Source organism: Clostridium sp. LY3-2 (assembly GCF_024705715.1).
Lineage (GTDB): Bacteria > Bacillota > Clostridia > Clostridiales > Clostridiaceae > Clostridium.
This window is the reverse complement of sequence record NZ_JAMDLQ010000034.1, coordinates 1-57,671: the sequence shown is the minus strand read 5'-3', so window position 1 is coordinate 57,671 and position 57,671 is coordinate 1. Positions and strand designations below refer to the sequence as shown.

Below are 57,671 nucleotides of genomic sequence, written 5' to 3'. Positions count from 1 at the left end.
TAATAGAAAATGATAATAAAACTTTAGATAATAAAGATGAAAAATTTGTAAAAATTGATGGGAAAGATGTCTTAATTGAAGAAGCAGGGTTTAAAATAATAAGTGAACTCCAAAAAATAGTAGATACTTTATTTCATGGTGATGAGGAATATAAAAAGGTTTTAGATATAGCAAAGATAAGATTTTTAAAACCAGAGACTACAATTTCAAGTAGAATTATAAAGGATATAAGAGAAAGTAAGTACTCAGATTACTTTATAGACCTTTCTAAAAAATATTTAGAAGAAAGCAAAAAAGAAGCATTTAAATTAATCGGTTATGAAGATTTTGAACTATCAACTCAAATTTTAATTATTGATGCTTTAAAAAATGGAATCAAATTTGATATTTTAGATAGAGATGAAAATTTTATATCTCTAAACTATAAAGGACATACTGAGTATGTAAAACAAGCAACTAAAACTTCTAAAGATAGCTATATTACGGCATTAATTATGGAAAATAAACTTGTGACTAAAAAAGTTTTAGAAAAGAATAATATAAGAGTGCCTAAGGGTGGATATTATGAAAAAATAGATGATGCTTTAGAAGATTTTTATAAATATGAAAATAAGGCTTTAGTTGTAAAACCTAAAACAACTAATTTTGGAATAGGAATTAGTATATTTAAAGCTTCACCTTCTTTTAAAGATTATAAAAGAGCAGTTGAAATTGCATTTTCAGAGGATAGGTCTATTTTAATTGAAGAATTTATAGAAGGTAAAGAATATAGATTTTTAGTTATAGAAGATGAAGTTGTAGGAATACTTCATAGAGTTCCTGCAAACGTAACAGGAGACGGAGAAAAGACTATAAAAGAACTTGTAGAAATTAAAAATATGGACCCATTAAGAGGAAAGGGTTATAAAACTCCTTTAGAAAAGATAAGTCTTACAGAGATAGAAGAAACATTTTTAAAAGAATCTAATAAAGATTTTAATTATATTCCTAAAAGTGGAGAAGTAGTTTATTTAAGAGAAAACTCAAATATTAGTACTGGTGGGGATAGTATTGATTTTACTGATGATATAGATGAAAGTTATAAAAAGATTGCAATAGAGTGTGCTAAAACTGTAGATGCTAAAATTACTGGTGTAGATGTAATGATTAAAAATATTAAAGAAAAAGCAAATATAAATAATTACGGAATAATAGAAATTAACTTTAATCCAGCTATCCATATTCATTGTTTCCCTTATAAAGGAATAAATAGAAAGGTTTCTGAAAAGGTATTAAAGTTATTATTTAAGGAGATTAATTTTAATGAAAGATACGGCATGTGAATTTTTTAAAGCATTAGGTCATCCACTTAGAATTCAGATAGTAAAGGAATTATATGATGGACCTACTTGTGTATGTCATATAAACGATAATATAGAATCTTCTCAAGCAAACATTTCAAAACATCTTAGGATTTTAAAAAACGGAAATGTTTTATCTTGCAAAAAGGTTGGAATGTATACTTACTATAGTCTAACTGATGAAAAAATTAAAGATGTTGTAAAGATTGTTGAAGAAATGATGAAATAAAATGTGAGGTGCTTTAATGAAAATTATAAATAACTACAGATATAGTGGAGATTTCTTTAAGGGGAATCTTCACACACATACAAAAGAAAGTCCTTGTGGACATTATGATTTAGAAACAATAATAAATATGTATACTAGCTACAAAATGGAATATGATTTTTTAGCTATAACTGACCATTATAGAATTACTGATTTAAGTAAATATAAAAACAGAGACGATATTCTTTTAATAAATGGAGTAGAATTTAAAAAATCTAATCATCAAACTTTAGGTATAAATGTTAAAGAATATTTTGATGATGAATTAAATGATTCAAACCATAATGAACTATTTAAAAAAGTAAATGATTTTGGAGGAATAAATATAATTTGTCATCCTCATATGGGAAAAGAAGATTATTGGACATTTGAAAGATTAAATGAGCTTTATGGATATGTTGGTATAGAAATATTTAATAATAACGTTAGAATGGATTGTAAGGGAAGAGCTACTGCTACTGATTTATGGGATGAACTATTATCAAGTGGTAAAAAAGTATTTGGTTTTGCAAATGATGATATGCATATTTTTTCAAGAGCAGGTGGGGCTTATAACTATGTTTTAGCAGAAGAAAAAAGCATAGAATCTATTTTAAATGCAATTAAAAGAGGAAGTTTTTATGCGTCTTTTGGAGTTAAGGTTAAAAATATTAAAGTAGAAGATAATATAATATCTTTAGAAAAAGGCGATGAGAGAGTTCCTTATGTATTTTTTAAATTTATTTCGAAAAATGGTGAGGTTTTAAAAGAAGAAAAGGGAGTGAAGGCTTCTTACAAAGTTAAAGGAAATGAAGGCTATGTAAGAGTAGAAGTTTATAGGGAAGATGGAGCGCGTGCTTGGCTACAACCTTTCTTCATTGAAAACTAAAAGGAGAATTGTTTTGGATAATAAATATGTATATTTAAATCATTTAAATGTTGCTAGAACCTTTATTGAAGAAGGAAATAAGCTAAAGGGGCTTAAATTTTATAAAAAAGCATATAGTTTTGATTTTGGTAAAAATGATATAGAACTACTTTTAGATATGGCACTTATCTACCACGAATTTAAACAATATAATCTTGCAAAAGAAAAGTATGAGGAAGTTTTAAAATTAGACCCTCTTGAAGAGAGAGCCTTTTACGGTCTTGGAACTTTATATGATGATAATAGAAAATATAATGCTGCAAAAGTTTATTATAAGAAGGCTATAGAATTAAATGAAAATTATGATAAGGCATATTTCTTTTTAGCTAATATCTACGATGAAGAAGGAGATAAAGAAGAGGCAATAAGACTTTATAAAAAGACTTTAGAAATAAATGAAAATGATCTTTGGGCAAATGCTAACCTTTCTTGTATTTATGAAGAAAAACAGGATTATAAAAATGCAAAAATGTATATAGATAATGCACTTAAAATAGATAAAAATAATTTTAGGATTTTATTTAATGCAGGTGTGGTTTATAAAAATTTGGGATATGAAAAAGAAGCTATGGAGTTTTACAGAAAATCAATTTTAAAAAATCAAGAATTCCCATTTAGTTATTTAAATTTAGGCGTTATCTATAGAGAAAGAGAAGATTATAAAACTGCTATAAAAATAATTACAGAAGGAATAAAAAACAACAAAGAAACGGCTTTTCTTTATTATAATAGAGGATGCTTTTATTCTATTATAAAAGAAAAAGAAAATGCTTTTAAAGATATATTAAAAAGTATAGAATTAGATGATTTCTTTATTGAATATATGAAAAAAGATAAAGAACTTGATTCTATAAGAGATTTAAAAGAATATAAACTTTTATTCTTTTAAAATTATAAAGTAGGTGATTTCTTGTCAAACATAAAAAGAATATTTTATATTATAATGGCGATAATTTCATTATTTATTGGAATAATAGGCATAATACTACCAGTTATCCCAGCTTATATATTTTTTGGAATAACAGTATTTTGTTTGATGAGAGTATCAAAGAGGTTTTCAGCTTGGGTAAAAAGTACAAAAATCTATAATGAACATATTAAAAAGTACGTAGATAAATTTATTAATTGGAAAAATAAGAAAAAAGGCGGTCTAAAATAGACTGGCTTTTTTTATTGGTTTAATATTGTGATATAATACTAATTAAAGTTACTTAAAGAAAGAGGAATAATATGAAATCATTAGTTTTAGCAGAAAAACCTTCTGTAGGAAGAGATATAGCAAAAGTTTTAAAATGTAATAAAAATAAAGGTAGTTTTATAGAAGGTGATAAATATATAGTTACTTGGGCCCTTGGACATTTAGTAGGGCTTCAAGACCCAGAAAGATATTCAGATAAATATAAAAAATGGAGTATGGAAACTCTACCTATGCTTCCAAAGCATATGAAAATTGAAGTTTTAAGAAAAACATCAAAACAATATAACGAAGTTAAAAAGCTTTTATTTAGAGAAGATGTAAAAGATATTATAATAGCGACTGATGCCGGTCGTGAAGGGGAATTAGTTGCAAGATGGATCTTAGAAAAAGCACATTCTAATAAGCCTATTAAGAGACTTTGGATTTCATCTCAAACTAATAAAGCGATATTAGATGGATTTAATAATTTAAAAGATGGAAGACTTTATGATAATTTATTTAAAGCTGCAGTATGCAGAGCAGAGGCTGATTGGTTAGTTGGATTAAATGTAACTAGAGGATTAACTTGTAAATACAACGCTCAGCTTTCAGCTGGTAGAGTTCAATCTCCGACTCTAAGCCTTATAGTAAATAGAGAAGATGAAATTAAAAACTTTAAACCAAAAGAGTATCATACTATAAATGTAAAAGCTGATAAATGTAATTTTACTTGGGTAAATAAAGATAATAACGGAAGAATATTTGATTTAGATTTTAGTAAAAGATTAGAAAATAAATTAAAAGGTTCAAATCTTAAAATAGTAAACGTAAATAGCAAGGATAAAAAGGCTTATCCTAAAGCTTTATATGATTTAACTGAACTTCAAAGAGATTGTAATAGAATGTATGGATTTTCAGCAAAACAAACACTTAATGTTATGCAAAGGCTATATGAAAATTATAAGGTTTTAACTTATCCTAGAACTGATTCAAGATTTGTAACTACAGATGTTGTAGGAACTTTAAAAGATAGAGTTAAAGCTGTAGCTATAGGTGAATATAGAGGGATTTGTGAAAATATATTAAAAAAAGATATCAAAGGAAACAAAAGCTTTGTAGATAACTCAAAGGTTTCTGACCACCACGCTATTATTCCAACAGAAGAAAGAGGGAATTTAGCTCTTTTAAGTTTAGATGAAAGAAGAGTATATGATTTAGTAGTTAAAAGATTTTTAAGCCACCTTATGAGTGCATACACTTATGTTGAAACTACTTTAGAAGGTGAAATCAATGGTGAAAGATTAATTGCTAAAGGAAGAGTTGAAAAAGATAAAGGATTTAAAAAGCTTTATGATAAGTCAGAAGAAGAGGATTCTTTAGAAGATATAAAAAATCAGACTTTACCTGTTATAAATAAAGGTGATGAAATAAACGTTAAAGAGATAGAAGTTAAAAAGAATCATACAACTCCACCTTCAAGATTTAACGAAGCTACACTTTTATCAGCTATGGAAAACCCACAAAAATATATAACTGTAGATAAAGAATCAGCAAAAACTCTAAATCAAACTGGAGGGCTTGGAACCGTTGCTACAAGAGCTGATATTATAGAAAAATTATTTAATTCTTTTGTAATTGAAAAAAAGGGTAAAGATATATATCCAACTTCAAAAGGGAAGCAACTTATAGATTTAGTACCAGAAGATTTAAAATCACCACTTCTTACAGCGGAATGGGAAAGAAGACTTGAAGCTATAAGTAAGGGAAAAGAAGATTCAAATATGTTTTTAAAAGAAATAAGAAACTATACAGTTGCTTTAGTTCAAAACATAAAACTTGATGAAAATAAGTTTAAGCATGATAATTTAACAGGTAAAAAATGCCCTGAGTGCGGTAAATACATGCTTGAAGTTAAAGGAAAACAAGGTAAAATGTATGTTTGCCAAGATAGAGAGTGCGGACATAGAGAAAATATTTCAAGAATTACAAATGCAAGATGCCCAGAATGTAAGAAAAAATTAGAACTTAGGGGTTCAGGAGAAGGTAAAATATACGTTTGTCCTGGGGATAACTGTAATTTTAGAGAAAAAGAATCTGTATTTAAAAAGAGATTTGAAAAAAATAGTAAGGTAAACAAAAGAGAAACTAATAAAATAATGCAAAAAATGAAAAAAGAAGCGGAAGCTGATATTAACAATCCGTTTGCTGCTCTTTTAAAAGATTTTAAATAAAATTTTAGACACCAATATAAAATATTGGTGTCTATTTTTACTTTCTTTTATTATTGTTATATAATTTAACTATTTCAAACCAAGATGTTGAAATAAATCCTATAAGCGCGGCTATTAAAAATGAGTTTAAACTTAAATAGGTAGTTTTAAATATTTGGTGAAAGTAAGGTATATATATTATTGACAATAAAATCAATAAAGCGATGCTGTTTATATAAAACCTTGCTTTGTTTTGTTTTTCTTTAAAAATACTAAAGATATATTTAGTATTTGACCTATTAACTAAAACTAAAAATATATTAGCAATTATTAAAACAACTAATGAAAATGTTCTAGAATAGTCTTCACTAGCACCAGAATTTATTAAATAGTAAAAAGGTAAAAATGATGCTAGAAACATAACTGTTCCTTGAATTATAACTTTTATAGCTAAGGGTTTAGTTAATAGTGGTTCATCTTTAGGGCGAGGTGGTTTTTCCATAATATATTCCTCTTTAGGCTCACCTTCAAAAACTATAGAACAAGTAGGGTCTAGGATTAATTCTAAAATAACTATATGAACTGGAAGAAGTATTTGTGGAATATTAAAAATTGGTGCAAACAAAGCTAGCGCCATTATAGGGATGTGGATTACCATAATATAGACCATAGCTTTTCTTATATTATCATAAACTCGTCTTCCATCTTCTATAGAATTTACTATTGTAGTAAAATTATCATCCATTAAAATCATATGAGAAGCTTCTTTTGCAGCCTCTGTTCCTCTTTTTCCCATAGATATACCAATATCAGCATTTTTAAGAGCGGGGGCATCATTAATTCCGTCACCTGTCATAGCGACTACTTCACCATTTTTCTTAAGAGCATTTACAATTCTCATTTTGTGACTTGGAATTACTCTTGAAAATATATTATAATTTTTTACAGCTTCTTCAAGTTCAGAATCACTCATTTTATCTATAATATCGCCGTTTAATGTTTTAGAATTTGAAGAAAGACCAATTTGAGTTCCTATAGAAATTGCGGTTTTTGAATAATCGCCAGTTATCATTATCACTCTAACTGAAGCTTTCTTGCATATTTTTATTGCATCAGTTACAAAAGGCTTTGGAGGATCTTGAAGTCCTATAAGTCCTTTAAATTCTAAATTGTACTCTGAGATATCTTCATTAACTTTCTTTGAATATCCATCGCAAAAGGCTAAAACACGTAATCCTTTCTTTGCCATAGAATCAACATCTTCTAAAATTTTTAATTTTTCTTTTTTATCTAAGTTAGAAATATCTAGCATCTTTTCAGGGGAACCCTTAGATGCTATATAATATCCGCCATCTACTATATACGCATTTGCCATTTTTTTAGTTTTAGAATCAAAAGGATAACTTTTAGTTAGTTTTAAAGAATAAAAATCATCTAAATCAGTAATTTCTTTTGAAAAGTTAATTATTGCTTTTTCCATTGGGTCATAAGGATTTCTTTCAGAGGATAAGACTAATAATTTTATAAAATCTAAATCATTAACAGTATTTAAAGGAATGTTATTAAAATTTTGATAAACTGAAGTTACACTCATTTTATTTTGAGTTATAGTCCCTGTTTTATCAACGCAAAGAACTGTAGTAGAACCTAATGTTTCAACTGCTGGAATTTTTCTAATTAAGGTATTTTTTTTAGCTAGCCTGAAAGCTCCAAGTGAAAGGAATACAGTTAAAACTACAGGGAATTCTTCGGGTATTATAGCCATTGCAAGGGTAATGCCAGATAATATGCTTTTTATAATGTTATTAGTGTAAAGAAATGAAAATATAATAACAGAAATACATAAAATAAGACCTAAGATTGCAAGGTTTTTAACAAGTTTTGATACCTTGTTTTGTAGGGGAGTTTTTGATTCTTTAGTCATACTTATAGCTAGTCCTATTTTTCCATACTCAGTATCTTGTCCAATTTTTTCTACCTTAGCTATAGAACTTCCGAAAGTAGCTAAGGTACCTGCATAAAGTAAGTATTTTTTAAAGTGATTATTATCTTTTATTGATTTAGATTTTGGTGTTTTAAATACAGGTATGCTTTCTCCAGTTAATGATGATTCATCTACAGAAAAGTTTGAAGCTTCTAAAACAGAACAATCAGCTGGAATTCTATCACCCTCAGTTAAATAGATAATATCACCTGGTAATAGCTCTGTACTATTTATTTTAAATTTTTTACTATTTCTAATTACAGTTACTTTAGGTGATGTTAAATCTTTTAAAGCCTCCATAGTTTTTTCAGTTTTCCATTCTTGAACAAAAGTTATAGTAGCTATAAAAGAAATAAATATAAACATAATTAAAGCTTCTCTAGGCTCGCCTAAAATAAGATAAATAAGGGAAGTGAAAACTAAAAGTAAAAACATAGGCTCCTTAAAAACACTTAAAAACTTTTTAAAAGGGTTTATCTTAGTGGTTTTAATAAGTTCATTATATCCATATTTTCTTCTTAATTTAGATATTTCTTCATCATTTAATCCGGTATAGTTAATCATAAAAAGTTCCTCCTATTCTCAATTAATAATTTTATAATAATTATAATATGCTTATAATCCAATAATGTCAACAAAAATTCATTAGAACATATTATCAATTGATAATAAAATCTAACTATATTTAAAACTTTACAATTTGTTTAAATAGGTTAATTGTAAATATGTTAACAGAAAGGTATAATTTGTATGTATAAAAGAAAAAGGGGAGTTAATGATGAAATTACAAAAAGATTTACCAACTATTTTTAACGAGTTTGGAGAGGTAAGAAGAAATGGTTTTATAAAAGCTAAAGAGCTTAAAGATCAAGGAGTTCCGCTTATTGGAGTTTTTTGTACTTATTTTCCACAAGAATTAGCCTTAGCTTTTGGCGCACAAACGGTATCGCTTTGTGCAAGTTCTGATGAAACTATAAGTGATGCAGAAAAGGATTTACCAAGAAATTTATGTCCATTAATTAAGTCAAGTTATGGATTTGGTAAAACTGACAAATGTCCATATTTTTATTTTTCAGATTTAGTTGTAGGAGAAACAACTTGTGATGGAAAGAAAAAAATGTATGAGTATATGAAAGAATTTAAACCTGTTTCTATTATGGAACTTCCAAACAGCCAAAGCGAAGAAGGATTAAAACTTTGGAAAAATGAAATCGTTAAGATGAAAGAAACTTTAGAAGGAATGTTTAATGTTAAAATATCAGATGATGATATTAAAAGAGCAATAAAAATTAAAAATAATGAAAGAAGAGCAGTAAAGAAATTTTACGAACTTGGAAAAAAGGATCCTGTAGTTTTAAAGGGTGAAGATATTTTTAAAGTTTTAAATGGGACTACATTTAGCTTTGATAGAGAAAGTATTCCAAAACAAATGGAAGAATTAATTGAAAAGATAGAAAAAGAGAGTATAAAAAATAAATATCCTAAAAAACCAAGAATATTAATAACAGGATGCCCTTTAGGAACTGCTACAGAAAAAGTTATTAAAGCTATTGAAGACAATGGTGCATATGTAGTTGCTTTTGAAAATTGTAGTGGTGCAAAAGCTGTAGAGGATTTAGTATCAGAAGAAAATCCAGATGTTTTTGAAGCTTTAGCTGAAAAATATTTAAAAATTGGATGTTCTTGTATGACACCAAACCCAAACAGAATAAAATTATTAGATAAAATGATAGATGAATATAAAGTAGATGCAGTTATAGATGTTATATTAACAGCATGCCATACTTATAACGTTGAGACACTTTCTATTAAGAGATTTGTAAATGATAAGAAAGAAAAGCCATATATGAGTATTGAAACTGATTTTTCTACGTCAGATATAGGTCAACTTAATACAAGGATGGCAGCTTTTATTGAAATGCTTTAGGAGAAAAATTAATGTATACTATAGGAATTGATTCAGGGTCTACAACAACAAAAGGAGTACTTTTTGATGGAGAAAAGATTATAAAAAAAGTAATCATAAAAACTAACGCAAAGCCAAAGGAAAGTTTAAATAAAGTTTACGACATGCTCTATAGAGAAGGTGTAAAATACACTGTAACAACTGGTTATGGAAGAAACCTTCTTGAAAGATCGGATAAGTCAGTTACAGAAATAACTTGTCACGCAAGAGGTGCAAACTTTCTAAATCCAAATATAAGAACAGTAATAGATATAGGTGGACAAGACTCAAAAGCAATACTACTTGATAGAGATAAAAATGTAGTAGATTTTCTTATGAATGATAAATGCGCAGCTGGAACCGGAAGGTTTATAGAAGTTATGATGAGAATTTTAGAAGAAGATATAGAAAATCTAGATGTTTTTACTTTAAATAAAAAACCTGTAAATATAACAAGTATGTGTACTGTCTTTGCTGAAAGTGAAATAATAAGTTTGCTTTCAGAAGATAAAGAAAGAGGGGATATAGCCCTTGGGGTTATTAATTCTATCTCTAAAAGAACGGCTAATTTTGTAAGTAGATTAAATATAGAAGGCGATGTATTCTTTAGTGGAGGTCTATCAAAATACGAAATATTTAGAAAAACATTAGAAGAAAACTTAAAAATGAATGTTGTAACAGATGATGCGGCTCAATTTGCTGGTGCTATCGGCGCAGCTGTCATAGGATATAGAAAGATAAAAAATGCTTAGGAAAGTTCCTAAGCATTTTTTAAAAATAAATTATTTATTTTTTCTAAGTTTTTTAAACAAGCATTATAACCATCAGTATAAGCTTTTTCTAATTTAGTTATATCTTTTTCAAAACTTTCAATAGCTTCTTCTTCTTGAGGTCTTATAATAATAGCCTTCCCTAAACTTTCAAGTTCTTCGCAGAATTTAACTGTATCGTTATACATTTTATGTCTATTTAAAAATGAATCTTTAAGTTTTGGATATTTTCTTCCAACTATTTTAGACGCTAAAACATTACTTTTGCCTAAAGTTTTTCTATAACTTTTAGGTCTTGTTAAGATAATTAGGTGTTTGTCATTTCCGTCTTCTATAGCTTTCTTTATTGGGATTGGATCTAAAAGTCCACCGTCGTAATAATCATTACCATTTATTTTAATTGCAGGGAAAAATAAAGGGATTGCGCAAGTAGCTCTTAAAGCCATATTTTTATCATCTCTTATTTTACCGTCTAAATATTCAGTTTTTCCAGTTTTTGCATTAGTAACACCAACTAAAACTCTTCCCTTATAATTTTCTAGAGCGTCAAAATCATAAGGGGAAAGTTTGTTTGGTAATTCATCAAATACAAAATCTAAACCAAATATACTTTTGCATTTTAAAAAATTTCTAAATCCTAAATATCTTTTATCATTCCTATATTTTTTTAGTATTTCTAGATTTCTACCTTTTTGATTAGAAAAATAAGAAAACCCATTTGTAATACCTGCAGAAACTCCAATACAATAAGGAAAAGTTATATTATTATCAATTAAGGCGTCCATAACTCCAGCGCTAAATATAGGTCTAAGAGTTCCGCCTTCTAAAACTAAGCTAACCATACTACCTCCAAAAAATTTATTATAAAATAAAGTATAGACATATTTATTTAAAAATACAATTAATTTATTATTAACTATCTAAAAATGATGCTATAATAAAATATATTAATTAATAGAGAATATTGGAGGAATTATGTTAGTAATATTATCACCTGCAAAGAAGATGGAATTAAAAAGTATAGATAAAAATATAGAATCAAGTTATCCTTTGTTTATAAAAGAAGCAAAGAAATTAAATGATGAACTTAAAAAGCTAAATCCTGATGAATTGGCTAAATATATGAAAATTTCTGATAGCATAGTAAATGAAGTATTTAAACATATTCATAATTTTGATGGGGATGAAAATACTTTCAGCGCAGCATTTGGTTATAATGGGGAGGCTTTTAGAGGTCTTAATATAGAATCTTATAATAAAGAAGATTTAGAATATGCAAATAGTCATTTAAGGATATTATCAGGACTTTATGGAGTTTTAAGACCTTTAGATAAAATTAAAGAATATAGATTAGAAATGGGACTTAAGTATAATTTTCTAGAAGATGAAAGTTTATATAAATACTGGGGCGATAAAATAAATAAATGCTTACTTTTTGATATTAAAAAAACTGAAAGTGATATTTTAGTTAATTTAGCTTCTAAAGAATATTCTAAAAGTGCTAAATTAGGTAATTTAAAAAATATAAAGGTTGTAGAACCTGTATTTAAGGAATTTAAAAATGGAAAATATAAAGTAGTCACAGTCCATGCAAAAAGAGCTAGAGGGCTTATGACTACTTATATTATTAAAAATAGAATAAAAGATATTGAATCTTTAAAAAAATTCGATTTAGAAGGTTATGTATACAGGGAAGATTTAAGTTCTTCTAAAGAACTAGTCTTTACTTTAAATTAGTTTTTTTACTATTATCTCTACCTTTTTTTAATTTCTTATAATTATTAAACATCATAAGAACTACTATTAATAAAGGAATTGCGATAACTAAATATAATAAAAATTTCATTAATTCTCACTCTTTTCTAATAAAGTTTATATACTAAATTGTACATTAATATTATAATATATAGAGTATACTATAATAAAGGATTTTAAAGGAGATACTTATGGAGATAATTATTATATTAAATATAATTATAATTATAGCTATGCTTATATTATTTTTTAAAGCTATGAATATATTTAAAAAAGCAGTAGAAGAAACAGACGAAGAAAAGGTAGAAGTTTTACATAAAAGTGCAAAAAAATATATGAAAATTTCAATATGTCTTGCACCTTTAAGTTTTATAATAACTTCATTTTTACTATTTGGTAGATAGAAAAATTACTTTATTAGCTACATAAAGCTAATAAAGTAATTTTTTTTATTATAAATAGGGCAAAATGGTGTTAAAATAATATTAATAGAATAAATATTATTAAAGGTATAAATAAGGGGTGAGGATATGAAAAAAGTATTGGTGTTTGGTGGGACAAGATTCTTTGGTAAGGAGTTAGTTAAAGACTTATTACTTATAGGTGATGACGTTACAATATTTACAAGAGGTAATGTGTATGATGAGTTTAATGATAGTGTAAAAAGGCTAAAGGGTGATAAAAATTCTATTGATGATTTAAAAAATGCCTTAGAAGGTAAAGAATATGATGTTGTCTATGACACTATTTCATATAGTCCAAGCGACGCTAAAAGAGTTATAGAAGTTTTAAAAGGAAAAACGAAAAAGTATATAGTAATATCTTCTGCTGCCGTTTATGATAAAGGTGAAAATCTAAATGAAAGAGACTTTAATCCTCTTAAGTACGATATAAAACTAGGAGAAAGAGAAGAGTTTTCTTACAAAGAAGGGAAAAGGCTAATGGAATCTTATCTTTTTAAAAATGCACCTTTTAAAGTAATGGCTGTTAGATTTCCAGTTGTAATTGGAAAAGATGATTACACAAATAGGCTTAAAACATATGTTGAAAATGTATGTGATGGAGTAGAAATTGGAACTACTAATATAAAACAAAAAATGAATATAATAAGTCAAGGAGAAGCTGGGGTATTTTTAACTTGGCTTAGAGATTTAGATATTACAGGACCTATAAATGCAACTTGTACTGGAGATGTTTCCCTTGAAGAAATATTAGATATAATTTATGACGAGACATCAAAAGATTATAAGATATCAAAAGAAGAAAATAATAAAACTTCGCCGTATAATGATTATTTAGGTTTAACTATTAGTAATTTAAATATTAAAGAACTCGGTGGATATTTCTTTAAAAATGCAAAAGGTGAATTAGTAGAAAATATTAAAAGATATGCAAAGGAGAAAAAATAAAATGAAAGATACATTTACATTTAATTTAGAAGAGAGTATGGATAACCTTTATAAAGGAGGAGCATTTCTAACGGCGTCAAAAGATGGAAAAGTTAATACTATGACGATTTCTTGGGGTAGTGTTGGATATATGTTTAGAAAACCTGTATTTATGGCTTTAGTTAGGGATTCAAGATATACTAACGAATTTTTAAAAGATGGAGAAGAATTTACAATAAGTATTCCAAAGGAAGATGATAACTTAAAAAAAGCACTTAGTATTTGTGGAACTATTTCAGGAAGAGATAAAGATAAAGAAATCGAAGCGAATATTAAATTCAAAAAATCTAAAAAAATAAATGCTCCGGTAGTAGAAGGATGTTTTAAATATTACGAGTGCAAGATAATATTTAAATCAGTTGTAGATTTAGAAAGTTTAGATAAGGAAATAAAAGAAGCTATATATAAAGGAGAAACTAAAGGACATAACCTATACTTTGGTGAAATAATAGAAACTTATTAAAACGTGCATTTAGCACGTTTTTTTTTATAAAGTGAAAGCATTAGTAACTTATGTGTAAATGTTATCATATAATAAACTAAAAAAACAAAGAGGAGATTACTATGGGATATATAGGATTATTAGTAGTAGGTTTGGTTTTAATTTTAGTATCACTATTTGTATTTTTTAGTAGATTAAACTTTTATAAAAATGGAAAAAGGATAGTTGGAGAAATAATCGATATAAAAGAATATGATGAACCTATAGTAGATAAATATCACGATGTAACTTTTGTTAAAATATATAAGCCTGTAATTAAATTTATATCAGAGGAAGAGGAAATAACATTTATTTCAGATGATGAATTTGGAAATGATGAAATAAAATTAGGAGATAAAATTACTGTAGTTTACGATAAAGGAAGAAGAAAAGGTATATTTTTAGATAGAAAAATAGACTTTTTAAAATTCCCTTTATATATTTTCTTAATAGCTATACTTTTTCTAAGTTTTTCGTTAACATTATACCTTTTATAGCTAAATACCACTTAATACCATACACAATTTAAAAACAATATAGTATAATAATTTAAAAAAGAACAAGCCCATATATATCTGATAATACGGTTCAGATGTTTCTACGAAAAAACCTTAAATTTTTTAACTATGGGTAAATCAAAGTCTTATTTATTATTAAAGCTAGAGTTGATTTACCTATAAATCGGCTAGTTTTTTTATATAACTTTTTAGGAGGACTTTGATGAAAAACAAACTAGAGAAATTTTTCAAATTAAAAGAAAATAAAACTGACGTAAAGACAGAAGTTATAGGTGGTTTAACAACATTTGTAACTTTTGCTTATGCACTTCTTGTTATTCCAAACATCTTAAAGATGGGTGGTATGAATGCACAAGGGTTAAAAGGGGATGCAGCTTTAAATTTATCTATGTCAACTGATCCTATAATAGCTTCGGCTTTTGCATCAGTTTGTATTGCAGCGGCTGTTGGAACTCTTATTATGGCTTTAAGAGCTAATTTACCCTTTGTATTAGCACCAGGCCTTGGACTTGTTTCATTCTTTTCTTATAATATTTGTTTAAAACTTAATTTTACATGGCAAGAAGGTCTTGCAGCTGTATTTATTTCAGGAATTTTATTTATAATAATAACTTTAACATCTATTAGAGAAAAGATAGTTTCAGCTATTCCACAAAACTTAAAGTATGCAATAACAGCTGGAATTGGATTATTTATATCATTAATAGGACTTAAAAGTGGTGGGTTAGTAGTTGCAAGCCCAGGAACTCTTGTAGCTTTTGGAGATTTTAAAGATAAGGCAGTAATTTTAACAATAATCGGACTTGTTATTGGAATTGTATTAATGGCAAGAAAAGTAACAGGTGCTATGTTAATTAGTATAATAATAACTACTTTAATAGGAATTCCTATGGGAGTTACTAATCTTCAAGGTATGCATATATTTTCAATGCCAACTATAGGAGATACTTTTTTTGCAATGGATATAAAAGGTTTATTAACTAGTAATGGTGATGGAGTTTTAGGTGCATTATTAACGGTATTTATGGTTGTAATAACTTTAAGCTTAGTAGATTTATTTGATACGATAGGAACTTTACTTGGAACTGCGCAAAGTTCTGGTATGCTTACAGAAGATGGTGATGTAAAAAATTTAAGAAAAGCACTTGAATCTGATGCAGTTGGTACAACTTGCGGTGCAGTTCTTGGAACTACAACCTTAGCAACTGTTGTTGAATCAGCAGCTGGAATATCAGCTGGTGCAAGAACAGGATTATCAAACATAGTTGTTTCGATAATGCTTGTATTATCATTATTCTTTAGTGGAGTTGTTGGAATAGTTCCACAAAGTGCTACTGCTCCAGCTTTAGTTATCGTTGGAATTTTAATGATGGGAGCTGTTTCAGAAATAGATTTTAGTGATTTTACAGAAGCGGTACCTGCATTTTTCACAATAGCTATGATGCCATTTACTTATTCAATTGCAAATGGTATTGCAGTTGGTATGATATTTTATCCTATAGTTAAAATAGCAACTGGTAAAGGTAAAGAGGTACATAAAATACTTTATGTATTCGCATTATTATTTATTTTAAGATTTATTTTAATGCCAGATTAATTTAAGATATAAAAAAAGAGAAGGGAGACCTTCTCTTTTTTATATCTTAAAATTTATTTAATTAGCATATTTTGAATTTTAGCTTTTAGAAAAATAACTAAAGAGAGGATAAAAAATAAAAGTTAATGAAAAATATTAAGTAAATAGAAAGTAGAAAATGAAAAAAATATTCCATTGAAATGTGTAAACAAGCAACTTTAGGGAAGATATTAAATTATTAAGAAAAAATAAATAAGTTTGAATATCAAAATATTTTATTGACAAAACACTTTGAATACATTATAGTTTGATTATCAAAAGATTTGATTTATAAAATATTTGACATGGATTGAATTATCAGGTGAAAGGAATTATTATTATAATTAGCTTATTAAATGAACAAAATGGAGGACTTATTTAAAATGGAAAAGAAGAAACAGATATTAAATGAATTATTAGTGCAAATATTTAACGATATACTTCAAATCGAAGAGCAAGCATTAAAGCAAGGGGTTTTAAACGATTTGTCAGTTACTGAGATTCACACTTTAGATGCAATTGGTATGTATTCTGAAAAAACTATGTCAGAAGTTGCTCAAACTTTAAAAATAACAGTAGGAACACTTACAACTGCAATAAACAAACTTATTAAAAAAGGTTATGTTGAAAGAAAGAGAATTGAGGAAGATAGAAGAGTCGTGTTAATAAAACTTACTAAAAGAGGCAAGCTTGCTTATAGATTGCATGAAAAGTTTCATAACGATATGATCAATGCAACTATAGAAGGATTATCACCTGAGGAAGAAAAAGTCCTAATATCATCACTTGAAAGATTAAATGAATTCTTTAAAGTCGAGTATAATTTAAAAGATTAAGGAGAAAAAATATGAAAGAAGTAAAGATAAGTAGCATAGGCGCATATTTACCTCCCAAAATCGTAACAAATAACGATTTGAGTGAACTTGTAGAAACTAACGATCAATGGATAGTTGAAAGAACTGGAATTAGTGAAAGAAGAGTTTCAACTGGTGAAAATACTTCAAACATTGCACTTGAAGCTTCTAAGATAGCTTTAGAAAGAGCAAATGTTAAAGGAGAAGATATTGATTTAATTATAGTAGCTACAATCACTCCTGACTCATTTACACCTTCTGTTGCGTGTATGGTCCAAAAAGAAATAGGAGCAAAAAAAGCAACTGCTTTTGATATAAATGCTGCTTGTACTGGATTTATTTATGCATTAGAAGTATGTATGGGTTTACTAAAGAGTGGAAAGTATAATAAAGCATTAGTAGTTGGTGCAGAAACTCTTTCTAAAATAGTAGACTGGACTGATAGAAGAACTTGTATTTTATTTGGAGACGGTGGAGGAGCTTGCGTAGTAGAAGCAATAGCTAGTGATGAAAAAGGTATAATAAATACATTTACTATATCAGATGGCGAAAAGGGTGATGCTTTAGTATCAAAGGCTATTGATGTAATAAATCCATTTGTTAAAGATAAAGAAATAAAAAATAAATATATACAAATGAATGGGCAAGAGGTATTTAAATTTGCAACTCGCGCTATGGTAGATTCTATAATTAACGTCCTTAAAGATACTGGAGTAGACATTTCTGATATAAAATATGTTATTCCACATCAAGCAAACGTTAGAATTATTGAATATGCAGCTAAGAAACTTAATTTAGATAAAGAAAAGTTTTATATAAATTTAGAAAAAGTAGGTAATACATCATCAGCATCAGTGCCAATTGCACTAAATGACTGTTTTGAAAAAGGATTACTAAAAAAAGGTGACAAAATCATATTAGTTGGTTTTGGTGGAGGATTAACTTGTGGTTCAATCCTAGTAGAATGGTAAAAAAGCTAAGAAGGCTTTAAACATAAAAAAAAATTTAAATTTTTTGGAGGTAACAAAAATGATATTTGAAGAAATAAGAGACGTAGTATGTGAGCAATTAGGAGTAGAGGAAAGTGAAGTAACTCTTGAAACAACATTTGAAGACTTAGGAGCAGATTCATTAGATTTATTCCAAGTTGTTATAGAAATAGAAGAAAAATACGGAATACAATTAGAAAATGCTGAAAATATTAAGAGTGTAAAAGATGCTGTAGATTACGTTAAAGCACAAAAAGGCGAGTAATTATAGATCTTTTAAAATATTTAAAAATCGGGCTCTTAAAGAACCCGATTTTAATTATATTTTTAAGTAATTTTAGGAGGAACTTTTATGAAAAATAGAGTTTGTGAAATGTTAAATATAGAACATCCAGTGCTGCAAGGGGGGATGGCATGGATTGCAGATGCATCACTTGCAGCAGGAGTAAGCGAAGCTGGAGGGCTAGGACTAATAACAGGTACAGCTCCAATTGAATGGATAAGAGATGAGATAAGAAAAGCAAAAAAATTAACTAATAAACCTTTTGGAGTGAACATAATGCTTATGTCACCTCATGTTGACGAAGTAGCAAAATTAGTTTGTGATGAAAAAGTTCCTGTAGTAACAACTGGAGCTGGAAGCCCAGGAAAGTATATGGAGATGTGGAAATCACACGGAATAAAAGTAATACCGGTTGTTGCATCAGTGGCACTAGCTAAAAGGATGGAAAAGTCTGGTGCAGACGCAATAATAGCAGAAGGAACTGAATCAGGTGGGCACGTTGGACAGTTAACAACTATGTCTTTAATCCCTCAAGTTGTAGATTCTGTAGATATACCAGTTATAGCAGCTGGCGGAATAGCAGATGGAAGAGGCGTTGCTGCATCTTTTATGCTAGGCGCAGAAGGGGTTCAACTTGGAACTAGATTTTTAGTTGCAAAAGAATGTACTGTTCATCAAAACTACAAAGATAAGGTTTTAAAAGCGAAGGATATAGATACTGATGTTACTGGTAGAGCAACTGGTCATCCGGTAAGAGTATTAAAAAATAAATTATCAAGAGAATTCCAAAAACGTGAAAAAAGTGGTGCTTCAGTTGATGAACTTGAAGAACTTGGAAAAGGAACTTTGCCACTTGCAGCAGTAACTGGAGATATTGTAAATGGGTCTGTTATGGCAGGGCAAATAGCAGGACTTGTAACTAAAGAAGAATCTTGCAAAGAAATAATAGAAGATTTAATAAATGGAGCTAAAAAGGTTATAGATAATTTTGGAGGGTTAGATGATTAAAGATAATGTAGCATTTTTATTTGTAGGTCAAGGAAGTCAAGAAATAGGAATGGGAAAAGATTTTTATGAAAGCATTCCAAGATGTAAAGAAATATTTTTAAAGTCTAGTGAAATATTAAATATGGATATGGAATCCTTAATGTTTAACGGGACAGATGAAGAACTTAAAAAAACTGAAAATGCACAGCCAGCAATTCTTTTAGCATCACTCCTTGCTTTAGAAGGATTAAAAGAAGCTGGGATTTATGGAAAGTATACAGCGGGGCTAAGCCTTGGTGAATATGGTGCTTTAATTTATGGTGGCGCGATTTCTTTTGAAGATGGTTTAAAACTTGTAAAAGAAAGAGGAAAAATTATGGGAAGTTCTCTTCCTAAAGGCCTTGGAAAAATGGCAGCTATCCTTAAATTAAATGAAGAGAAAACAAAGGAATTATTAAATAGATGTAGTGAATTTGGAATTATTCAAGGGGCAAATTATAATTGCCCAGGCCAAGTTGTGGTATCAGGTGAAAATAAACCTGTAGAAGAAAGTATTAAGATAGCTAAAGAACTTGGAGGTATGGGAATATTACTTAACGTAAGTGGACCTTTTCATAGCACACTTTTAGAAGATGCTAGTTTTGATTTTATGAAAGAATTAGAAAAAGTAGATTTTAAAGATGAAGATAAAGTTATTTATTCAAACGTTAAAGGGTTACCATATGAAAAAGGTGACGATAAAAGAGAATTATTAAAAAATCATATAAAAAGTGCTGTCTTATTTGAAAAAACTATTAAAGATATGCTAGATAAAGGTGTCGATACGTTTATAGAAATCGGACCTGGAAAAACTTTAAAAGGTTTTGTAAAAAAAATCGATAGAAAAGCAAAAGTATTTAATGTTTATGATGTAGATTCTTTAAATGAATGTATAAATGCATTTAAAGAATAATAATAGGAGGGTTATATGTTAAAAGATAAATGTTCTGTAGTTACAGGAGCTTCAAGAGGTATTGGAAGGGCTATAGCTAAAAGATTAGCAAAGGCAGGTTCAAATATTGTTTTAAATTATAGAAGTAGTGAAAAAGAAGCTTCAGAATTAAAAAGTGAATTAGAAGATATGAACGTAGAAGTTCTTGTATATAAATGTGATATTCAAAATATAAATGAAGTATCAGAAATGCTTAAAGCAGCAAAAGAAAAGTTTGGAAAAATTGATATTATGGTAAATAATGCTGGAATAACAAAAGATACTTTACTTTTAAGAATGAAACAAGAAGATTTTGATAGTGTTATAGATGTAAATTTAAAGGGAGTATTTAATTGTTTAAAAGAAATTACTCCAATAATGGTTAGACAAAAGGGTGGAAAGATTATAAATCTTTCATCTGTAATTGGACTAATTGGAAATGCAGGTCAAGTAAATTATGCGGCATCAAAAGCTGGTGTAATTGGAATGACAAAGTCATTAGCAAAGGAAGTTGGAAGTAGAGGGATTACTGTAAATGCAGTAGCACCTGGATTTATTCAAACAGATATGACTAATGATTTAAATGATAAATATAAAGATGAAATTAAGAAAAATATACCACTTAGAAGATTAGGAGAAGCGGAAGATGTTGCAAACTTAGTAGCATTTTTAGCTTCAGAAGAGTCATCATATATAACAGGTCAAGTTATAAATGTAGATGGCGGAATGGTAATGTAGAGGTGAAATGATGAATAGAAGAGTTGTAGTTACAGGAATGGGAGCATTAACTCCTATAGGAAATAATGTAAGTGATTTTTGGAATAATGCAAAAGCTGGTAAGTTAGGAATAGATTACGTTACCTTAGTAGACAAAGACGAAGTTTCAGTTAAAATAGCTGGAGAAGTTAAAGATTTTGATCCAACAGAATATTTAGATAGAAAAGAAAGTAAAAGATTAGATAGATTTTGTCAATTTGCTTTAGTTTCAGCTAAGGAAGCTATAAAATCAGCTAATTTAGATTTAGATAATATGGATAAAGAAAGAATAGGGGTTATTGTAGGGTCTGGTATTGGTGGATTTCAAACTATAGAAACAGAAATATCTAAAATGGCAAGCGGAAGCTCAAGAAGAGTTTCACCATTTTTTATTCCTATGGCAATAATAAATATGGCAGCTGGAAATATCTCTATTAAATATGGGTTAAAAGGACCTTCAACATCAGTAGTTACAGCTTGTGCTACAGGTACAAACTCAATAGGTGAGGCCTTTAGACAAATTAAGCATGGTTATGCAGATGTCATGTTAGCTGGAGGAGTTGAAGCTCCAATAACTAAAATAGGTATAGAAGGTTTTGCAAGCTTAAAAGCATTAAATTCTTCAAACGATCCTAAGAGAGCATCTATTCCTTTTGATAAAGAAAGAAGTGGATTTGTTATGGGAGAAGGTGCTGGAATTCTTGTTTTAGAATCTTTAGAATCTGCTAAAAAAAGAGGAGCTAAAATTTTAGCTGAGGTTGTTGGATATGGAAGTACTTGTGATGCATACCATATAACTTCACCAGACCCAGATGGAGAAGGTGCAGCAAGGGCTATGCTTGAAGCTATAAACGAAGCAAATATAGAAAAAGAAGAAGTTTCTTATATTAATGCACACGGAACATCAACTCCATTAAACGATAAATTTGAAACGGCTGCAATTAAAAAAGCATTTGGTGAATATGCTTTTAAAATTCCTGTTTCATCAACAAAATCGATGACAGGACATTTACTTGGGGCAGCAGGTGCTATTGAAGCGATAATTTGCGTAGAATCACTTTTAGAGAACTTTGTTCCACCTACTATTGGTTTAGAAAAAAAAGATGAAGACTGCGATTTAGATTATGTAAGCACAGGCGGAAGAGATGAAGAAGTTAATTATGCTTTAACAAACTCATTAGGTTTTGGTGGACACAATGCTACTTTACTATTTAAAAAGTGGAGCGAAAACTAGGAGGATTTAAAAATGAATATAAATGAAGTAAAAGAATTAATTAATCTTATAAATGATTCAGATTTAGCATATTTTGAATTAAACAATTCAGAAATATCATTAAAAATGGATAAATCAATGGATAGAAGTGAAAGTTTTAAAGAAGTTAAAAATTTAGATCTTCCTTTAGTTAAAACAAAGGATAAAGTTTTAAATGAAGTAAAGGAAGTTAAAGCAAATGATAGCACTCCTAAAGAAGAAAAAGGCGGAAAAATAATAACTTCACCTATGGTTGGAACTTTTTATGCAAAAGCATCTCCAGACTCTGATCCATTTGTAACTTTAGGGGCTAACGTAAATAAAGGTGATGTTATCTGTATTATTGAAGCTATGAAACTTATGAATGAAATAGAAAGTGAAAGTAATGGAAAGATTACTGAAGTTTTAATTAAAGATGGTGACATGGTTGAGTTTGGAACTCCACTTTTTAGAATCGAGGAGGTTTAGAAAATGTTAAATATTAAAGAGATTAAAGAAATATTACCACATAGATATCCATTTCTTTTAGTAGATAGAATAACTGAACTTACTAAAGAAAAAGTTGTAGGTTATAAGAATGTAACAATAAATGATAATTTTTTTCAAGGACATTTTCCAGAAGAACCTGTAATGCCTGGAGTTTTAATTCTTGAAGCTATAGCACAAGTAGGTGCAGTTGCGATTCTTAGCAAGGAAGAATTTAAAGGAAAAATACCTTTCTTTGCTGGAGCAGATAAGGTTAAATTTAGAAAACCTGTAGTTCCAGGAGATAAATTAGAACTTAGCTGTGAAATAGTTAAACTAAGAGGAAAAATAGGCATAGGAAATGGTGTAGCAACTGTAGATGGTAAAAAAGTTTGCGAAGCTCAAATTATGTTTGCAATAGGATAGGTGAAAATTATGTTTAAAAAGGTACTAATAGCAAATAGAGGTGAAATAGCAGTTAGAATAATAAGAGCTTGTAGAGAACTTGGAATTCAAACTGTAGCTGTTTATTCTGATATAGACAAAGAAGCACTTCATACACAAATAGCTGATGAGGCTGTATGTATAGGAGGAGCTCTTGCAAAAGATAGTTATTTAAATATAACTAATATACTTAGCGCATGTGTTCTTACAGGTGCCGATGCAATTCATCCTGGATTTGGCTTTCTATCTGAAAATGCTAAATTTTCTAAGATGTGCAAGGAATGTAATATTAAATTTATAGGACCAGATTTTCAGTCAATTGAACTTATGGGTAATAAAGCACATGCTAGAGAAGTAATGAAGAAAGCAGATGTACCAGTAGTACCAGGGTTTGAAGGGACTATTGAAAGTGAAGAACATGCTCTAGATATAGCAAAGGAAATCGGATATCCAGTTATGATAAAGGCAGCAGCAGGTGGAGGCGGTAAAGGAATCAGAATCGCTAAAGATGATGCAGAATTTTTAAAGGGATATAAAACTGCAAAAGCAGAATCAAGTGCATGTTTTGGGGATGACACTTTATATATTGAGAAGTTCGTAGAAGAACCAAGACATATAGAATTTCAAATATTAGCAGATGAATATGGGAATGTAATACATTTAGGGGAGAGAGAATGTTCTCTTCAAAGAAAAAACCAAAAAGTTTTAGAAGAAGCACCATCTTCAGTTTTAAACGAAAAAACTAGAGAAGAGATGGGCGAGATTGCAAAGAGAGCAGCAAAAGCTGTTAATTATAAAAATGCAGGAACAATAGAGTTTTTATTTGATAAAAACAACAACTACTACTTCATGGAAATGAATACTAGAATTCAAGTTGAACATCCTATAACAGAGATGATAACAGGTGTAGATATTGTTAAAGAGCAAATAAAAATTTCAAGTGGAGAAAAATTAAAGCTAACTCAAGATGACATTAAAATAACTGGTCATGCAATTGAGTGTAGAATTAATGCAGAAGACCCGTTTAATGATTTTAGACCTTGTCCTGGTGTAATAGATGAACTTTATTTACCAGGAGGGCTTGGAATTAGATTAGATTCAGCTGTTTATTGTGGATATAAAATTCCTCACTGTTATGATTCTATGATAGCAAAACTTATAGCCTACGGAGAAAATAGAGAAGAAGCTATAATTAAAATGAAGAGAGCCCTTAGTGAATTTGGTGTAGGCGGAGTTAAAACTAATATAGAGTTTCAATACTGGATTTTAGAACTAGAAGAATTCTTAAGAGGAGATTACGATACCTCTTTTTTAGGAAAGAAGTTGGTGACTAGAAATGCTTAAAGATTTGTTTTCAAAAAAGAAAAAATATGCAACCATAAAAGGTAATAGTGAATCTTTAGAAAATAAACCAAATATTCCGTCTGGTATGTGGACTAAGTGTGAAGATTGCCATTCTATTATTTATCATGAGGATTTAGTAAGTAATAATTATGTTTGCAAAAAATGCAATTATCACTTTAAACTTAGAGCAAAAGAAAGAATAAATTTATTTTTTGATAAGGATAAATTCACAGAATATGATAGATATTTAAGAACTAAAAATCCTTTAGAATTTGAAGGATACGAAGAAAAGATAACTAAGGCTTTAAAAAGCACAGATAGCCTAGAAGGTGTTATAACAGGAGTTTCTTTTATAAATGGAATAAAGGTATGTACTGCTGTTATGGATAGTTATTTTATGATGGGAAGTATGGGAACTGTTGTAGGAGAAAAGATAACTAGGATAGTAGAACTTGCAACTAAAGAAGAACTTCCTTTAATCATATTTACAACATCAGGAGGTGCTAGAATGCAAGAGGGAATACTTTCTCTTATGCAAATGGCAAAAGTTAGTGCTGCACTAGCAAGGCATAGTGACAAAGGTTTATTAAATATAACTATTCTAACTCATCCTACAACAGGAGGAGTAACGGCATCTTTTGCTATGGAAGGTGATATTATTTTAAGTGAACCTAGAGCTTTAGTTGGGTTTGCAGGAAGAAGAGTTATAGAAAACACAATAAAAGAGACTCTTCCAGATGACTTTCAAACTGCGGAGTTCTTACTTCAAAAAGGATTTGTAGATAAAATAGTAGATAGAAATAATTTAAGAACTTATGTATATAAAATATTAAAAATACATGGGGGATGCGGATATGAATAGAGCAAGAATTAAAACAATTTCTTCATTTGAAAAAGTTAATGTTGCAAGACATAAAGATAGACCAACTGGAAAATTCTATATAGATAATATAATAGAAGATTTTATAGAGTTTCATGGCGATAGGAATTTTGGTGACGATAAGGCTATTGTAGGTGGAATTGGAATGTTTAATAAAATTCCAGTTACTGTTATTGCAATAACCAAAGGATCAAACACTAAAGAAAATATAGAACGTAATTTTGGAATGCCAAGACCAGAAGGTTATAGAAAAGCTTTAAGGCTTATGAAGCAAGCAGAAAAATTCAAAAGACCTGTTATATGTTTTATTGATACTCCAGGTGCTTTTTGCGGAGTAGATGCTGAAGAAAGAGGTCAAGGTGCGGCTATTGCAACTAACCTTTTTGAAATGAGTAAGTTAAAAACTCAAATAATATCAGTTATAACAGGAGAAGGTGGAAGTGGAGGAGCTTTAGCATTAGCAGTAGGTGATTCTATTGGAATGCTTGAACACTCAGTATACTCAATTTTATCGCCTGAAGGATTTGCATCTATCTTATGGAAAGATGGAACAAGAGTAAAAGAAGCTAGTGAAGTTATGAAAATAACAGCTCAAGACTTGATCAATTTTAAAGTTATAGATTTTATAGTAAAAGAGCCAAATGGAGGAGCGCATAAAAATCCTTTAAAAATGGTAACAGCTTTAAAAAAATCATTATCTTTAGAATTAGAAAAATTAAAAAATAAACCATTAGATGATTTATTAGAAGAAAGATATAAAAAGTATAGAAATTACGGAAGTGATTTTTAAAGAGTGAGGTATCCCCTCACTCTTTTTATATAAATTAATAAAGTGTAAATATGTTTATGTTTAACATAGAATAAATATTAGAAATATTATATAATAAAAAGAAACTATTTATTATTGAGGATGATTAATTAAATGGATATTGAGCTGAAAGAGAAAGTAAAAGTATATATTGAGTTTTTATATGAATTTAAAAAGAACATGAGATGTGATAAAAAAGAAATAGCATCACTTGGTGCATTAATTTCATCAGAAACTAATGAGTCTTTAGATTTTAAAAAGGTAAAAGAAATTAGAAAATATATCAAAGGAAAGACTAAATTTAATTCTCCATTTAGAGGGGAATTTTCTAAAGTATTTTCTACTATAATGAATGATAGAGAAGATTACAAAGAAGTTTTTAATAATACTAGATATATTTATGATATGTTACTTCTTGAAGGAATAACACCTTGTCAAAAACTAATTTATGCTTCATTTTTATTATCAAAGCGTGTTAAAGAAGATGAATTAAAAGACTCTTTAGAAAGGTTTAAAAAGATATTATCTAAAGTGTCAGAAATAGATAATTTAAATGACTTTAAAAAAGATTACCTATTAATTTCGTATCTTTCTTTAATGCAAGATTCTTTTATAGATATTTATGAAAACGTGAAATTAATAGATAAATGTTTTGATTTAGCAAACATCAAAGATGTCAGTGATTCAGAATTATTTTATTATACTTTACTTATCTCAGAAGAGGACCCTTCAAAATTAGAAGGGGAGTTATTAGAAAGTAAAATAGAAAAAGCATTAAGAATTAAGTGTTTACTTATGAGAGACGATGTTTCCTTTGATAATTATATATACGCCTTAATAGGTCTTGCATCTAACTTTATAAAAGATGAGGATGTTTTCGTAAAAGGAGTTAACAGTATATATAATACGCTCTCGGAAAGTAAAAGGTATAGAAAATTTAAAGTTAATGAAACGCAAACTTTTAAAACTGCTTTAAATATAGTTTTAGAAAGATATGTTGAGTATATTAAAGGTGACATAATAGATATAGAATTTAACAGTGAAAGTTATATTAGGATAATTGAAGAATATGTAATGCTATCTATTGGCATTAAGTAATTGGAGTGAGGTATGAAAAATACCAGTACAGAAGTTGCAAAGATTGCAACAAGAATGGCTATTTCAACAAGAGAAGAAGAAGAGTATTTAAAAAAGAAATATAAGGAAAATAATATTTTAGTTACAGCTGTAAATATTGGTGGAAATATAAATGATTCTATAAGCAAGATACTAGAAAGAGCCTTAGTAGCATCTAAAAGAAACGGCCTTATAAGAGAAGAACATTTGCATGAAGGTGCTATAATTGGAGCTACAAGAGATGCTCTTATGGACGTTCAAAAAAGAGCAAGTGGACAAAATGTTGGTGGAAAAATTGGAATAGCAAGAGAAGGCGAACATATTTCAGTTTGTATCTTTTTAAGTATAGGGCTTTTACACTTAGATGAAGTTGTAATTGGAATAGGACATAGAGCGATATCGCTTTAAAAGGAGATTTTTATCTCCTTTTTTTATTTTTACATAAAATATTTAACTAAAAAGAATATATAAATTTTTTGTTTTATAAATATATATAATAAAAAATAATTTGGAGGTTAAGTATTATGGTAGGTAAAAAAATTATAGGAGCCTTAGGTGTAGCTATTTTAATTTGTTTAGTAGGATGCAGTAGTAAAGAGGAAGAAAAAAATGAAAAGATAAAAATAGGAGTATGTCAACTTATACAGCATGATGCGCTAGATAAAGCTTATGAAGGGTTTAAAGATAGACTTTTAGAGAAAGGATATGAAAATTCGAAAAATATTGATATTGATTATAAAAATGCTCAAGGAGATTTTCAAACAGCCCAAACTATAAATAAACAATTTTCAGATAGTAAAAAGGATTTAATATTTGCAATAGCAACGCCAGCTGCACAGGCAGCATATAATTGCACTAAGGAAATTCCGATAGTATTTACAGCAGTTACAGACCCAGTAAGTGCAAAAATTGCAAGTAGCTTTAAATCATCAGGGAATAACGTAACTGGAGTATCAGATATGGTGCCTATAGATAAGCAATTGGATTTATTAAAATCTTTAGTAAAGGATGTTAAAAGTATAGGTTTTATATATAATACATCAGAAGCAAATAGTGTAGTGCAATTAAATAATTTTAAAAATGCAGCAAGTAAAAATAATATTAATGTAGTTGAAATAGGAATAACTAATGTAAATGAAATAGATCAAAATTTAAAAAGTGCAATAAATAAAATAGATGCACTATATACGCCAACAGACAACACAGTTGCTTCATCCTATTCTTTAGTAGGTAAAATATGTAGAGATAAAAAGATTCCAGTTTTAGGGGCTGAAGAAGCGATGATAAATGCTGGAGGATTAGTTACACTTGGTATTGATTATTATGAACTTGGAAAGGAAGCTGCAAATAAAGCTATTAGAATAATTGAAGGTGAGAAGCCTAGCGAAATAGAAATAACAACATTAGAAAATCTAAAAATTAAGATAAATGAAGATGTAGCTAAAGAACTTAATATAGAAGTGCCAAAAGAAATAAGAGAAAAGGCTGATTTTATAAGTGGAGGAGATAAATAGTGGAACTTATTGTAAGCATACTAGAGCAAGCATTTTTATTTTCTCTAGTTTCTATAGGGGTATATATAACTTATAAGATATTAGATTTTCCAGACCTTTCAGTTGATGGAACCTTTCCTTTAGGTGCAGCAGTTGCAAGTGCATTAATAGTAAGTGGGGTTAATCATTTAGTTAGTACTTTTATAGCTATGGCTATAGGGGGAATAGCTGGCGGAATAACAGCTATATTGCATGTTAAATTAAAAATAACAAATTTAATGTCTGGTATTTTAGTTATGATTGGATTATATTCTGTAAATTTATTTATTATGGGTAAATCAAACTTGCCGTTATTTAGTGATAATAATATCTTTAATAATAATATAAAAAGTATTTTTATAATTTCAATAATTTTAATAATAGTAAAATTGATATTTGATTATTTTATGAAGACTCAGATTGGATTTTTACTAATAGGGGTAGGAGACAACGAACAAGTTGTTACATCTTTAGGAGTAAGTAAAAATAAAATAAAGTTTTTAGGGTTAGTTATAAGTAATGCATTGGTTGCACTATCTGGTGCATTAAGTGCGCAATATAATGGATTTTCAGATGTTAATATGGGAAGTGGGATTGTTGTTAAAGGTCTTGCATGTGTAATTATAGGTGTATCTTTATTTAAAAAGTTATCTTTTATTAATTTAAGTACTCTTGCGATACTTGGTACTGTTATATATTATGGCGCTATACAATTCTCTTTAGAACTTGGGTTAAATCCAAATAATTTAAAATTATTAACAGCTTTACTTATAGTCTTTGCACTTAGCTTAAACAATTTTAAAATAAAATCGCTATTTGGAGGTAAAAGTAATGCTTAGGATAAATAAAGTAAATAAAATATTTAACAAAGATACAATAAATGAAAATAATTTATTTAAAGACTTTTCTTTAGATGTAAAAAGTGGAGAATTTATATCAATTATCGGTTCTAATGGGGCAGGGAAATCTAGTTTGTTAAATTTGATTTCAGGAACTATAAGGGCAGATTGTGGAGAAATATATATTGAAGATAAAGAAGTATCAAAATTAAAAGAATATAAAATTGCAAAAGACATAGGAAGAGTTTATCAAAACCCATCCTTTGGAGTTGCTTCAAATATGACTATACTTCAGAATTTAGCACTTGGAGATAATAAGGGAAAGAGATTTGGGCTAGGTTTAGGAATAAAAAAAAGTAGAATAAATTATTACAAAGAATTATTAAATCACTTAGGTTTAGGGATGGAAGATAAAATTCATAAAAAGGTAAGTGCGTTGTCTGGAGGTCAAAGGCAAGCTTTAACTCTTTTACTATCAGTTATGTCAAATCCTAAAATTCTATTATTAGATGAGCATACAGCAGCGCTAGACCCTAAAACTTCAAAAAAGATAATGGAAATAACAGATTTGATTGTAAAAGAAAAAAATATAACAACAATTATGGTGACTCATAACTTAAAATATGCTTTAAGTTATGGGAATAGATTAATAATGATGCATCAGGGGGAAATAGTCTTAGACGTATCTAAAGAAGAAAAGGAGAATTTAACTAAGAATGAATTATTAAATTTATTTGATAAAGTAAAACTTACAGATGAACTTAGTGATAGAAGTTTATTTGTATAGTTGATATTATTAAAAATATATTATATAATAATTATTATTAAATAATATATGAGGTGATAATATGGAATTAAAAGTTGGTATGATAGCACCAGAATTTAAACTTATGGGATCAGATAACAAAGAACATAGCTTAAAAGATTATAAAGGAAAGAGAGTAATACTATATTTTTACCCTAAAGATAATACACCTGGATGTTCTTTAGAAGCGCAAGATTTTAAAAATCATTATGAAAGTTTTATAGATAACAATACAGTTGTTTTAGGAGTAAGCCGCGATAATTTAAAATCTCATGAAAAATTTATAAATAAATATGATTTACCATTTGTTCTTTTATCTGATGAAGATGAGGTAGTATGTAGACTTTATGATGTACTTAAAGAGAAAAATATGTTTGGCAAAAAGGTATTTGGAATTGAAAGAAGTACATTTGTAGTTGATGAAGAAGGTAAAATAATAGATATATACAGAAAAGTTAAAGTTAAAGGACATGTTGAAAGTTTGCTTTAATTTAAATATTAGCTAAAGGGTATTTGCCTTTAGCTTTTTATTTTTGTATACTTAGCCTATAATGCAAATAAAAAGGAGAATGTTTATGTACATAGTTTTTGGAAATGAGATAATGGATACTAAAGATATAAAAAAAACAATAGAAGATAATACTGAATTTAAAGTATTAAAAGATATGAGCAAAGGAACTAAAAGAGAAGATTTAGCAGCTTATAATCTTTCAATTTCTATAGATGCTTTAAATGAAGAATTAGAGGGGATTGAAATAGATTCTCTTACAGAAGATGAATTATTTGAAGAATATTTAGCAACAGCTGAAGAGGCTTCTATGGAAATAGAAGAGTTTTTACCAGAAGACAGTAAAATGAGATTTCTTCCTTATAGTTGGGACAGATCATTTGAAGAAGTAAGAGGTATAATTTTAATAGGTTCTTTAGAAATTAAAGACGTTAAAATGATGGATATTTTAAAGAGATTACTTACTCAAGCAGAGTAATTATTTACTGGGAAATATTGGAAGAATAATCTTATAATTATTTAATATAATACTAAAGAAAGCAATTTTTTTAGTGTTTATATGATTATTACAGCGATAACTATACCTACTCCTAAAAGGATTAAAAAGAAAGTTTTAAAACTTTGCACAAAAGAACGCATTGGGATTTATTCTTGTATCTTAACGGGTATTGGTATAATCAGCTTATCAGATGCAGAAATAAAAACATTACCTATTTTAGGACTTTTATATTGCGGTTTCACCTTTGAAGTTATAGAAAGGGCAGACCCAGAAGTTCTAGAAATTATGGCTAAAAATATGAATGAAAACTATTATAGATATTTTTAAGATTCAAAGTTTACTTTGGATCTTTTTTTTGACTTGCAATTAAAAATTATAGGGTGTTTATTAAAGGGGGACTATAAAAGAATTCATCTAAATAAGCTAATGTAACATACTTTAAATAAGAAAAGTTATGTAAAGCTTATGGTGAAAAAATTGTGATATAATAAATTTAATTAATGTTAGGAGGTTATCATGAGAAAGCCATTAGCAGAAAAAATTAGACCAGAAGAACTAAGTGAGGTATACGGTCAAAAACATATATTAGGTGAAAATAAAATATTAAACAGAATATTAAAAAGTGGAATAATAAACAATATGATTTTTTATGGGCCACCTGGAGTTGGTAAAACTACTGTAGCAAATATTATTGCAAACAAAGCAAATAAAAAGTTTTATAAGTTAAATGCAACAAATGCTTCATTAAAAGATATTCAAAAAATAACAGAAGAGTTAGATACATTTATCGGTAGAGATGGAGTGCTATTGTATTTAGATGAGATACAAAACTTTAATAAAAAGCAGCAACAATCCTTACTAGAGTATATTGAAGATGGAAGAATAACATTAATAGCATCAACTACAGAAAATCCATATCACTATATATTTAAAGCCTTACTTTCAAGGTCTACCATTTTTGAATTTAAAGAACTAGATAATGATGATATAAAAAAAGCATTGAAAAGAGCAGTTGAGATTCAAAACAAAGAATTTGAAACATTTAAAGTAATTGTAGAAGATGATGCGTATGAATATTTCTCTAACATATCAAATGGTGACGTAAGAAAAAGTTTAAATGCTATTGAGATAGCAATAAATTCTACAAATCCAAACAAAGAGGGAATTATTAATATAACAACTGAAGTTGCTAAAGATAGTTCTCAGCTTAAAGTTTTTGGTTACGATAAAAATGGTGATGATCATTATGATATTTTAAGTGCTTTTCAAAAATCTATAAGGGGAAGTGACCCAGATGCTGCAATTCACTATTTAGCAAGGCTTATAAAAGCTGGTGATTTAATTTCTATTTGTAGAAGACTTCAAGTTATAGCATCAGAAGATATAGGCCTTGCTTATCCACAAGGTGCATCTATAGTTAAGGCACTTGTAGATTCAGCTAGAGAACTTGGTTTTCCAGAAGCTAGAATCCCTTTAGCTGAGGCAACTATTTTACTTTCTACAAGTCCTAAATCAAATAGCGCAATTGTTGCAATAGATAGCGCTTTAAAAGATCTAGATACTAAAAAAATATCAGAAGTACCTAGGCTTTTAAAAGATGCTCACTATAATGGAGCTAAAAATTTAGGAAGAGGAGTAGAATATAAATATCCTCATAACTTTAAAAATTCTTATGTAAAGCAAGATTATATGCCAGAATCTATTAAAGATGAAAAGTACTATAACCCTGGAAACAACAAGTTTGAGAGAGCTATTTCAGAGTACTGGAGAGAAATAAAAATTAAAAAATAATAATGAATATTGACAATAACCGAGTGATTTGCTAAGATATAATCATAAATCGTAGTAAGTTACTCTACTTTAGGGGTGAGAAAATGAAATTATCAACAAAAGGTAGATATGGAGTAAAGGCTATGGTTGATTTAGCAATTAACTATGGAGAGTCACCAGTATCTATTAAAACTATCTCGAAAAGACAAAACATTTCAGAGTACTATTTAGAACAACTATTTAGTCCTTTAAGAAAAGCAAAACTAATAAGAAGTATTAGAGGCGCTCAAGGTGGTTATGTTTTAAATAAAGAACCAAAAGATATAAGGGTATCTGATATTATGTATGTTTTAGAAGGACCTATAGAAATTGCAGATTGCATCGAAGGTGCAGAATGCACAAACGTTGATTGTTGTGCTACAAGAATCTTATGGAAAAAAATAAAAGCAAGTATAGATAGCGTAATGGATTCTATTACACTACAAGATATAGTTGATGATTATAAAGAAATGAAAGAAAAAAATGAAGGAATTAATTTAATTAACAGAGGTGAATATATATGAAGCACGTATACATGGATCACGCAGCAACAACTTACGTGAAACCAGAAGTTTTAGAAGAAATGATGCCTTATTTTACAGGCAAATTTGGAAATCCATCATCATTTTATAGTATTTCAAGAGAAGTACAAGAAGGAGTGATGAAAGCTAGATCTAGAGTCTCTAAAGCAATTAACTGTAAGGAAAATGAAATTTACTTTACAGGTGGCGGTTCAGAGGCAGATAACTGGGCAATCAAAGGAATAGCATCAGCTTACAAAAACAAAGGAAATCATATAATTACTACAAAAGTAGAGCATCACGCAGTTTTACATACTTGTGCATACTTAGAGAAGAATGGTTTTGAGGTTACTTACCTTGATGTTGATAGTGAAGGTTTTGTTAAATTAGAAGATTTAAAAAATGCAATAACAGACAAAACAATATTAGTATCAATTATGTTTGCAAATAACGAAATAGGTACTATTCAACCTGTAAAAGAAATAGGTGCTATTTGTAGAGAAAAGAAAGTTTTATTCCACACAGATGCAGTTCAAGCAGTAGGACATATTCCGGTTGATGTTGAAGAAATGAATATTGATTTATTATCAATGGCAGGACATAAGTTCTACGGACCTAAAGGTGTTGGAGCTTTATATGTAAGAAAAGGTATAAGAATTCACAACCTTATTCACGGTGGAGCTCAAGAAAGAAATAGAAGAGCTGGTACTGAAAATACAGCAAGTATAGTTGGTATGGCAAAAGCTTTAGAAATTGCAACAGAAAATTTAGAAGAACATAATATTAAATTAATATCTTTAAGAGATAAATTAATAGATGGACTATTAAAAATTCCTTATACTAGATTAAATGGACCTAGAGGAGAAAAAAGATTACCAGGTAACGTAAATGTAAGCTTTGAGTTTATTGAAGGAGAATCAATTCTTTTATCATTAGACTTTGAAGGAATATGTGCATCAAGTGGTAGTGCTTGTACTTCAGGATCTTTAGATCCATCACACGTATTACTATCAATAGGATTACCTCACGAAAAAGCTCATGGATCTTTAAGATTATCATTAGGCGATGAGAATACAGAAGAAGAGGTGGATTACGTTTTAGAAACAGTACCACCAATAATAGAAAGACTTAGAAATATGTCACCACTTTGGACAGATTTTAAAAGAAAAGGAGATAAATAATTATGATATATACAGAAAAAGTTATGGACCACTTTAGAAATCCTAGAAACGTAGGAGTTATCGAAAATGCAGATGGAGTAGGCGAAGTTGGAAACGCAAAATGCGGAGATATAATGAGAGTTTACTTAAAAATAGAAGACAACAAAATAGCTGATGTTAAATTTGAAACATTTGGTTGTGGGTCAGCTATAGCATCATCATCTATGGCAACTGAATTAATTAAAGGAGCTACTATAGAAGAAGCTTGGAAATTATCAAATCAAGCAGTTGCAGAGGCTTTAAATGGATTACCACCAGTTAAAATGCACTGTTCAGTATTAGCAGAAGAAGCTATACATAAAGCTATAAATGACTTTAGATCAAAACAAGGGTTAGAACCTTGGGATATGGATGAAAGCGGAGAAGACTTACACGACAAAGTACATGGTGAATAGGAGAGAACTATGGAAAAGAAAAAAGTAGTTGTAGGTATGAGCGGCGGAGTGGATAGTTCCGTCGCTGCTTACCTTTTAAAAGAACAAGGGTACGATGTAATTGGTATTACAATGCAAGTTTGGCAAGAAGACAATGATTTCTCAGAAAGAGAAGGTGGATGTTGTTCACTTTCTGCTGTAGAAGACGCAAGAAGAGTTGCACAAAAGCTAGATATTCCTTTTTATGTATTTAACTTTAGAAAATCATTTAAAGAGAAAGTAATAGATTACTTTGTTCAAGAATATATAGATGGAAAAACTCCAAATCCTTGTATAGCTTGTAATAAGTATTTGAAATTTGATGAGTTGCTTATGAAAGCTAGGGGAATAGGGGCAGAATACGTAGCAACAGGTCATTATGCTAAGATAGAAGAAAGAGATGGAAGACATCTTTTAATTAGAGCAGATGATGATAAAAAAGACCAAACTTATGCTTTATACAATTTCACTCAAGACCAATTAGCGCATACTTTAATGCCTTGTGGAGATTACACTAAAGATAAAATTAGAGAAATTGCAAAAGAAATAGGTTTAGCAGTTCACAACAAAAAAGATAGTGAAGAAATATGTTTTATACATGATAACGACCATGGAAGATATATAAAAGAAGCTAGACCAAAAGAAGTAAAACCTGGTAACTTCGTTGATGAAAAAGGAAATATAGTAGGTAGACATAAAGGTATTGTTTACTATACTATAGGTCAAAGAAAAGGATTAGGATTAGCACTAGGTAAACCTGTCTTTGTAATTGATATTAATCCTAGAACTAATGAAGTTGTTATAGGCTCAGAAGATAAAATATTTAAAACTGACCTAATAGCTAAAGATATCAATTTTATTCCTTTTGAAAAATTAGAGGGTGAAATGGAAGTTCAAGCTAAAGTAAGATATGCAGCTAAACCTGCTAAAGCTAAAATTTATCCTTTAAAAGATGGTAAAGTTAAGGTTTCTTTTGAAGATAAACAAAGAGCAATAACAAAAGGTCAATCAGTAGTTTTTTATGATGGAAATATAGTAGTAGGTGGAGGCGTTATTGAAAGCTTAGCCTAATTTTTTGTTAAAGGTATCTTATATAAGTAAGATACCTTTATTTTTTTTGAATATTTCAGAAATTATTGGAAAAAATAATTCTGAAAGATGGTGAAGTGATGTTTAGAGTTAAAAATTTTTATATGAAAAAAGTTTTTGATTATAAAGGTAAGAAGCTTGGAGTAGTAGAAGATTTATATATAGATTTTTATAATAGCTCAGTTTTAGCGTTGAAACTATCAAAAAAAATTTTTTTTAACAAAAAAAACTCTATAAAGGTTCAAAATATAATATCTATCGAAGATGATATTTTAGTTAAAGAAAAAGATACATATAATGGTTTACTATTAAGCGATATTTTAGGGCTTGATATTATAAATCTTCACGGAAATATTATAGGTGTAATAGAAGATATAATAATTTCTAAAGAAAATTTTGAACTAAAAGGGATAGTAGTTAGTACTGGTATTTTAGATAGATTAATTCACGGGAAAGATATCCTAGTTCCGAAAGAATGTGTGCTTGGAGAAAACTGTTTAATTCATAAAAACGATTCAAATATATCACTTAGAGCTTTACCAAAGAGGTTAGAATAATGAATAAAGTTAAAGAGTTTTTTAAAAATAAAAAAAATATTTTAAAATTAGTGATTATTTTAATAGTGATTTCTTTTATAATGCTTTATTTAAAAATAGAATTTTTCAAAGAAGTAGTAAACTTACTTATTTGTTCTTTTATTTTAGCTTATATTTTAAGGCCTTTAAGGGATTTAATTATAGGGAAACGTAATATAAGTAAAAGAGCTGCAACTTTGATTGTAATTATAGGTATAACATCTTTGTTTTTACTTATAATTTTTGTAGCTGTTCCAAGTTTAATAAAAGAACTAGGAAATGCATCACCTCTAATTAACGACTTGATTAGTGATTTTAATAAACTTGGAGATAAAATGAAAGTTCAATCATCTCCTGTCTTTCGAACTATTTACATTCAAATAGAAGAAAAGGTTTGGAACTTTTTAATGAACTTTTCAAATAATACAATTCAAAGTTTAATTAGTATGCTAGAAAACATTCTATCATTTGCAATAATACCTGTAGTCTCTTACTATGTGCTCTCAGATGGTGATAATATATCAAACAAATTATCACTTATAATCCCTATGGAAAAAAGAAAGATAACAAGAGTGATTTTTAAAGATGTTAATCTGCTACTTGAAAGGTATATAGTAAGTCAAATAGTTTTATCTTTAGCAACGGGTATTATGTGTCTTATTCTTTTTGAAATACTTGATATAAAGTTTTCAATTTGGCTTGCTATAATTAATGGTTTATTTAACATAGTTCCGTATTTTGGAGCGTTTTTTGGGGGAGTGCCAGCTGTTATTATATCAATGCTAATATCACCAGTTAAAGGAGTGTGGTGCTTAATTGGGATAGTTATAATTCAGCAAATAGAAGGGAATTTACTTGCGCCGAAAATTACGGCAGAAAGTACAAATATTCATCCTTTAATTATTATAATTTTACTTTTAATTGGAGAAAAAATATCTGGAATATCTGGGATGATATTAGTTGTACCTGTAGGAGTAATAATAAAAGTTTTATATGATGATTTAAATTATTACTTGTTCTAATACATTAAATAAATAACTTATTGACATATCTATTTTTATAAAATATAATTTTGTTGTAATTAAATATTAAGTGTTGATTAGGATGAGTAAAATTATATTTATTTTTCAGAGAAAAAGTGGTTGGTGTGAACTTTTATTTAAAATAATTTGAAGCTACCTAGGAGCTATAACCATTTAGAGCGATGCAATAATTTTGCATAATTAGGGTGGTAACGCGGAAGTTTAGCTTTCGTCCCTTCATTTTTAAAGGGATGAAGGCTTTTTTTATACAAAAATATATGGAGGACTACAAAATGAAATATACAAAAACTAATGATTTAAGAGAATTATACTTAAAGTTCTTTGAAGGAAAAGATCACTTAAGACTAAAAAGCTTTCCTTTAGTACCAAAGAATGATAAAAGTTTATTATTAATTAATGCAGGGATGGCACCTTTAAAGCCTTATTTTACAGGAGTGCAAGAACCACCTAAAAAAAGAATCACAACTTGTCAAAAGTGTATTAGAACTGGAGATATTGAAAACGTAGGTAAAACTTCAAGACACGGTACATTTTTTGAAATGCTAGGGAACTTTTCTTTTGGAGATTACTTTAAAGAAGAAGTAATTCCTTGGGCTTGGGAGTTTATAACAGAAGTTTTAGAAATGCCAAAGGATAAGTTATATGTAACTATTTACTTAGATGATGATGAAGCCTATGATATTTGGACTAGTAAAACTGATATAGACCCAAGTAGAATATTTAGATTAGGTAAAGAAGATAACTTCTGGGAACATGGATCAGGTCCTTGTGGTCCTTGTACTGAAATTCACTTTGATAGAGGTGTAAATGTAGAACCTGTAAAAACTTCAGAGGAGTTTGTAAAAGAAAGTGATGCAGATAGAATTATAGAATTCTGGAACCTAGTATTTACTCAATTTGATGGAGACGGAAAAGGTAATTACGAAAGACTTGAAAATCCAAATATAGATACTGGAATGGGACTTGAAAGACTTGCAACATTAATGCAAGGAGTTGAAAATATCTTTGAAATTGACACTGTTAAAAACATATTAAACAAAGTTTCAGATTTATCTGGAGTTAAATATGGTGATGATAAAGTTAAAGATGTTTCACTTAGAATAATAACTGACCACGTTAAATCAGTTACTATGATGATTTCAGATGGAGTTCAACCTAGCAATGAAGGTAGAGGGTATGTTTTAAGAAGATTGCTTAGAAGAGCTGCAAGACATGGAAGAGTTTTAGGTATAAAAGGGCTATTCTTAAAAGATATAGTAGATTCAGTCGTTGAAAATTACGGAAGTGAATACGAAGAATTAATTTCTAAAAAAGACTATATAGAAAAGATAGTAACATTAGAAGAAGAGAGATTTAATGAAACTATAGATTCAGGTATGGGTATATTATTAGGATATATTGAAGAACTTGATAAAAATAAAGAAACTGTTTTAAGTGGAGAAAAAGCTTTCAAACTATATGATACTTATGGCTTCCCTTATGAATTAACAGAAGAGATACTAGAAGAGAAAAATATGACTATAGATAGAGAGTCATTTGATAAAGAAATGAAAGAACAAAGAGAAAGAGCTAGAAACGCAAGAGGAGAATTCTCTTACATGGGAAGTGAAGAATCACCAATCAATGCTGTTTCAGGAGAAATAAACTCTGAGTTCGTTGGATATGATAATACTGAATTTGTATCAAAAATATTATTCTTAGCAGATGAAAATGAAATGTTAGATACTTTAGAAGAAGGAAAAAAAGGATATATTTTAACAGAAAAAACTCCTTTCTACGCTGAAATGGGAGGCCAAGTTGGTGATAAAGGAATAATAAAAGGAAAAGATTTCGAAGCTTTTGTTTATGATACTAAGAAAAATGTTGGTGGAAAAACTATACACTACGTAAAAGTAACTAACGGAAAAGTTAAATTAAATTCAGAAGTTAATTTAAAAGTAGATGTAGTTAGAAGAGAAAATATTGAAAAAAATCACACAGCTACTCATATGTTACACGAAGCTTTAAAATTAGTAGTAGGTGAACACGTTAACCAAGCAGGTTCTTATGTTGATGATGAAAGATTAAGATTCGATTTTACTCATTTCCAAGGAATGACTGAAAAAGAATTAAAAGATACTGAAAGCTTAGTTAATGAAAAAATCATGGAAGTAAATTCAGTTTCTACAAACTTAATGACTTTAGAAGAAGCAAAAGAAAAAGGTGCTATGGCTTTATTTGATGATAAATATGGCGATAAAGTAAGAGTGGTTGAAGTTGGGGAATACTCAAAAGAACTTTGTGGTGGTACACACGTTAAAAATTCAGGGCAAATAGGATTATTTAAAATAGTTAGTGAAGCTGGAGTTGCGGCAGGAATTAGAAGAATCGAAGCTGTTACTGGTTTTGAAGCTATTAAGTTTATGGAATCAAAAAATGAAATACTTAAAAAAGCATGCGGAAGCTTTAAGTGTTCAGAAAAAGATATCTTAAATAGAATTTCTGCTCAAACTCAAGAATTAAAAGAAAAAGAAAAAGAAATAAGTGAATTAAAAGCAAAACTTACAAGTGGGGCTGAAGATGATATTTTAGCATCAGCTAAAGAAGTTTCAGGAATAAAAGTTATAAGCTATGCACTTGAAGATGTAGATGGAAATGCACTTAGAGATCTATGTGATAAAATAAGAAACAAAATAGGCAGTGGAGTAGTTGTATTATTAAGTAACGTAGGTGGAAAAGTTAACCTTGTTTCTATGGCAACAAAAGATGTTTTAGGTAATGGAATTCACTGTGGAAAAATAATTAAAGAAGTTGCAACAATAGTTGGTGGCGGTGGAGGTGGAAGACCTGACATGGCCCAAGCTGGAGGGAAAAACCCAGAAAAAATTTCAAAAGCTACAGAAAAAGTTTATGAAATAGTTCAAAGTTTAGCTAAATAGTGTACTTTTAGATTAAACTGATGTATAATTATAAATATAGTAAAGTATAAATTTAGAAAAAATGTTTATACTAAATAATAGTTGAAATTATAACTTAAATTAGTAAGGGGGTGCGCTGCCTCGGCGGCTAGTAGAATGAGTAATAAAGTAGAAAATACAATGCAATTTGATTTATCAAAAAATAAGGAAGCATTAACAAAAGCTATTTTGTCAGAGGTTTATAATTCATTACAAGAGAAGGGTTATAATCCGATAAACCAATTAGTTGGTTATATTATATCTGGAGACCCTACTTACATTACAAATTACAATGGAGCAAGAGCTTTAGTAAGAAAACTTGAAAGAGACGAAATTCTTGAAGAAGTTTTAAAATCTTATTTAGAGATAAAATAAAAAGTGCCCTATTGAGGGCACTTTTACTTTAAAGGAGCAATAAATGAGAATACTCGGATTAGATGTAGGTCAAAAGACTATCGGAGTTGCAATTTCAGATCCATTAGGATTTACAGCACAAGGAATTACAACAATTAGAAGAAACAAAAAAGAAAATGATATACTTGAAGTTAAAAAGATTTGCGATGAATATTCTGTAGAAACAATAGTAGTTGGATTACCTAAAAATATGGATGGATCAATAGGGTTTGCTGGTGAAAAAATCCAGGAATTTTCTGAATTACTTAGAGAAAAAATAGATTTAGAAATAGTTTTTTGGGATGAGAGATTAACTACGGTTGCTGCACACAAAGCTATGCTTGAAGCGGACCTTTCAAGAGGAAAGAGAAAAAAGATAGTAGATAAAGTTGCTGCAACATATATTTTACAAGGTTATTTAGATAGAATATCAAGAAAATAACAATAATCAAATGAATATCAAGTGAAAATAATTATTGACAAGTATAATTAAAAAAATTAAGATAGAAAAAAGGAGATATTTAAAATGGAAAAAGATATAGAATTTATAGATTTAATGGATGAACAAGGTAATGAGGAAACTTTCAAAGTTGTTAGTTTCTTTAAAATAGATGATTTAAAGTCAGAATATGTAGTTTTAGTTCCAGCTGAAGATGAAGCTGATGAAGCTATCGTATTAAAAATTGTAAAAGACGAAGATGGAAATGATAATTTAATAAATATAGAAGACGAAGGCGAATTCGCTATGGTAGAAGAAGCTTACAGTCTACTTATGCAAGGTGAAGAGTAAAAATTAAATATCATTTTTATTGAAAAGAGGTGTTATACGTATGAGTAATATTGTTTCAATAAATATGGAGGAATTAAAAGAAAACCTTAAAAAGAAGGGATATAAACTTACTCCTCAAAGAAGAGCTATAGTTGATACTATAATTAAAAATGAAGGAAAACATATGACGGCAGAAGAAATTTACGATGAAGTAAAAAGAGACTGTCCTGAGATAGGTTTAGCAACAGTTTATAGAACTGTTTTAATTCTTGAAGAAATAAAATTATTATCAAGATTAGATTTAAGTGATGGTTGTAGTAGATATGAAATCATACATGATGATGAAGAACATAGACACCACCATTTAATTTGTAATAATTGCAAAAAGGTTATAGAAGTTGAGGAAGATTTACTAGATGAACTTGAAGATAGAATTAAAACAAAGTATTTATTCGAAGTTCAAGACCACAGTGTAAAATTCTACGGTATTTGTAACGAATGCAAAAATAAAAATTAAAGGAGAATCCTCTCTAAAAGTGCAGTGACGAGATGACATCCTTTGTTTATACATAAAACAAATAAGGAGGGGAAATATGAAAAATGAGAAACCAAAGGTTAAAGTTATTCCTTTAGGTGGGATAGATGAAATCGGTAAAAATATGACAGTTATCGAATATAAAGATGATATTGTTATTATCGATTGTGGTCTTAAATTCCCAGATGCGGATATGTATGGAATAGATATAGTAATTCCAGATATAACTTATCTTCTAAAGAATAAAGAAAGAATTAGAGGAATTTTCTTAACTCACGGACACGAAGATCATATAGGTGCGTTGCCTTATGTATTAAAGCAATTAAACATACCTATATATGGAACAAAATTAACTTTAGGTATTGTAGAAACAAAATTAAGAGAGCACGGATTATTAGCTGATACAACTCTTAATGTTGTAAAACCTAGAGATAAAGTAAAATTAGACAGTGTAACTGTAGAATTTATTAAAACTAATCACTCAATAGCTGATTCAGTTGCTATTGCAATTCACACACCATTAGGTGTAGTACTTCACACAGGAGATTTTAAAATTGATCATACACCTATAGATGGAGGAAGAACTGATTTTGCAAGACTTGCTGAACTTGGTAAGAAAGGTGTTTTAGTTATGATGGCTGATTCAACTAACGTTGAAAAGCCAGGCTATACTATGTCAGAGAGTATAGTTGGAGATAGTTTAAATAGACTATTTGGGAAAGCTAAGGGTAGAATATTAGTAGCAACTTTTGCATCTAATATTCACAGAATTCAGCAAATTGTAAAATCAGCTGAAATGTATAAAAAGAAGGTAGCAGTTTCAGGAAGAAGTATGGAAAACATAGTTCAAGTTGCTATCGAACTTGGATACCTAAAGTCACAAGAAGGAACTATGGTGACTTTAGACCAAGCTTTAAAGTTAAAAAACGACCAAGTGGTTATTGTTACAACAGGAAGTCAAGGGGAACCGATGTCTGCACTATCTAGAATGGCAGCTTCTGAACATAAGAAGATACAAATAGTAGAAGGAGATACTGTAATTATTTCTGCTACGCCAATTCCAGGTAACGAAAAACTTGTCTCAACAGTTGTAAACAAATTATTTAAAAAAGGTGCTGAAGTTATATACGGATCAGGACAAAACGTCCACGTATCAGGGCATGCGTGTCAAGAAGAATTAAAACTTATACAAACAATTGTAAAGCCTAGATTCTTCATCCCAGTTCACGGTGAGTATAGACATTTAAAATTACATGCTGAACTAGCACTTAAAACTGGTTTAAACAAAAGAAACTACGTATTACCTGAAACAGGTGATGTAATTGAAATTACAAGAAATTCTATTAAAAAGAATGGTTCTGTAAATTCAGGTCAAGTTCTTGTTGATGGTTTAGGTGTAGGAGATGTTGGACATATCGTATTAAGAGATAGAAAACATCTTTCTCAAGATGGTATATTAACTGTTGTAGTTACTTTAGATAGAGAAAGTGCATCAGTTATTGCAGGACCAGATATAATTTCAAGAGGTTTCGTTTATGTAAGAGAGTCAGAAGGCTTAATGGATGAAGCACGTGAAATTGTAAAAGGTGTTTTAAACTATTGCGAGGAAAATAAAGTTACAGATTGGGCAACAATTAAAAGTAAGATAAGGGATGAACTTAGAAATTATCTATATGAAAAAACTAAGAGAAAACCAATGATTTTACCTATAATAATGGAAATTTAAGTAGAATTTTGTCTAATTTCAAAATGATTTTGTTGACTTTTATAAAATAGAATATTAAAATATAAAATAGTGTGAGAAAATTGGGTACGTTTTGTATCCAATTTTCTTTATGTAAGAACGTTTTATAGGTTTACATAAACTTTGTAAATGAATAAAGCCAAAAATTTGGAGGAATAACAATGGATTTAATTAAAAGAGAAGATATTAGAAATATAGCCATCATAGCTCACGTTGACCACGGTAAAACAACATTAGTTGATGCTTTATTAAAAGATAGCCAAACATTTAGAGCAAATGAAAAAGTTCAAGAGAGAGTAATGGACTCAAATGATTTAGAAAAAGAAAGAGGAATAACAATTCTTTCTAAAAATACTGCAATTCACTATAATGATGTAAAAATTAATATAGTTGACACACCAGGACATGCTGACTTCGGTGGAGAAGTTGAACGTGTACTTAAAATGGTTGATTCAGTTTTATTAGTAGTTGATTCTTACGAAGGACCAATGCCACAAACTAAGTTCGTTCTTAAAAAAGCTTTAGAACTTAAGTTAAAGCCAATCGTTGTAATTAACAAGATTGATAAACCAGATGCTAGACCAGAGCAAGTTATAGATGAAGTATTTGATCTATTCTTAGAACTTGGTGCAGATGATGATCAATTAGATTTCCCAATAATCTACGCTTCAGCTAGAGATGGATTTGCAAGATACAAAGTAGAAGATACAAATACAAACATGACTCCACTATTTGATACAATAGTAGAAAAAGTTGAATGTCCAACAGGGGATATAGATGGGCCATTACAAATGCTAGTTACAACTCTTGATTCAAATGAGTATGTTGGAAGAATAGCAATCGGTAAAATCCACAGAGGAAGAGTTAAGAAAAACCAACAAGTTGCACTAGTAGCTAAAGATGGAAGTACTAAAAATTACAAAGTAAGTGCATTATTCGGATATAACGGATTAAAAAGAGAAGATATAGAAGAAGCCGCTTTAGGTGATATAGTTGCTCTAGCTGGTGTAGGAGATGCTAACATCGGAGAAACTATAGCAGATTCTCAAAGCCCAGAAGCTTTACCATTTGTTGATATCGATGAGCCAACATTAAGCATGAACTTCATGGTTAATGATTCTCCATACGTTGGTCAAGATGGTGATTTCATAACATCAAGACACTTAAGAGATAGATTAATGAAAGAACTTGAAACAAACGTAAGTTTAAGAGTTAGAGAAATTACTCCAGACTGCTACGAAGTATCAGGTAGAGGAGAACTTCATTTATCAGTTCTTATAGAAACAATGAGAAGAGAAGGATATGAATTACAAGTTTCAAAAGCTAACGTAATCTTCAAAGAAGAAAATGGAAAAACTATGGAGCCTATGGAATATTTAACAATAGATGTTCCAGAAGAATTCATGGGACCTGTAATGGAAAAATTAGGGCCTAGAAAAGGTGAAATGGTTAATATGACTTCAGCTGTTAATGGATATACAAGATTAGAATTCGTTATTCCAGCTAGAGGACTTATAGGATTCAGAAATGAATTTATGACAGATACAAAAGGTAATGGAATAATGAACCACGTATTCCACGGATATGCTCCACACAAAGGAGAAATCCCAGGAAGAAGTAGAGGATCAATAGTTTCATTCGAACAAGGTGATGCTATAGCGTACGGATTATTCAATGCACAAGAAAGAGGATCATTATTTATAGATGCAGGAACACCTGTATACCAAGGTATGATCGTTGGAGTTTGTGGAAGAGCTGATGACTTAGACATAAACGTATGTAAAGGTAAAAAACTTACTAATACAAGATCATCAGGTGCTGATGAAGCTTTAAAATTAGTCCCACCTATAAAAATGTCATTAGAGCAAGCTTTAGAATTCATTAATAATGATGAATTAGTAGAAGTTACTCCAAACAATATAAGAATGAGAAAAACAATTTTAGATAGTACTGAAAGAAAAAGAGCAATTAGCAGAAGCAAGAAATAAGATAAAAATTTCTTTATAAACTAATAGAAAAGTATTATAATTAAGTAAATAGCCTGCTATAGGCTATTTACTTTTGTATATAGGGGGTATTTTATGAAGAGAACCAAGAAAAAAATTATTGGCGCTTTATGTATTGCAGCTATAATTGTAATAGGTGGAGTAGTATATACTTACAGTAAAAATACTAATAACCCAATAAAATCTTCAGAGACTTCAGTCACTATAGATGTAAATAAAGGCGAGGCTTTTTATACACTATTAGACAGACTTAAGGGTGAAGGGATTTTAAGAAGTGAATTTATGACAAAACTATACTTAAAAATAAATGGTATTTCACCAAAAGTTATACCAGGTACATATACAATAGATAGTGATACATCTTTAAAAGAACTTCTTACAAGACTTCAAACAGAGGATAATTTGAAGGTAACAATTCCAGAAGGATACGATATTTCTGAAATTGGAAATAAGCTTCAAGAAGCTGGATTATTTACTAAAGATGAATTTATTAAAGCTGTTGAAAATTATAAATTACCTTCATTTATTAAAGAAGTGCCAGGTAGACGTTACCAATTAGAAGGGTATCTTTTCCCAGATACTTATGCAATCCCTAAAGGATCAAGTCCAGATTACGTAATTCAAGCTATGTTAAAAAGATTTAAAGCAGAAATTGACGCTTTAGAAAAGCAATATGGTGTTACATTAAATGCTGAACAGATAGATGAATTAGTAACAAAAGCTTCAATAATTGAGAATGAAGCAAGGGTTGATAAAGAACGTCCTATAATAGCATCAGTAATTAATAATAGATTAAAAACTAATATGCCGCTTCAAATTGATGCAACTGTAATATATGCATTAGGAAAGCATGTAGATGTAGTAACATATAAAGATTTAAAAGTAGATTCAAAGTATAATACTTATAAAAATAAAGGATTACCAATAGGGCCTATTTCAAACCCTGGTAAAAAATCTTTAGAAGCTGCTTTAAAACCTGCAAGTACAGATTATCTATATTATATATTAGTACCTGGTACTAATGAGCATAAATTTACAAAAAGCGGTAACGAATTCAATGAATTTAGAAAGAAATATGGATATGATGATTAATAATTGGAGGTAAAAATGAGTGGTATAACTTATGATTACATGGAAGAATATCTTAGAGGATTAATTGGAGAAACAACTGGTAAACTTAAAGCAGTTGAGGAATTTGCTATAGAGAACAAAGTTCCTATAATCCAAAAAGAAGGTGCTAAATTCCTAGAATTTATGGTTAGCATGAAAAAACCATTAAGAATTCTAGAATTAGGTACAGCAATAGGGTATTCTGCTATACTAATGTATGATGCAGCAGGAACGAATCCTCACATCACTACAATAGAAAGAAGTAAAGAAATGATAGACCTAGCAAAGGTGAATATCGAAAAATTCGGATTGAATGATAATATTATCATAAAAGAAGGGGACTGTCTAGATATATTAGAAAGTTTAGAAGAGCCTTATGATTTAATATTTATGGATGCTGGAAAAGGTCATTATAATCACTTCCTTCCACATTGTTTAAGATTATTAAAAAATGATGGAATTATAATTGCTGATAATGTATTATTTAGAGGAATGGTCGCATCACAAGAGCTAGTAAAAAGAAGAAAAATTACTATTGTAAAAAGGATGAGAACATATCTAGAGATGGTATCAAATGATGAAAGTTTAATAACCTCAGTCATACCTATGGGTGATGGTATAGCTATAACTAAGAGGAGGTAATTTATGTTTAAACCAGAAATTCTAGCGCCAGCTGGAAATTTAGAAAAATTAAAAATAGCAATAGATTTTGGAGCAGACGCCGTTTATATAGGTGGGAGTAAGCTTAACTTAAGAGCATTTGCGGGTAATTTCACTAATGAAGAAATTGCAGATGGTCTTAAGTATTGTCATGATAGAGGGAAAAAATTATATGTAACTATGAATGTTTTCCCTAGAAATTATGATTTAGATGGAGCAGCTGAATATGTAAAAGGGCTAGAAGACTTAGGAGTAGATGCAATTTTAGTTGGAGACCCAGGTCTTATTGCAGTTGTTAAAGAAGCTGCACCAAATTTAGATATACATTTAAGTACTCAAGCAAATACAGTTAACTGGAAGACTGCAAAATTCTGGTATGATTTAGGTGTAAAAAGAATAGTTTTAGCTAGAGAGATGAGCTTTAATGAAATTCATGGATTTAGAGATAACTTGCCTAAAGAATGCGAAATAGAAGCATTTGTGCATGGTTCTATGTGTATGGCTTATTCAGGAAGATGTTTAATTTCAAATTATATATTAGGAAGAGATTCAAACAAAGGAATCTGTGCTAATGTATGTAGATATAAATATTATTTAGTTGAAGAAACTAGACCTAATGAGTTCTTCCCTGTATTTGAGGATGAACGAGGAACTTACATAATGAATTCAAAGGACTTATGTATGATAAAACATATCCCAGAACTTGTTAAAGCTGGTATACACTCTTTAAAAATAGAAGGAAGAATGAAAAGTGAATTCTACGTAGCTTCAGTTGTTAAGGCTTATAGAGAAGCACTAGATAGTTATTTTGAAGACCCAGAAAACTATGAATTCAAAGAAGAGTGGATGACAACAGTATTAAAAACTAGTCATAGACCTTTCCACACAGGTTTCTATTTTGGAAAATCTGGAGAACAAACATATGAGCATTCATCATATGTAAGAGATTATGATATAGTAGGAATTGTTAAGTCTTATGATAAAGACAGTAAAATTGCTACTATCGTACAGAAAAATAGAGTGTTTGAAGGGGATAAGGTTGATGTTTTAAGAGCTAAAACTCCTAATTTCTCAATAACTTTAGAAGAGATGTATGATGTTGATAAAAATAAAGAAACAGATGTAGCAAATAGAGCACATATGATTTTCACAGTTAAAATTGATATAGAATTAAAAGAAAATGATATGCTAGTAAAAGCAAAAGAAACATTATCATTAGAAGATAATTAAGGAGGAACTTTTATGAAAAAACCTATACTTATTGGAATTACTGGGGGAACAGGATCAGGAAAAAGCACAATTGCTCACGAGATATTTAATAGCTTTAACGAGGATTGCATAGCAATGGTTGAGCAGGATGCTTATTATAAAGATCAAAGTCATTTAACAATGGAAGATAGGGTTAAAACTAACTATGACCACCCTAAAGCGTTTGATACTGAACTATTAGTTCAGCACTTAAATACTCTTGCAGAGGGCAAAGCCATTGAAAAACCAATTTATGATTTTGCAAGTCACAACAGAGCAAAAGAAACTGTCACTGTTGAACCTAAAGAAATTATAATTGTCGAAGGTATTATGGTTTTAGAAGATCAAAAATTAAGAGATCTTCTTGATATAAAAGTTTACGTTGATACAGATGCAGATGTAAGAATTATAAGAAGAATGGTTAGAGATATAAATGAAAGAGGAAGAACAGTTGAATCAGTAATAGATCAATATCTTTCAGTCGTAAGACCAATGCATATGCAATTTATAGAACCAACTAAAAGATATGCAGATATTATTGTACCAGAAGGCGGACAAAACAAAGTTGCTATCGATATAATGGTTTCAAAAATAAAAGATATATTAAAGTAGTGAATAAAGCACCTCTTTATAGGCAATAATTGCCTATAGGAGGTGTTTTTTTGAAGATAAAATTAAGTAGAGAAAAACAAATTTTTAGTGTATTTATATTGATATTTAGTTTGTTATCTGTAAGGTTATATTTTTTGCAAGTTAAACCTGTAGAAAAGGTAACGGCACAGTATAAAAATCATCAAACAGAAAATATTAGTGATATAAATTATATGGTATTAGATTCTAAAGGGAAAGATTTATTTAAATATAATAAAGAATATGTACTAGTTATAGATGCAAAGCCTTTTAGTCTTAATAATTACGAAGAGACTTTAGAAGATTTAATGGCGTTAAACTTCATTATGAAAGGTGAAAACATAGATTTTAACTACACAGATGTCATGAAAAATAAAGGTAAATTATACTATAAAATATCTGAAAGCACTTTCAATAAAATAAAAAGATTAAATAATATTAAAGGTATATATACTTATGTTTATGATAAGGTTGACAAAAAGGAAGCTTGGTCTACAAGCGGAATGTTATCAAATATAGGGCAAAATAAATCAGTAAAAGATTCTTTTGAAGATAAATTATATAACGAACTTAAAAATAACGAATCACCTAAAAAAAATTTCTATTTAGATGATTCAGCTGTATATAATCACGAAGAGATAGATATAAAAAAAGAAAACAGGAATTTAAAATTAACAATTGATAAGGAACTAGATGACAAAATAAGAAATGTTTTATCAAAAGAAGAATTTTCAAAATATAAAAATGTAGGAGTTATATTATTAGAATCAAATACAGGGAAAATAAGGTCTATGATTCAAAAAGATGAGAGTTATGCAAATATAAACTTAGGAATTGAAGGTCAAGGCTTTGAACCAGGTTCTATATTTAAGTTAGTAACTTATGCAACGGCTTTAGAAAAAGCTATATTAAGCCCTCAAAACACATATGTTTGTACTGGTGCAGTCTGTAAGAATGCACACGGTAGACTTACTGTAAATGATGCACTTACAATATCATGTAACGATATTTTTGGAATAATAGGTAACGAGATAGGATATCAAAATATGGTAGATTATTGCAAAAGACTTGGATTATACGATAGAGTATTAAATTTACAAACTGAAAATAAAAACGAAACTTTAGGTGTTATGCCAAAAGAAGATGATGGTATGAACAACTTTGCAATAGGGCAGTGTATGACTGTGTCTCCACTTCAAATAATTGGTGCGGTTAATGCTGTAATTAATAATGGAGTATACGTAAAGCCGTATTTAGTATCGGAAATAATTGATTCAAACGAAAAGACGGTAAAAGAGTTTAAAACGACTTCTGAGAAAATATTTAGTAAAACTACAAGTGAAATAGTTAGAGATGGTATGAAAGATGTAGTGAAAAAAGGTACTGGTGTTCAAGCTAAAATAGAGGGAATCGAGATAGGTGGGAAAACAGGGTCAAGTACAAGTAGCGATTATACAACTCACTCTTGGTTTTTAGGAACATTTAATATTAATGGAAGTACTCACACTATGTTAGTATTTATTCCAAACCTAAAAAGTGAAAAAGGCGAAGAAGTAGGAGGAGGAAATACAGCAGCTCCAATCTTTAGAGAAATAGTAAAAGAAATAAACAAAAAATGATGCTAAATTTTTAGCATCATTTTTTACGTTTAATTTATTATTAAGACATTATAGGTTTAATTTAAGGTGTTACCATAATATCATTAGAAAGAAAAGGGGGGATTTTATGGATAATATAAGAAATGGAGTTTTAATTTTAACAGGGTTTGGAACAATTTTAAGTTTAAGTATAAAGTGGGCAAACAATTTAATATTAGAATCGGTAAGATCAAAGTTAAGAGTTGTGCCTTGTATACAAAATTTATTTGATACTATATTAAAAGTAATGATATGTATTTTACCAATTACAATGATTTTTGTAATTATTAACAGTGTTTTTAGAGAAAAAGATAATTTTAAAAACTATAGTTTATTAGAAATACTATTTTTATCTATTATAGTTATTGCTACACTTTTAGAATTATTAATAGCACAAGATAAAATAAGTAAGATAAAAAAGATATACATTGACAAGCTTTTATATAATAAGTTTGATGATTTAAGTAGAAGTGATAAAAAAATAATAAAGGTTGGTATAATTTTTTCAGCGCTTTCAGGAAGTGTATCAACTATATATACGATAATCGGTATAGCATCTTATATAAGTGATTTTAAAATTACAGAAAATGTGTTTATATCACTTGGAATATCAGCTATATTAGCTGTCTTTAATATGCTTCTATTTATAATTTTTATAAGTACATATACCATATTAAAAGACTTATATAAAGAAGGAATGTACACAATAATTTTAAGGCAGGGTAATTATAATATTGTATGTCCTTTGTTTTTAGATATAGATGAATATTACGTATTTAATGAAAATGGAAGGATTAGATATGTGAAACAAAGTGAAGTTACTGAGATAATAGTAAGCAATAAATAAATCTTTTGAAATCATTTTTGCTCTTTTAAGAAAGTTTTAAACATTACTATCATAAAATAATATTAGCAATTGTAGGAGGAGTAAAGTGATAGTTTTATCAAACTTTATAGAATTATTGTGTAATACTGTATTTTTAACAGGATATATATCAAGTAACAATACATTCCCAACCCCTCTAGATGAAAAAGAAGAAGAAATGTATTTAAGAAAGTTAAAAGAGGGGGATAAAAAAGCAAAAAGTATTTTAATTGAAAGAAATTTAAGACTAGTTGCACATATAGTTAAAAAGTACTCGTTTCCTAACAAAGATGTAGATGAATTAATATCTATAGGCACAGTAGGTTTAATAAAAGCTATAGATTCCTTTAATGTTGATAAAGGTACAAGACTAGCAACATATGCATCTAGATGCATAGAAAATGAAATCTTAATGTTATTTAGAAATAATAAAAAGCAAAAAGGTGAAGTATACCTACAAGACCCAATTGGAGTTGATAAAGAAGGTAATGAATTGCGCTTATAATTATGTATGTGATATTTCTTCTTAAATAATGATATAATTACTTTATCATTATTTAGGGGGAAGACAATGGATGATAGAAATTTTATATTACTAATAGGGACTTTTATTTCTGTAATTTGGTTAACTTCGAAGTTTGTTACAAAATATTTTAGTACAGAAATAAAAGAAAAGATTATAAAAAAGCCTGGTGAGCAATATCATATAAGCATTTTTACAGCATGGCTAATTAATAATATCGGAATAGTAGATGTTGTGATGTTTATTTATTTGTTTTATACATATTTTAGAGATGTTAAATCTAATGATGGAATACATAACGATATTGGCATAAGTATTTTTTCTGGAGTAATAGTCTTAATAATATTTATAATATTGGTAGCATTATTTTTTTTGTTTATAGCAATACTGGTAATACCTACTATAAATGTAGGTACTATATTTAATTATATTTTAAAAGAGTTTATTAATCAGTTAAAAAATCAAGAATTAAGGGTGCAAAATAAAAAAATATATGAAAAAGAAAAAAGGATCTGTAACATAGGAATTATTTTAACTGGAATTGGTTCTGCAATATTTACTATTTGTTTTGGATATCAAATGTACATTGTATACAATGGTGGTAAAGACGAATTATTAATAGTTAGTTTTATAGGGATAACAATATATATGGCGACATATTGTTTATGGAAATCAATAAAAAGTGTAATTAGTGATTTAGAGGATTATAGGTTATTTTATTTATTCGATAAAGATAATAAATTAATTGTAGTTACATCCCTTTATATTGAAGTTGAAGATAAATATGTGTTTTATAAAAGTGGGATAAGATGTTCTTACTTGAAATCAGAAGTAAAAACTATATTCTGCGAAGAAAAATTGGAAAATAATATTAATCATGAAAATAAATATTCAATTAAATTCAAAAGAATATATATTTGGATAGAAAAAATTGGAGAAACAAAACTCATTAGAAAATTTAAAGAAACAGATTTTTTTAAAATAATTACACAAAAATGAAAATAAATAAAAGCAGCTTATAAGCTGCTTTTATTTTATATATATTTTAATTTCAAAAGAATTAGAATTAGTTTTTTTGTATTCAATTTTGTTTAGTATTGACTTAAGCAATTCATTTTTTAGTTTAACATCAGTAATTAAAGGATAAGATTTAACTACTGCTTCAAAATCGATTATAGCATCTTGAAGATTTTTAGAGGTAGATTTAGAGTTTAACTTATTTTCAATACTATTCTTTTCGCTAGTTAACAAATTAATTCTATTAGCTATATTAGTAGATCTATCTAGAAAAACTTCTTCAGTATAGATTCCACGCTCTAAGAAATCAAATAGTTTTAATTTCTGATTTTCTAAAGTTTTTATTTCTTTAGTTATATTTGCTAGTTGGCCTTTAAAAATAGAAGTTTCATCATCTTTAGGCTCATTAGACTCTAATTCATATCTATAGCCTTCAATAACTTTCTCTATTTGATTTAATACTTCTAATTCAACATCATCAAATCTGTTGCTTATGTTACCACATTTATAGGTACACATAATTCTATGGATACCTCTTGATGGTCTCATAGTCATCTTTTTACCACAAACTGCGCAGGTTATTAATCCAGCAAAAGGATTTATAGGAGCGTTTGTAAGTTGATATGGAACATGATATCTATTATTCAATATTTCTTGAGACTTATTCCATATTTCTTTATCTATAAGCGGCTTATGTTTACCGTCAACAATTATCCATTCTGATTTATCACGCATTTTTGTATCTTTAAGTTTACCCGGTGTTTTAGATTTTCTAATATCTTTTTTCTTCCAAGTTATCTTGCCTATATATATAGGATTTTTTAATATAGTAAGAACAGAGCTAGCACTAAAATTATTTCCAATCTTAGTTTTATAACCTAACGAATTAAGATAGTCAGCAATATTCTTTGAACCACTACCTTCAGTATAAAGTTTAAAAATCAGTTTTATAATTTCTGATTCTTCTTCATTTATTTTTAGAGTTCTACTTTTCTTTATATAATCAATGTCATATCCAATTGGGGGATTAGTAGCTATATAATTACCGTCTTCTACAGAACGGACTCTTCCTCCTTGCATACGTCTATTAATCATTTTTAATTCTTTACGGCTCATAAAAGCTTCAAATTCACTATATTCTTCATCAAAATCATTATTAAGATCATATGTTTTCATTGGGGTGATTATTTTAGTTTTGCTATTTTTAAATGTTTCTAAAATAACTCCTTGGTCCTTCATATCACCACGACCTAATCTTTGCATATCCATTACTAGAACACCAGAATAAGTTTTAGCTTCTACTTCTTTAAGAAGTTCTAGCATCTTAGGTCTAAAAAATAAACTTTCACCAGATACAATTTCTTCTTTAATTTCAACAATATTTAATTCATGTTCTTTAGCATATTTTAAAAGAGCTTTTCTATGTTTAGATAATGTTTCACCTTGCCCTAAAGTTTTTTCAAGTTCTTCATCGGCACGTGATTTCCTTAGATACATACATACCTTATTCATCAGATCACTTCCTTATTAAGTTAAATTCTAATTTTAATATTAGAAATCATCAAATTTTTCCACAATTCCAAGCGGGTTAAATCTGATTATGTAATTATCTATAGCATACCAATTTCCATACTTATGCTCATAATAAGAAAGAGCTTCAATAAGAAATTGATTTGTAACACCAAGATAATCTGATAAATCTTGATTACCTATTCTTAGCTTATATGCATCAATTAATTTATTGATACCAACTAAGGTTTGGTAGCTAAATGATCTAGCAGTATTTTCTTGCTTAATATTTCTTATGTTATTTAAGTTAGTAATATTACCAACTGTGAACTTAAAGTGTCCGATTTCTTCAGAAAGTACACAGTATTTTTCTTTATCAGATATTCTTTTATTAATAACAATGCAATTATCAATACATTTTCCACATGGAAGATCAACGCCTAAATCTAGTTCATAAACGTTTATACCTTGAATATGGGCAGTTTCTAGTAACTGTTCGTAATCTGTCATCAAATTTCCAACCCCCCATTGATATAATTATTTTTTATCCTTTAAGAAAGTATCAATGATGTTGTCCATATTAGCTTTTTCTTCATCAGTTAAATCATCATTGTGGCAAGCAACAGGTATAAGGTGTTCCTTATCTTTTTCTTCCCAAAGTTTAGTATCTCTTTTTGGTAGTTCAGTAACGTTAGTATCTTGTTGATATTTAGGCATTTCTACTAAATCCTTTGTATATGCAACAACCTTGTTTTTACCAGCGTTATTTAATTTTCTTAAATCATTTATATGTTCTTGTTCTTGTTCAGATAAATTGTTATTAACGTTAGGATTTTCATCAAAATCTAGTAGCCATAGAGGACTTACATCAAGTGCATTAGCGATTACACCTAACTTGTCAATAGGCATGTTTTTGATTGATCCAGTTTCATATCTTTGTAATGTAGATTTACTCATATTAGTTTTACTAGCTAAATCTTGATAAGAAAGCTTTAACTCTAATCTTCTGCTTTGTATTCGATTCATTATACTGTTTAGTTTTGAATCATTAAGTAAGTTACTCATAAAATCACCTCATAGGTTAATTATAAAATATATTTTCAAAAATGCAACGAAATTTTGAAAAAACACAAAATAAAGTTGCGTAAATGGGTTGACATATAAAATGAGTGATGATATGATTTAATCATCCCAAATACGCAACGGAGGTGATTGAATGATTTATGCTAAATTAAAAGGGATTATGAAAGAAAAAAATTTCTCTCAGAGTAAACTAGCTGATGAGCTAGATATAACAACGCAAAGTCTAAACGCAAAGTTAAATGGGCGTACCCAATTTACATTAGGGGAAGCGTTTAGAATTATAGATATTTTAGATATAAAGAATCCTAACGACATAGTGAAAATTTTTTTTAATAATAATATCCCAAATACGCAACGAGGGGTTGGATAGGAGGTACACAATGAATAAAGTAATGATTTTTGAAAACAGACAACTCTTAGGAAAAGAATTTAAAATTTATGGAACAAAAGAAAATCCTTTATTTTTAGCTAAAGATGTAGCGAATTGGATAGATCATAAAAAGCCAAATGAAATGATAGCTAATATTGATGAAGATGAAAAAGAAAAAATAAAAATCAACCATAGCGATAATAACGCTAGGGTACTT

General features: G+C 28.8%; 63 protein-coding genes, 1 pseudogene, 1 riboswitch and 1 other annotated feature (1 of these 66 running past the window's edge). Of the genes and pseudogenes, 58 read left to right on the top strand and 6 right to left on the bottom strand.

From position 1 onward, the window contains the following. From gshAB to M4I33_RS11505, 6 genes are all read left to right on the top strand, one after another. On the top strand, positions 1–1,322 hold the 3' portion of the coding sequence (gshAB, locus tag M4I33_RS11530) for a bifunctional glutamate--cysteine ligase GshA/glutathione synthetase GshB (RefSeq protein WP_257916927.1). 1,018 nt of this gene lie to the left of the window's left edge; 1,322 of the gene's 2,340 nt are visible here — the last part of the coding sequence; the start codon falls outside the window, past its left edge; its stop codon occupies positions 1,320–1,322. Further along, positions 1,303–1,569 carry a helix-turn-helix transcriptional regulator gene (locus tag M4I33_RS11525; protein ID WP_257916926.1) on the top strand — a complete coding sequence of 89 codons (267 nt, stop codon included), beginning with the start codon at positions 1,303–1,305 and terminating at the stop codon, positions 1,567–1,569. The genes gshAB and M4I33_RS11525 overlap by 20 nt, the downstream gene beginning before the upstream one ends. A gap of 16 nt (positions 1,570–1,585) precedes the next feature. Further along, entirely contained in the window at positions 1,586–2,476 is an 891-nt protein-coding gene (locus tag M4I33_RS11520; RefSeq protein WP_257916925.1) for a hypothetical protein, read from the top strand. Positions 2,477–2,489: 13 nt separating this feature from the next. Continuing rightward, positions 2,490–3,404: a lipopolysaccharide assembly protein LapB gene (locus tag M4I33_RS11515; RefSeq protein ID WP_257916924.1), complete on the top strand. Its 915-nt coding sequence runs from the start codon at positions 2,490–2,492 to the stop codon at positions 3,402–3,404. 21 nt (positions 3,405–3,425) lie between these two features. Then, entirely contained in the window at positions 3,426–3,674 is a 249-nt protein-coding gene (locus M4I33_RS11510; protein WP_257916923.1) for a DUF454 family protein, read from the top strand. A gap of 71 nt (positions 3,675–3,745) precedes the next feature. Continuing rightward, positions 3,746–5,923, top strand: coding sequence for a DNA topoisomerase III (locus M4I33_RS11505; RefSeq protein ID WP_257916922.1), 2,178 nt, complete (start codon positions 3,746–3,748; stop codon positions 5,921–5,923). Between the two features lie 37 nt (positions 5,924–5,960). On the opposite strand, the gene M4I33_RS11500 is transcribed toward M4I33_RS11505, so the two are convergent. Continuing rightward, positions 5,961–8,450, bottom strand: a complete 2,490-nt coding sequence (locus tag M4I33_RS11500; protein ID WP_257916921.1) for a cation-translocating P-type ATPase — start codon at positions 8,448–8,450, stop codon at positions 5,961–5,963. 214 nt (positions 8,451–8,664) lie between these two features. Here M4I33_RS11500 and M4I33_RS11495 point away from each other — a divergent pair, with 214 nt between their 5' ends. After that, positions 8,665–9,813, top strand: a complete 1,149-nt coding sequence (locus M4I33_RS11495) for a double-cubane-cluster-containing anaerobic reductase (RefSeq protein ID WP_257916920.1) — start codon at positions 8,665–8,667, stop codon at positions 9,811–9,813. A gap of 11 nt (positions 9,814–9,824) precedes the next feature. After that, entirely contained in the window at positions 9,825–10,583 is a 759-nt protein-coding gene (locus M4I33_RS11490) for an acyl-CoA dehydratase activase (protein ID WP_257916919.1), read from the top strand. 8 nt (positions 10,584–10,591) lie between these two features. Here the strand turns inward: M4I33_RS11490 and M4I33_RS11485 are convergent, their stop codons facing one another. After that, entirely contained in the window at positions 10,592–11,443 is an 852-nt protein-coding gene (locus M4I33_RS11485) for a patatin family protein (protein WP_257916918.1), read from the bottom strand. Positions 11,444–11,576: 133 nt separating this feature from the next. Here M4I33_RS11485 and yaaA point away from each other — a divergent pair, with 133 nt between their 5' ends. After that, positions 11,577–12,338 carry a peroxide stress protein YaaA gene (gene yaaA / locus M4I33_RS11480; RefSeq protein ID WP_257916917.1) on the top strand — a complete coding sequence of 254 codons (762 nt, stop codon included), beginning with the start codon at positions 11,577–11,579 and terminating at the stop codon, positions 12,336–12,338. Here the strand turns inward: yaaA and M4I33_RS11475 are convergent. Beyond that, positions 12,325–12,447, bottom strand: a complete 123-nt coding sequence (locus M4I33_RS11475) for a hypothetical protein (protein WP_257916916.1) — start codon at positions 12,445–12,447, stop codon at positions 12,325–12,327. The genes yaaA and M4I33_RS11475 overlap by 14 nt on opposite strands. A gap of 100 nt (positions 12,448–12,547) precedes the next feature. On the opposite strand from M4I33_RS11475, the gene M4I33_RS11470 reads away from it, so the two are divergent. From M4I33_RS11470 to M4I33_RS11240, 47 genes and pseudogenes are all read left to right on the top strand, one after another. Further along, a complete protein-coding gene (locus M4I33_RS11470) occupies positions 12,548–12,760 on the top strand; it encodes a hypothetical protein (protein WP_257916915.1) in 213 nt (70 codons plus the stop codon). Positions 12,761–12,886: 126 nt separating this feature from the next. Beyond that, positions 12,887–13,765, top strand: coding sequence for an NAD-dependent epimerase/dehydratase family protein (locus M4I33_RS11465; RefSeq protein ID WP_257916914.1), 879 nt, complete (start codon positions 12,887–12,889; stop codon positions 13,763–13,765). 1 nt (position 13,766) lies between these two features. After that, positions 13,767–14,267, top strand: coding sequence for a flavin reductase family protein (locus M4I33_RS11460; RefSeq protein ID WP_257916913.1), 501 nt, complete (start codon positions 13,767–13,769; stop codon positions 14,265–14,267). Positions 14,268–14,368: 101 nt separating this feature from the next. Next, on the top strand, positions 14,369–14,782 hold the full coding sequence (locus M4I33_RS11455) for a DUF3592 domain-containing protein (protein WP_257916912.1): 414 nt from the start codon (positions 14,369–14,371) through the stop codon (positions 14,780–14,782). Between the two features lie 48 nt (positions 14,783–14,830). After that, positions 14,831–14,932: riboswitch (purine riboswitch) on the top strand. A 73-nt stretch (positions 14,933–15,005) separates the two neighbouring features. Continuing rightward, positions 15,006–16,400, top strand: coding sequence for an NCS2 family permease (locus M4I33_RS11450; RefSeq protein WP_257916911.1), 1,395 nt, complete (start codon positions 15,006–15,008; stop codon positions 16,398–16,400). A gap of 401 nt (positions 16,401–16,801) precedes the next feature. Beyond that, a complete protein-coding gene (locus tag M4I33_RS11445; protein ID WP_194190208.1) occupies positions 16,802–17,254 on the top strand; it encodes a MarR family winged helix-turn-helix transcriptional regulator in 453 nt (150 codons plus the stop codon). 11 nt (positions 17,255–17,265) lie between these two features. Beyond that, positions 17,266–18,243 carry a beta-ketoacyl-ACP synthase III gene (locus M4I33_RS11440; RefSeq protein ID WP_257916910.1) on the top strand — a complete coding sequence of 326 codons (978 nt, stop codon included), beginning with the start codon at positions 17,266–17,268 and terminating at the stop codon, positions 18,241–18,243. Positions 18,244–18,301: 58 nt separating this feature from the next. Continuing rightward, positions 18,302–18,526, top strand: coding sequence for an acyl carrier protein (gene acpP / locus M4I33_RS11435; RefSeq protein ID WP_257916909.1), 225 nt, complete (start codon positions 18,302–18,304; stop codon positions 18,524–18,526). 87 nt (positions 18,527–18,613) lie between these two features. Continuing rightward, complete coding sequence (gene fabK, locus M4I33_RS11430; RefSeq protein ID WP_257916908.1) at positions 18,614–19,552, top strand: enoyl-[acyl-carrier-protein] reductase FabK; 939 nt, start codon at positions 18,614–18,616, stop codon at positions 19,550–19,552. Beyond that, positions 19,545–20,483 carry an ACP S-malonyltransferase gene (gene fabD, locus M4I33_RS11425; protein WP_257916907.1) on the top strand — a complete coding sequence of 313 codons (939 nt, stop codon included), beginning with the start codon at positions 19,545–19,547 and terminating at the stop codon, positions 20,481–20,483. Before fabK ends, fabD begins: the two co-directional genes overlap by 8 nt. A 15-nt stretch (positions 20,484–20,498) precedes the next feature. After that, positions 20,499–21,239, top strand: coding sequence for a 3-oxoacyl-[acyl-carrier-protein] reductase (fabG, locus tag M4I33_RS11420; RefSeq protein ID WP_257916906.1), 741 nt, complete (start codon positions 20,499–20,501; stop codon positions 21,237–21,239). 10 nt (positions 21,240–21,249) lie between these two features. Beyond that, positions 21,250–22,491: a beta-ketoacyl-ACP synthase II gene (gene fabF / locus M4I33_RS11415; RefSeq protein WP_257916905.1), complete on the top strand. Its 1,242-nt coding sequence runs from the start codon at positions 21,250–21,252 to the stop codon at positions 22,489–22,491. A gap of 12 nt (positions 22,492–22,503) precedes the next feature. Continuing rightward, on the top strand, positions 22,504–22,977 hold the full coding sequence (gene accB, locus M4I33_RS11410; RefSeq protein WP_257916904.1) for an acetyl-CoA carboxylase biotin carboxyl carrier protein: 474 nt from the start codon (positions 22,504–22,506) through the stop codon (positions 22,975–22,977). Positions 22,978–22,980: 3 nt separating this feature from the next. Beyond that, positions 22,981–23,400, top strand: coding sequence for a 3-hydroxyacyl-ACP dehydratase FabZ (gene fabZ, locus M4I33_RS11405; RefSeq protein WP_257916903.1), 420 nt, complete (start codon positions 22,981–22,983; stop codon positions 23,398–23,400). Between the two features lie 9 nt (positions 23,401–23,409). Beyond that, complete coding sequence (locus M4I33_RS11400) at positions 23,410–24,762, top strand: acetyl-CoA carboxylase biotin carboxylase subunit (protein ID WP_257916902.1); 1,353 nt, start codon at positions 23,410–23,412, stop codon at positions 24,760–24,762. After that, the gene (gene accD / locus M4I33_RS11395) at positions 24,755–25,624 is read left to right on the top strand and encodes an acetyl-CoA carboxylase, carboxyltransferase subunit beta (RefSeq protein WP_257916901.1); all 870 of its coding nucleotides are present in this window, start codon (positions 24,755–24,757) and stop codon (positions 25,622–25,624) included. Before M4I33_RS11400 ends, accD begins: the two co-directional genes overlap by 8 nt. Further along, positions 25,617–26,432: an acetyl-CoA carboxylase carboxyltransferase subunit alpha gene (locus M4I33_RS11390; RefSeq protein WP_257916900.1), complete on the top strand. Its 816-nt coding sequence runs from the start codon at positions 25,617–25,619 to the stop codon at positions 26,430–26,432. The genes accD and M4I33_RS11390 overlap by 8 nt, the downstream gene beginning before the upstream one ends. 132 nt (positions 26,433–26,564) lie before the next feature. Continuing rightward, positions 26,565–27,548, top strand: coding sequence for a DUF4003 domain-containing protein (locus M4I33_RS11385; protein ID WP_257916899.1), 984 nt, complete (start codon positions 26,565–26,567; stop codon positions 27,546–27,548). Positions 27,549–27,560: 12 nt separating this feature from the next. Beyond that, on the top strand, positions 27,561–27,974 hold the full coding sequence (locus M4I33_RS11380) for a HutP family protein (RefSeq protein ID WP_257916898.1): 414 nt from the start codon (positions 27,561–27,563) through the stop codon (positions 27,972–27,974). A 116-nt stretch (positions 27,975–28,090) separates the two neighbouring features. Continuing rightward, a complete protein-coding gene (locus M4I33_RS11375) occupies positions 28,091–29,080 on the top strand; it encodes an ABC transporter substrate-binding protein (RefSeq protein WP_257916897.1) in 990 nt (329 codons plus the stop codon). Further along, on the top strand, positions 29,080–29,937 hold the full coding sequence (locus tag M4I33_RS11370; RefSeq protein ID WP_257916896.1) for an ABC transporter permease: 858 nt from the start codon (positions 29,080–29,082) through the stop codon (positions 29,935–29,937). The genes M4I33_RS11375 and M4I33_RS11370 overlap by 1 nt, the downstream gene beginning before the upstream one ends. After that, on the top strand, positions 29,930–30,724 hold the full coding sequence (locus M4I33_RS11365) for an ABC transporter ATP-binding protein (RefSeq protein ID WP_257916895.1): 795 nt from the start codon (positions 29,930–29,932) through the stop codon (positions 30,722–30,724). The genes M4I33_RS11370 and M4I33_RS11365 overlap by 8 nt, the downstream gene beginning before the upstream one ends. A gap of 61 nt (positions 30,725–30,785) precedes the next feature. Next, entirely contained in the window at positions 30,786–31,232 is a 447-nt protein-coding gene (locus M4I33_RS11360; RefSeq protein WP_257916894.1) for a peroxiredoxin, read from the top strand. Positions 31,233–31,317: 85 nt separating this feature from the next. Beyond that, positions 31,318–31,728 carry a hypothetical protein gene (locus tag M4I33_RS11355; RefSeq protein WP_194190226.1) on the top strand — a complete coding sequence of 137 codons (411 nt, stop codon included), beginning with the start codon at positions 31,318–31,320 and terminating at the stop codon, positions 31,726–31,728. Positions 31,729–31,809: 81 nt separating this feature from the next. Further along, positions 31,810–32,076 (top strand): hypothetical protein, encoded by a 267-nt coding sequence (locus tag M4I33_RS11350; RefSeq protein ID WP_257916893.1) that lies wholly within the window; start codon positions 31,810–31,812, stop codon positions 32,074–32,076. Positions 32,077–32,265: 189 nt separating this feature from the next. After that, a complete protein-coding gene (locus M4I33_RS11345) occupies positions 32,266–33,540 on the top strand; it encodes a replication-associated recombination protein A (RefSeq protein ID WP_257916892.1) in 1,275 nt (424 codons plus the stop codon). 83 nt (positions 33,541–33,623) lie between these two features. Further along, the gene (locus tag M4I33_RS11340) at positions 33,624–34,082 is read left to right on the top strand and encodes an Rrf2 family transcriptional regulator (RefSeq protein WP_194190229.1); all 459 of its coding nucleotides are present in this window, start codon (positions 33,624–33,626) and stop codon (positions 34,080–34,082) included. Then, on the top strand, positions 34,079–35,260 hold the full coding sequence (nifS, locus tag M4I33_RS11335) for a cysteine desulfurase NifS (RefSeq protein WP_257916891.1): 1,182 nt from the start codon (positions 34,079–34,081) through the stop codon (positions 35,258–35,260). Before M4I33_RS11340 ends, nifS begins: the two co-directional genes overlap by 4 nt. A gap of 2 nt (positions 35,261–35,262) precedes the next feature. Beyond that, a complete protein-coding gene (gene nifU, locus M4I33_RS11330; protein WP_194190231.1) occupies positions 35,263–35,694 on the top strand; it encodes a Fe-S cluster assembly scaffold protein NifU in 432 nt (143 codons plus the stop codon). A gap of 9 nt (positions 35,695–35,703) precedes the next feature. Further along, positions 35,704–36,783 (top strand): tRNA 2-thiouridine(34) synthase MnmA, encoded by a 1,080-nt coding sequence (mnmA, locus tag M4I33_RS11325; protein WP_257916890.1) that lies wholly within the window; start codon positions 35,704–35,706, stop codon positions 36,781–36,783. Positions 36,784–36,881: 98 nt separating this feature from the next. Then, a complete protein-coding gene (locus M4I33_RS11320) occupies positions 36,882–37,358 on the top strand; it encodes a PRC-barrel domain-containing protein (RefSeq protein ID WP_257916889.1) in 477 nt (158 codons plus the stop codon). Further along, positions 37,358–38,398, top strand: a complete 1,041-nt coding sequence (locus M4I33_RS11315) for an AI-2E family transporter (RefSeq protein ID WP_257916888.1) — start codon at positions 37,358–37,360, stop codon at positions 38,396–38,398. Before M4I33_RS11320 ends, M4I33_RS11315 begins: the two co-directional genes overlap by 1 nt. A gap of 64 nt (positions 38,399–38,462) precedes the next feature. Beyond that, positions 38,463–38,638: a binding site (T-box leader), on the top strand. A 53-nt stretch (positions 38,639–38,691) separates the two neighbouring features. Beyond that, positions 38,692–41,337, top strand: a complete 2,646-nt coding sequence (alaS, locus tag M4I33_RS11310; RefSeq protein ID WP_257916887.1) for an alanine--tRNA ligase — start codon at positions 38,692–38,694, stop codon at positions 41,335–41,337. 135 nt (positions 41,338–41,472) lie between these two features. Beyond that, the gene (locus tag M4I33_RS11305) at positions 41,473–41,730 is read left to right on the top strand and encodes an IreB family regulatory phosphoprotein (protein WP_194190236.1); all 258 of its coding nucleotides are present in this window, start codon (positions 41,473–41,475) and stop codon (positions 41,728–41,730) included. Positions 41,731–41,773: 43 nt separating this feature from the next. Then, positions 41,774–42,190, top strand: a complete 417-nt coding sequence (gene ruvX / locus M4I33_RS11300; protein ID WP_257916886.1) for a Holliday junction resolvase RuvX — start codon at positions 41,774–41,776, stop codon at positions 42,188–42,190. Between the two features lie 84 nt (positions 42,191–42,274). Then, positions 42,275–42,538: a DUF1292 domain-containing protein gene (locus M4I33_RS11295; protein ID WP_257916885.1), complete on the top strand. Its 264-nt coding sequence runs from the start codon at positions 42,275–42,277 to the stop codon at positions 42,536–42,538. A gap of 40 nt (positions 42,539–42,578) precedes the next feature. Further along, positions 42,579–43,034 (top strand): Fur family transcriptional regulator, encoded by a 456-nt coding sequence (locus tag M4I33_RS11290; protein WP_257916884.1) that lies wholly within the window; start codon positions 42,579–42,581, stop codon positions 43,032–43,034. 76 nt (positions 43,035–43,110) lie between these two features. After that, complete coding sequence (locus M4I33_RS11285; protein ID WP_257916883.1) at positions 43,111–44,778, top strand: ribonuclease J; 1,668 nt, start codon at positions 43,111–43,113, stop codon at positions 44,776–44,778. Positions 44,779–44,957: 179 nt separating this feature from the next. After that, positions 44,958–46,784: a translational GTPase TypA gene (typA, locus tag M4I33_RS11280; RefSeq protein WP_257916882.1), complete on the top strand. Its 1,827-nt coding sequence runs from the start codon at positions 44,958–44,960 to the stop codon at positions 46,782–46,784. Between the two features lie 93 nt (positions 46,785–46,877). After that, positions 46,878–47,894, top strand: coding sequence for an endolytic transglycosylase MltG (gene mltG, locus M4I33_RS11275; protein ID WP_257916881.1), 1,017 nt, complete (start codon positions 46,878–46,880; stop codon positions 47,892–47,894). A gap of 15 nt (positions 47,895–47,909) precedes the next feature. Beyond that, positions 47,910–48,554, top strand: a complete 645-nt coding sequence (locus M4I33_RS11270) for an O-methyltransferase (protein WP_257916880.1) — start codon at positions 47,910–47,912, stop codon at positions 48,552–48,554. A 3-nt stretch (positions 48,555–48,557) separates the two neighbouring features. Continuing rightward, positions 48,558–49,802: a U32 family peptidase gene (locus M4I33_RS11265; protein WP_257916879.1), complete on the top strand. Its 1,245-nt coding sequence runs from the start codon at positions 48,558–48,560 to the stop codon at positions 49,800–49,802. Positions 49,803–49,814: 12 nt separating this feature from the next. Continuing rightward, on the top strand, positions 49,815–50,432 hold the full coding sequence (gene udk, locus M4I33_RS11260) for a uridine kinase (RefSeq protein WP_257916878.1): 618 nt from the start codon (positions 49,815–49,817) through the stop codon (positions 50,430–50,432). 212 nt (positions 50,433–50,644) lie between these two features. Further along, positions 50,645–52,069, top strand: coding sequence for a penicillin-binding transpeptidase domain-containing protein (locus M4I33_RS11255; RefSeq protein ID WP_257916939.1), 1,425 nt, complete (start codon positions 50,645–50,647; stop codon positions 52,067–52,069). A gap of 106 nt (positions 52,070–52,175) precedes the next feature. Beyond that, the gene (locus M4I33_RS11250; RefSeq protein WP_257916877.1) at positions 52,176–52,934 is read left to right on the top strand and encodes a hypothetical protein; all 759 of its coding nucleotides are present in this window, start codon (positions 52,176–52,178) and stop codon (positions 52,932–52,934) included. Between the two features lie 85 nt (positions 52,935–53,019). Continuing rightward, a pseudogene (locus tag M4I33_RS11245) lies at positions 53,020–53,454 on the top strand (sigma-70 family RNA polymerase sigma factor); the annotation flags it as partial. Between the two features lie 69 nt (positions 53,455–53,523). Continuing rightward, positions 53,524–54,474, top strand: a complete 951-nt coding sequence (locus M4I33_RS11240; protein WP_257916876.1) for a hypothetical protein — start codon at positions 53,524–53,526, stop codon at positions 54,472–54,474. Between the two features lie 30 nt (positions 54,475–54,504). Here M4I33_RS11240 and M4I33_RS11235 read toward each other — a convergent pair whose 3' ends face one another. Genes M4I33_RS11235 through M4I33_RS11225 form a run of 3 tightly spaced genes read right to left on the bottom strand, consistent with a single transcriptional unit; the run spans position 54,505 to position 57,066 of the window. Continuing rightward, positions 54,505–56,004 (bottom strand): recombinase family protein, encoded by a 1,500-nt coding sequence (locus M4I33_RS11235; protein WP_257916875.1) that lies wholly within the window; start codon positions 56,002–56,004, stop codon positions 54,505–54,507. A 39-nt stretch (positions 56,005–56,043) separates the two neighbouring features. Next, positions 56,044–56,511: an ImmA/IrrE family metallo-endopeptidase gene (locus tag M4I33_RS11230; RefSeq protein WP_257916874.1), complete on the bottom strand. Its 468-nt coding sequence runs from the start codon at positions 56,509–56,511 to the stop codon at positions 56,044–56,046. 27 nt (positions 56,512–56,538) lie between these two features. Further along, on the bottom strand, positions 56,539–57,066 hold the full coding sequence (locus M4I33_RS11225; protein ID WP_257916873.1) for a helix-turn-helix domain-containing protein: 528 nt from the start codon (positions 57,064–57,066) through the stop codon (positions 56,539–56,541). Positions 57,067–57,217: 151 nt separating this feature from the next. On the opposite strand from M4I33_RS11225, the gene M4I33_RS11220 reads away from it, so the two are divergent. Together M4I33_RS11220 and M4I33_RS11215 are read left to right on the top strand one after the other, a co-directional pair. Further along, on the top strand, positions 57,218–57,454 hold the full coding sequence (locus tag M4I33_RS11220; protein ID WP_257916872.1) for a helix-turn-helix transcriptional regulator: 237 nt from the start codon (positions 57,218–57,220) through the stop codon (positions 57,452–57,454). A 10-nt stretch (positions 57,455–57,464) separates the two neighbouring features. Beyond that, positions 57,465–57,671: BRO family protein (locus tag M4I33_RS11215; protein ID WP_257916871.1), on the top strand; the 207-nt coding region annotated here is incomplete at its 3' end.

Excerpts from the sequence above, each read along its gene's own strand:
- M4I33_RS11525 (WP_257916926.1), top strand. The coding sequence starts at position 1,303 with ATGAAAGATACGGCATGTGAATTTTTTAAAGCATTAGGTCATCCACTT.
- M4I33_RS11520 (WP_257916925.1), top strand. The coding sequence starts at position 1,586 with ATGAAAATTATAAATAACTACAGATATAGTGGAGATTTCTTTAAGGGG.
- M4I33_RS11505 (WP_257916922.1), top strand. The coding sequence starts at position 3,746 with ATGAAATCATTAGTTTTAGCAGAAAAACCTTCTGTAGGAAGAGATATA.
- M4I33_RS11500 (WP_257916921.1), bottom strand. The coding sequence starts at position 8,450 with ATGATTAACTATACCGGATTAAATGATGAAGAAATATCTAAATTAAGA.
- M4I33_RS11495 (WP_257916920.1), top strand. The coding sequence starts at position 8,665 with ATGAAATTACAAAAAGATTTACCAACTATTTTTAACGAGTTTGGAGAG.
- M4I33_RS11490 (WP_257916919.1), top strand. The coding sequence starts at position 9,825 with ATGTATACTATAGGAATTGATTCAGGGTCTACAACAACAAAAGGAGTA.
- M4I33_RS11485 (WP_257916918.1), bottom strand. The coding sequence starts at position 11,443 with ATGGTTAGCTTAGTTTTAGAAGGCGGAACTCTTAGACCTATATTTAGC.
- yaaA (WP_257916917.1), top strand. The coding sequence starts at position 11,577 with ATGTTAGTAATATTATCACCTGCAAAGAAGATGGAATTAAAAAGTATA.
- M4I33_RS11475 (WP_257916916.1), bottom strand. The coding sequence starts at position 12,447 with ATGAAATTTTTATTATATTTAGTTATCGCAATTCCTTTATTAATAGTA.
- M4I33_RS11470 (WP_257916915.1), top strand. The coding sequence starts at position 12,548 with ATGGAGATAATTATTATATTAAATATAATTATAATTATAGCTATGCTT.
- M4I33_RS11465 (WP_257916914.1), top strand. The coding sequence starts at position 12,887 with ATGAAAAAAGTATTGGTGTTTGGTGGGACAAGATTCTTTGGTAAGGAG.
- M4I33_RS11460 (WP_257916913.1), top strand. The coding sequence starts at position 13,767 with ATGAAAGATACATTTACATTTAATTTAGAAGAGAGTATGGATAACCTT.
- M4I33_RS11455 (WP_257916912.1), top strand. The coding sequence starts at position 14,369 with ATGGGATATATAGGATTATTAGTAGTAGGTTTGGTTTTAATTTTAGTA.
- M4I33_RS11450 (WP_257916911.1), top strand. The coding sequence starts at position 15,006 with ATGAAAAACAAACTAGAGAAATTTTTCAAATTAAAAGAAAATAAAACT.
- M4I33_RS11445 (WP_194190208.1), top strand. The coding sequence starts at position 16,802 with ATGGAAAAGAAGAAACAGATATTAAATGAATTATTAGTGCAAATATTT.
- M4I33_RS11440 (WP_257916910.1), top strand. The coding sequence starts at position 17,266 with ATGAAAGAAGTAAAGATAAGTAGCATAGGCGCATATTTACCTCCCAAA.
- acpP (WP_257916909.1), top strand. The coding sequence starts at position 18,302 with ATGATATTTGAAGAAATAAGAGACGTAGTATGTGAGCAATTAGGAGTA.
- fabK (WP_257916908.1), top strand. The coding sequence starts at position 18,614 with ATGAAAAATAGAGTTTGTGAAATGTTAAATATAGAACATCCAGTGCTG.
- fabD (WP_257916907.1), top strand. The coding sequence starts at position 19,545 with ATGATTAAAGATAATGTAGCATTTTTATTTGTAGGTCAAGGAAGTCAA.
- fabG (WP_257916906.1), top strand. The coding sequence starts at position 20,499 with ATGTTAAAAGATAAATGTTCTGTAGTTACAGGAGCTTCAAGAGGTATT.
- fabF (WP_257916905.1), top strand. The coding sequence starts at position 21,250 with ATGAATAGAAGAGTTGTAGTTACAGGAATGGGAGCATTAACTCCTATA.
- accB (WP_257916904.1), top strand. The coding sequence starts at position 22,504 with ATGAATATAAATGAAGTAAAAGAATTAATTAATCTTATAAATGATTCA.
- fabZ (WP_257916903.1), top strand. The coding sequence starts at position 22,981 with ATGTTAAATATTAAAGAGATTAAAGAAATATTACCACATAGATATCCA.
- M4I33_RS11400 (WP_257916902.1), top strand. The coding sequence starts at position 23,410 with ATGTTTAAAAAGGTACTAATAGCAAATAGAGGTGAAATAGCAGTTAGA.
- accD (WP_257916901.1), top strand. The coding sequence starts at position 24,755 with ATGCTTAAAGATTTGTTTTCAAAAAAGAAAAAATATGCAACCATAAAA.
- M4I33_RS11390 (WP_257916900.1), top strand. The coding sequence starts at position 25,617 with ATGAATAGAGCAAGAATTAAAACAATTTCTTCATTTGAAAAAGTTAAT.
- M4I33_RS11385 (WP_257916899.1), top strand. The coding sequence starts at position 26,565 with ATGGATATTGAGCTGAAAGAGAAAGTAAAAGTATATATTGAGTTTTTA.
- M4I33_RS11380 (WP_257916898.1), top strand. The coding sequence starts at position 27,561 with ATGAAAAATACCAGTACAGAAGTTGCAAAGATTGCAACAAGAATGGCT.
- M4I33_RS11375 (WP_257916897.1), top strand. The coding sequence starts at position 28,091 with ATGGTAGGTAAAAAAATTATAGGAGCCTTAGGTGTAGCTATTTTAATT.
- M4I33_RS11365 (WP_257916895.1), top strand. The coding sequence starts at position 29,930 with ATGCTTAGGATAAATAAAGTAAATAAAATATTTAACAAAGATACAATA.
- M4I33_RS11360 (WP_257916894.1), top strand. The coding sequence starts at position 30,786 with ATGGAATTAAAAGTTGGTATGATAGCACCAGAATTTAAACTTATGGGA.
- M4I33_RS11355 (WP_194190226.1), top strand. The coding sequence starts at position 31,318 with ATGTACATAGTTTTTGGAAATGAGATAATGGATACTAAAGATATAAAA.
- M4I33_RS11350 (WP_257916893.1), top strand. The coding sequence starts at position 31,810 with ATGATTATTACAGCGATAACTATACCTACTCCTAAAAGGATTAAAAAG.
- M4I33_RS11345 (WP_257916892.1), top strand. The coding sequence starts at position 32,266 with ATGAGAAAGCCATTAGCAGAAAAAATTAGACCAGAAGAACTAAGTGAG.
- M4I33_RS11340 (WP_194190229.1), top strand. The coding sequence starts at position 33,624 with ATGAAATTATCAACAAAAGGTAGATATGGAGTAAAGGCTATGGTTGAT.
- nifS (WP_257916891.1), top strand. The coding sequence starts at position 34,079 with ATGAAGCACGTATACATGGATCACGCAGCAACAACTTACGTGAAACCA.
- nifU (WP_194190231.1), top strand. The coding sequence starts at position 35,263 with ATGATATATACAGAAAAAGTTATGGACCACTTTAGAAATCCTAGAAAC.
- mnmA (WP_257916890.1), top strand. The coding sequence starts at position 35,704 with ATGGAAAAGAAAAAAGTAGTTGTAGGTATGAGCGGCGGAGTGGATAGT.
- M4I33_RS11320 (WP_257916889.1), top strand. The coding sequence starts at position 36,882 with ATGTTTAGAGTTAAAAATTTTTATATGAAAAAAGTTTTTGATTATAAA.
- M4I33_RS11315 (WP_257916888.1), top strand. The coding sequence starts at position 37,358 with ATGAATAAAGTTAAAGAGTTTTTTAAAAATAAAAAAAATATTTTAAAA.
- alaS (WP_257916887.1), top strand. The coding sequence starts at position 38,692 with ATGAAATATACAAAAACTAATGATTTAAGAGAATTATACTTAAAGTTC.
- M4I33_RS11305 (WP_194190236.1), top strand. The coding sequence starts at position 41,473 with ATGAGTAATAAAGTAGAAAATACAATGCAATTTGATTTATCAAAAAAT.
- ruvX (WP_257916886.1), top strand. The coding sequence starts at position 41,774 with ATGAGAATACTCGGATTAGATGTAGGTCAAAAGACTATCGGAGTTGCA.
- M4I33_RS11295 (WP_257916885.1), top strand. The coding sequence starts at position 42,275 with ATGGAAAAAGATATAGAATTTATAGATTTAATGGATGAACAAGGTAAT.
- M4I33_RS11290 (WP_257916884.1), top strand. The coding sequence starts at position 42,579 with ATGAGTAATATTGTTTCAATAAATATGGAGGAATTAAAAGAAAACCTT.
- M4I33_RS11285 (WP_257916883.1), top strand. The coding sequence starts at position 43,111 with ATGAAAAATGAGAAACCAAAGGTTAAAGTTATTCCTTTAGGTGGGATA.
- typA (WP_257916882.1), top strand. The coding sequence starts at position 44,958 with ATGGATTTAATTAAAAGAGAAGATATTAGAAATATAGCCATCATAGCT.
- mltG (WP_257916881.1), top strand. The coding sequence starts at position 46,878 with ATGAAGAGAACCAAGAAAAAAATTATTGGCGCTTTATGTATTGCAGCT.
- M4I33_RS11270 (WP_257916880.1), top strand. The coding sequence starts at position 47,910 with ATGAGTGGTATAACTTATGATTACATGGAAGAATATCTTAGAGGATTA.
- M4I33_RS11265 (WP_257916879.1), top strand. The coding sequence starts at position 48,558 with ATGTTTAAACCAGAAATTCTAGCGCCAGCTGGAAATTTAGAAAAATTA.
- udk (WP_257916878.1), top strand. The coding sequence starts at position 49,815 with ATGAAAAAACCTATACTTATTGGAATTACTGGGGGAACAGGATCAGGA.
- M4I33_RS11255 (WP_257916939.1), top strand. The coding sequence starts at position 50,645 with ATGGTATTAGATTCTAAAGGGAAAGATTTATTTAAATATAATAAAGAA.
- M4I33_RS11250 (WP_257916877.1), top strand. The coding sequence starts at position 52,176 with ATGGATAATATAAGAAATGGAGTTTTAATTTTAACAGGGTTTGGAACA.
- M4I33_RS11240 (WP_257916876.1), top strand. The coding sequence starts at position 53,524 with ATGGATGATAGAAATTTTATATTACTAATAGGGACTTTTATTTCTGTA.
- M4I33_RS11235 (WP_257916875.1), bottom strand. The coding sequence starts at position 56,004 with ATGAATAAGGTATGTATGTATCTAAGGAAATCACGTGCCGATGAAGAA.
- M4I33_RS11230 (WP_257916874.1), bottom strand. The coding sequence starts at position 56,511 with ATGACAGATTACGAACAGTTACTAGAAACTGCCCATATTCAAGGTATA.
- M4I33_RS11225 (WP_257916873.1), bottom strand. The coding sequence starts at position 57,066 with ATGAGTAACTTACTTAATGATTCAAAACTAAACAGTATAATGAATCGA.
- M4I33_RS11220 (WP_257916872.1), top strand. The coding sequence starts at position 57,218 with ATGATTTATGCTAAATTAAAAGGGATTATGAAAGAAAAAAATTTCTCT.